Genomic DNA, 57,329 nt, shown 5'->3' with positions numbered 1-57,329 from the left:
CGGACGAGGACCTGGCTTCCTGGGAGGGGCCGTTTCCCTCCCTGCCGGAGGAGGCCCCGCCACCCGACGCGGTGACCCCGTCTCCGCGCCACTCCCGGCAGGGCGAGCGGCGCTCCCCCGAAGCCGCGGAGCCGTACCGGCTCGCGCTGCCGGGCAAGCCCACCCCGCCGCTGGAGCTGCCGCTGCCGGTGCTGGTGCTGGTGGAGCAGGCCCGCCGCGTGCCCGCCGAGGAGCGCCCGGAGCTGGCCCTACGGCTGAACACGCTGCTGGAGCAGATCTCCGCGGAAGGGGGGAGCCGTCAGCTGGCGGACACCTTCCACCGGCTCCTGGAGACCGGGAAGCTGGAGGGGCTGGTGGACACCCGGGGCCGCTCCTGCCGCGCCGTGGCGGTGGAGGCGCTCCTGTCCCTGGGCTTTCCCTATGCCCTGGAGGTGCGGCCGGAGGACCTGGAGCACCTGCGCGCCCACGGGCGCCGCGGCGTGGGCCACGGCCTGGGCCCCGCCGTCCCCGGCGCCGTGCTGCTGACGGGGCTGGTGGCCCAGGTGACGCAGGAACTGGCGAGGTCGGGCGGGCCTGACAGCCTGGTCACCACGCAGGTAGGTCTCTCGGCGCTGGCCCTGGTGGCCTTGTGGCTTGCCCCTCCGAAGTCAGCCGTGTACCGGGTGGGTCTCGCCCTGCTGGCCCTCGTCACCTGCCTCGGGCTGGTGGCGCCATTCTTCATGGATGGCCCGGTGGGCCTGTGGGTCGTCCTGGGCGGGCTGGTGGCCGCCTTCCTGGCTGCCCTCCGCGAGAGCTGATGACCAGGATGCAGGACGGATGTCAGAGGGGTGGACTAGGGTCTACCCATCGCGTACTAAAAGCGCGTTCAGGTGGACCGGGGTGGTCCGCCAATACAAGGAGCAGTCAGAAATGGCCGTGAATCAGGAGAAGGAAAAGGCGATCGAGCTGGCGATGTCCGCGGTGGAGCGCCAGTTCGGCAAGGGCTCCATCATGCGGCTCGGCAAGGACGAGCCGCTGGTGCGTGACATCCAGGCCATTTCGACGGGCTCGATCTCACTGGATATCGCCCTGGGCGTGGGTGGCGTGCCCAAGGGCCGCATCATCGAAATCTTCGGGCCGGAGTCCTCCGGTAAGACGACGCTGTGTCTCCACATCGTCGCCGAGGCGCAGAAGCGTGGCGGCATCTGCGGCTACGTGGACGCGGAGCACGCGCTCGACGTGGGCTATGCCCGCAAGCTGGGCGTGCGCACCGATGACCTGCTCCTGAGCCAGCCGGACACTGGTGAGCAGGGGCTCGAAATCGCGGAGATGCTGGTGCGCTCGGGCGCCATCGACGTGCTGGTGGTGGACTCCGTCGCCGCGCTCGTGCCCAAGGCCGAGCTCGAGGGTGAGATGGGCGACGCCCACATGGGCGTGCAGGCCCGCCTCATGAGCCAGGCGCTCCGCAAGCTCACGGGCACCATCTCCAAGAGCCAGACGTGCGTCATCTTCATCAACCAGATTCGCATGAAGATTGGCGTGATGTTCGGCAACCCGGAGACGACGACGGGCGGCAACGCGCTGAAGTTCTACGCGTCGCAGCGCCTGGACATCCGCCGCATCGGCGCCATCAAGAACGGCGAGAACGTGGTGGGCAGCCGCACCCGCGTGAAGGTCGTGAAGAACAAGGTGGCCCCCCCGTTCAAGGAAGTCGAATTCGACATCATGTACGGCACGGGCATCTCCCGTGAGGGCGACCTCATCGACCTCGCCTCCAACGACAACATCGTGGAGAAGAGCGGCAGCTGGTTCTCCTTCAACGGGGAGCGCATCGGCCAGGGCCGTGAGAATGCCAAGGACTACCTCAAGGAGCACCCCGAGGTGGCCAAGGACATCGAGGCCCGCGTGCTGGAGAAGTACGGCATCACCAAGGGGCCGGCCGCCGCCGCCGCGCCCGCCGCGGAGGAGCCCGCCGCCGAGGGGGGCACCGAGAAGCGCGCCCGTGTGAAGGCCGTGAAGTGAGCCGGACTTGAGACGTGGACCCTTCGGGGTCCACTTCCTCCGGTCAATGCAGCGTGAGTACGAGGGCCGGCCTTCCGCGAGGGGGTCGGCCCTCTCGCTTTTCTCCCCGCGCCACGCCCGCACATACCGCTGGTGGATGACACAGCGCGTTGCGTAGAGAAGCGCAAGTGGATGTTTCCTGGCGAGCAGATGTGCGTCTTAGACTCCGCGCTCCAGTTTCCAAAACCCGCCCGGAGTCCTGCCTTGATCGACCCATTCAAGCGTCGCAGTTTCCTTCAAGCCGTCGTCGCCGTCGCGGCGAGCACCGCGTTCGGTTGCAACGAGGACGAGTCGGGGGCGCCGTCGGATGACACGGCGAAGTTCTTCCCGCAGTCGGTGGCCTCGGGCGACCCGCGCCCGGACAGCGTGGTGCTGTGGGTGCGTGCGGTGGACCCGGACAACGCCAGCGCCAACCGGGCGGTGCAGCTGGAGGTCTCCACCAGCCAGGAGTTCAGCAGCCTGGTGCTGAACCAGTCCTACTCCGCGCTCGCGGCGCATGACCACGCCCTCAAGGTGAAGGTCACCAACCTGTCGCCGCGCACGACGTACTACTACCGCTTCACCGTCGACGTGAATGGCCAGAAGGTCAGCTCCGCGACGGGCCGCACCCGCACGGCGCCGGCCGCGGGCGCGGACGTGCCGGTGAAGTTCGTCTTCGCCAGCTGCCAGGACTTCATCGGCCGCTACTACAACGCGTGGCAGCGCCTGCTGCAGCTCGACGAGGACCTCGACTTCGTCGTGTTCCTCGGCGACTACGTCTACGAGACGACGGGCGACTCGTCCTTCCAGGACGCCAACGGCACGCGCTCCATCGTCTTCGCCGAGCCGGAGAAGGCGCTGCGCGAGGGCGAGGGCCTGGTGGCCTTCTACGCGGCCAACGCGCTGTCCAACTACCGCGACCTCTACAAGGCCATCCGCTCGGACAAGATCATCCAGAAGGTCCACGAGCGCTACCCGTTCATCATCGTGTGGGACGACCACGAGTTCTCCGATGACTGCTGGGGCGACACCGCGACGTACTCGGACGGGCGCTTCGACGAGAAGCAGACGGCGCGCCGCAAGAACGCGGAGCAGGCCTTCTTCGAGTACATCCCCCTGGACAACACTGCGGCAACTGAAGGTGCCATCGACATCGACCAGGTGGTCGCCGCCCAGGCGGGTGGGACGAAGATCTGGCGTGACTTCGAGTTCGGCCAGCACCTGAAGCTGATGGTGATGGACATGCGCAGCCAGCGTCCGGACCACCTCATCCCCGAGGACGCGTACCCGGGCACGGTGGTCATCGACTCGGCGACGATGCCGGCGCCGTACAAGCCGGCCTTCACGGCGGACACGTTCGCGTACGTCGACATCGACGCCGCGCCGCTCGCTCCGTACAAGCAGGCCCTCCAGGGCGCGTACGTGCAGCAGGCGCGGCAGGCGGGCCTCACCCAGGAGCAGGCCGCCGCCAAGGCCGCCACGTGGGTGAAGGGCAACCAGTCGCTGTTCTACGTCAACCAGGTCATCGACGCCGTCAGCGCGGCGCGCGTGGCCGCGGGCCAGACGGCCATTCCGCGCATCGCCATCACCGCGGAGACGCCGCGCGGCGTGGCGTACGTGCACATGGGCAAGCCCTCGCTCTTCACCATCCAGGGCTCGCGCTACATCGTCGTGAAGCCGGTGTTCGACCTGTTCGCGGGCCTCAAGTACGCCGGCTCCGCGAAGGCCAGCGAGAACGCGCTGGGTGACGCCCAGGAGGCCTGGTTCAAGGAGACGGTGAAGGCGGCCAACACCTGGAAGATTGCCGTCTCCTCCGTGTCGCTCACCGCCATGGTGTACGACTTGTCGCAGAAGACGGACATCCCCGAGACGAACCTGCGCCAGTCCTTCTACTTCAACGTGGACCAGTGGGACGGCTTCCCCACGAAGCGCAAGGAGCTGCTGGGGTACATCCAGGCGAACAACCTGCAGAAGAACACGCTGTTCGTCTCCGGTGACATCCACGCGTCCTTCGCGTCGGTGGAAGGCCTGAACCCGGCGTCCCCCACCACGCTGGGCGTGCCCACGCTGACGGCGCCGGCCATCTCCTCCGGCTCCATCAAGGAGCTGGCGGGCCGGGCCCTGCTGGGCGCGGGCTACGGCTCGGGCGCGGCGGTGCACAAGTACATCGTCCAGGAGCTGGAGCAGACGCTGCTGGCGGGCAACCCCGGCATGAAGTTCGCTAACGGCGACGCCCACGGCTTCGTGGTGCTGGAGGTGAAGAAGGACGAGGCCATTGCCTCCTTCCACCTCATCCCGAGCACGGAAATCGCGAAGGACTACTCGCTGCGCGCCGACTCGGAGCTGGCGGCGAAGTTCACGTCGAAGAAGTTCCGCGTCAAGGACGGCGACATCACCGCCATCTGAGCGGGGCAGTTGCCTGATGTGCGGAGGGCCGCGCTGGGAGCCACGTGCTTCCCGGTCGCGGCCCTCGGCCTTTCCAGGAGGTTAAGCTGCCAGGCATGAGTGCTCCCGAGGTCCGACTCCTCCCGGCCCGGCCGGAACACGTGGACTACTGGATGGTGCTGCGCGCGGAGCCCGGGGCGCGCCGCTTCGTGGACACGGAGGAGGACTCGCGCGAGCAGCTGCTGCATCGCATCGCCGAGGCGGGCACGCTGGGTGACTTGCGCGCGAAGGGCTTCCGCTGGTTCGTGGAGTACGACGGGCGGCTCGTCGGCACCGTGTCCGCGCGGGACGTGTCGCGGCTGCATGGCCGGGCGCAGCTGGGCTACATGCTGTCCGACGCGTACCACGGCCGTGGGCTGGGCACGCGCGCGGTGGGGATGATGCTGGAGCAGCTCTTCACTGCGCTGCCCTTCCTCCAGCGCCTGTGGCTCGTCACGCTGGCGGAGAACGCGGCGTCGCAGGGCGTGGCGCGCAAGCTGGGCTTCACGCTGGAGGGCACGATGCGCGGCCACTGCATGCACCTGGGCCAGCGCAGGGACCAGCAGACCTGGGGCCTGTTGCGGCCGGAGTGGGAGGCGCGGCGTCGCGGGGAGGCGCACTTGCGGTGAGGTGACCTGCTCCGGACGCATGGGGCGTTCTCCACGCGTCGCTTCAGGCGGCTGGTCTCTGGGAGGCGCAGGAGGGGCGGGTTATAGAAATGGCGCCATGCACGCCTACGCCGTCGAGCTTTCCCAGGAGCTGGGCCTCAAGCCCGAGCAGGTGGACCGGACCCTCGCGCTGAATGAAGAGGGCGCCACCGTTCCCTTCATCGCGCGCTACCGCAAGGAGGTCACGGGTGGTCTGGACGAGGTTCAAATCCAGACCATCCTCGACCGCGCCTCCGAGCGCGCCGAGCTGGACTCCCGCCGCGACACCATCCTCCGCACGATTGAGGAGCAGGGGAAGCTGACGCCCGCGCTGGAGAAGGCGCTCAAGGCCGCCAAGACGCGCACCGAGCTGGAGGACCTCTACCTCCCGTACAAGCCCAAGCGCCGCACGCGCGCCGCCATTGCGCGCGAGCGCGGGCTGGAGCCGCTGGCAGACCTGCTCTGGAAGCAGGAGGGCAAGCGCGGTGACGACCGGGACGGGAAGGTGCGCCCGTTCGTCAACGCGGAGAAGGAGGTGCCGGACCTGGACGCGGCGCTCGCGGGCGCGCGCGACATCTGCGCCGAACGCGTGGCCGAGGACGCCGGCTTGCGCCGCGAGGCTCGTGAGGTGTGCGCGAAGCGGGGCGCGCTGCGCTCGGACGTGGTGGCCTCCAAGAAGGGCGAGCAGACCAAGTTCGAGAACTACTACGGCCACGAGGAGCCGCTGTCGCAGGCCCCGTCCCACCGCGTGCTGGCGCTGCTGCGCGGCGAGGAGGAGGGCGTGCTGAAGGTGAAGCTCTCCATGCCCGACGACGAGGTGAAGGCGCTGCTGGGCTCGCGCGTGGTGACGAAGCCGCAGTCGCTCTTCTCACAGGAGCTGCGCGCGGCGGTGGAGGACGGGTGGGAGCGGCTGATGGGTCCGTCGCTGGAGTCGGAGCTGCGTGCGGAGCTCAAGGAGCGCGCGGACAAGCAGGCCATTGGCGTCTTCGGGGAGAACCTGCGCCACCTGCTGCTCACGCCACCCGCGGGCGCGCGGGCGGTGCTGGCGCTGGACCCGGGCCTGCGCACGGGCATCAAGCTGGCGATGATGGACGTCACCGGCAAGGTGGTGGAGACGCTGACGCTCTACTCGGAGCGCAGCGCGGACGAGCGCGTCCGGGCCGCGAAGCTGCTGTCCGCGGTGGTGCAGAAGCACAAGCCGGAGCTGATTGCGGTGGGCAACGGCACCGGCAGCCGCGAGGCGGAGACCTTCGTGCGGGACGCGATGAAGGCGCTGGGCTCGCAGGTGCCGGTGGTGTCGGTGAGCGAGCAGGGCGCGTCCATCTACTCCGCGTCCGAGGTGGCCCGCGACGAGTTCCCGGACCTGGACGTGAGCCTGCGCGGCGCGGTGTCCATCGGGCGCCGCTTGCAGGACCCGCTGGCTGAGCTGGTGAAGATCGACCCCAAGAGCATCGGCGTGGGGCAGTACCAGCACGACGTGGACCAGGGGCTGTTGAAGAAGAAGCTGGGCGAGGTGGTCGACTCGTGTGTGAACGCGGTGGGCGTGGATGTGAATACCGCGTCGCCGCAACTCCTGGAGCACGTGTCCGGCGTGGGCCCGTCGCTGGCGAAGAAGCTGGTGGCGCACCGCGCGTCGAAGGGGCGCTTCACCACGCGGCGTGAGCTGCTGAAGGTGAGCGGGCTGGGGCCCAAGACGTTCGAGCAGGCGGCGGGCTTCCTGCGCGTGCGCGGGCCGGAGCCGCTGGACGCGAGCGCCGTGCACCCGGAGCGCTACGCGGTGGTGGAGCGCATGGCGAAGGACCTGGGCGTGGAGGTGGGCGCGTTGGTGGGCAACGCGGGGTTGGTGCGGAAGATTGATGCGAAGCGCTACCTGGGCCCGGACCTGGGCGAGCTGACGCTGAAGGACATCCTGGCGGAGCTGGAGAAGCCCAGTAGAGATCCGCGCGGCGACTTCACGGCGCCGCAGATGCGCGAGGACCTGCGCTCGCTGGAGGACGTGAAGGAGGGCATGGTGCTGCAGGGCGTGGTGACCAACGTCACCGCGTTCGGCGCCTTCGTGGACGTGGGCGTGCACCAGGATGGATTGGTGCACGTGTCGCAAATCTCCACGAAGTTCGTGAAGGACCCGTCCGAGGTGGTGAAGGTGGGCGACCGGCTGACGGTGCGCGTGCTCACCGTGGACCTGGCGCGCAAGCGGTTGGCCCTCTCCGTGCGCGCGGCGCAGGAGGGTGGGGCGCCGCAGGCGGGCGCGAGCCGTCCGGCCGTGGGCGGTGCGACGGGCCCGGGACGGATGACGGAGCGCGGCGGTGCGCCCCGGCAGGACTCGCGGCCCTCCGGCGCGGGTGGTGCGGGCTCCGGTGGCAGGCCGTCGTCGGGTGCGGGTGGCCGGCCCTCCGGCCCGTCGGGCTCCAGTGGTTCGGGCCCGGCCGGAAAGCCGTCGTCGGGCAGCGCTTCGGGCTCTGGTGACAAGAAGGGCCCGGAGCCGTTCAACAACCCGTTCCGCAACCTGAAGCGCTGAGCGCGCGCCGAGTCGCGCATGCCGCCGGATCCGGGAAGTGCTCCCGGGCCCGGCGTTTGTCATTCAGGGGATGACTGCTCAGTGGCTCCAGCAGGCGCCCGACGGAGACCGCCCGCAGGCCGAGGCGCCCGCGTTCTCGCACTGCCCGTAGGCGACGCCGTAGATGTAGAACCACGAAGAGGTGCTGGTGCACCGGATGGTGCAGACCGCGCCGGACTGATAACCCTCACAGATGCCCTGCTCCGCCGTGGCGAGCTCCACGTCGGTGGTACCCGAACCCGTATTCTCCGCCAGCTCCCCGGCACCACCGCACGCAACGGCGCTCACGGCAAACGCGGCCAGGACGACACTCTTCACGAAGCTCATGGACTCACCTGTCATTGTTGGGAGGACCCCGGCGGAAGGGGGCAATCACCCGCCGGAGGCGCCCGTTTCGGACGCGCGCCACAGGTACTGAGCCTCAAGGAATTGCGGTATTGCGGGTTTCCCGTATCCGCGTGGGAATTGAACAGACGCGGGCCGCAATGCCAGTCACTCTGTCCACGGGATTGCATTTGACACGGTGCTGAATCAGTCAATGGCGAACGGCCGTGCCTCGTCCGCCAGGGTCCGGTTGCGCGCCAGCAGTCGCGCGAAGCGGTCCGTGCCATTGCGCAGGTCGAAACGGGAGGCAATCTCGCGCGCCTGGCCGTCCACCCACGCGTGCAGCGCCTTCACCTCGTAGCCGCAGTCCGCGCGGTAGCCGGGGTAGGCCTTCGTCAGCCGCAGGCTCACCGTGTCCCGGCCGCCCTCCGCTTGGAAGCGCTCCAAGAGGAACGCGGCCGAGGCGTAGAAGGTGAACCTGTCCCGGTGGCTCGGATGCTCCAGCGCCCAGCCCAGGTGCTTCTCCAGCAGCGTCAGCCCGCGCGACAGGTTGTCCGTCAGCGCGAGGAACTCCAGGTGCTCGCCCACCGTGGCGAGGAACTCGCGATTCTTGGCCACCATCGCGTAGCCGCGCCGGTGGAGCTCTCGCGCCTGCTCCAGGTGCTCCAGCTTGAAGAGCGGGTACAGCAGCGTGCCGAGGGTGAGGTGCGGAATCTCCGCGCAGCCCTGCCGGCCCTCCAGGATGGGCCGCGCCTTGCGCAGCGCCTGCTCCCACTCGCCCTTGTCGATGTGGTGGTCCAGCTCGTCATCTAGCTCGCACGCGCGGCAGTCCGTGAGGTGGTCCCTGGGGGCCTCCAGCCATGCGGCCCACAGGCGCTCCGCGTCGGCCTCGTCGCCCATCTCCCGCGCCGCCATGTAGCGCAGCTTCAGCACCGAGCGCTTCCCCGCGTCCGCCTTCGCGAAGCACTGCTCCATGTCGTCCAGCGCGTCGGCAATCTGCTTGCGGCTGATGTGCGGGAACTCCTTGAAGCGCCCCACCACCCACTTCTGCTTCCAGAGCATTCCCTCCGGGTCGAAGCGCTTCGGGTCCTTCTTCTGCTGGCCCCGGCACCACGCGAAGGCCACCAGGGCCTTGTCGGGGGCGCCGCCAAACGTCGCCGCGTCGATGAGCGCGTCGCGCAGCATGTAGCCCATCCCCGTGTCCGCGTGCGCGTCCGCCAGCCGCACCGCCTCCTCCAGCAGCCGCACCTTGCCCTCGCCGGGCTCCATCGAGTCCGCGCGCTCCCACAGCCCCTGCGCCTGCTCGCGCCAGTCGCCGGACATCAGTGGAACCCCCGCGAGCCGCCGCCGTCCTCGCCACCCTCGCCGCCCTCGCCCGTGCCGCCGAGCTGCGCGGAGATGAGGCCCAGGAGCCCCTGGTTGAGCAGCGCCATCTCCTGCGCGTTCAGCGGGTGGTGTCCCAGCAGCAGCGCCTGCACGTAGAGCATCTCCACCGACAGCTTCAGCACCTCCCGGTCCGCCACCGCCGCCAGCCGGCGCACCACCGGGTTGTGCAGGTTGAAGCACAACTGCGCCGGCTCACCGCCCGCCGCCGCCATGACGCCGTCGAGCACTCCGGCATAGAGGTCGTCGGACTCCTCGCGCGCCCGCTCGGCGTCACGCCGGAAGACGCCCTCCGCGTCCGAGCTGTAGAGCGTGGGCACCTCCGCCGGGAAGAACTTCTTCACCACCACGCCGCAGCGGAATGGCGCCAGCACGCGCTCCGCCATGCGCAGGAGCGGGAAGACGGCCTCGCGCTCGTCCAGCGTCAGCTCCTCGAAGCTCTGCGGCAGGTCCGCCGTGGAGAAGGGCTCCACCTGCGCGTCCGGCACCACGTGCGGCAGCTTCTCCAAGAGCGCCGCGTCGTGCGTGTACGCCGCGTTGATGATGCACAGCCCTTGCGCGCCGGCCACCCGCGCCACCTGCCGGAAGCCGTCCAGCGTGGGCGTGTACCGCACCACCGGGTGCGCGCGGCGGTAGTCCGCCAGCGTCATCACCCCCATCGACGTCTCGAAGGGGAGCCAGTGGATGACGAGCTTGTAGAAGTCGTCGTCGTCCAATGCCAGCGCCTTCACGCTCAGCCCGTGCAGGGCAATCAGCCGCTGCAGCGCGCGCGGGTCCTCGTGCGCCAGTTCCACCAGGTACGTGCGCAGCCCCTGGCCCAGCGCCTCGCGGGCCAGTGCGAGGGACTCGTCCTCGTAGAAGGACTCGCGGCTGGCGGTGGGGCGCAGCGCGTTGGCGTTGACCACGCACTTCACGAAGAAGGCCCACTCGGGAAGCAGGTTCTCCGCGCTCTCCGACAGCAGCATGTGCTTGAGGTACACGCGGTGCTTCTGCCGCGCGTTGAAGTGCGGCGACGCCGGCAGCACGAAGGCCACCCCGTCCACGTCGCCCGCCGTGGAGTGCAGCGGAATGCAGTCGATGAAGTCCGTGCCGAACACGTCGCGCCCGTAGGCCAGCAGCGCCTTGCGGCGCTCGGACGCGCTCTCGTAGTCGCGGCGCCAGGGCGGGCCGTCCGGGTTGAGCTGCTCGGTGCGGTCGCCCGCGGTGAGCTGGATGGGGAAGGGGAGCAGCCCGCCGTAGTGCCGGGCCAGGTGGCGCAGGCGCTCCGGGGCGAACCACTCCGTCATGTCCTGGCGGGCCATCAGGAATACCTGGGTGCCCGGCCTGTCGAGCGGGTGCTCGGACTGCCGCACGGCGTAGGTGCCGTCATGCCGGCCGCGCCACTCCAGCGTGCGTCCGTCCCCGCGCACCGAGCGCGTCACCACCAGCAGCTCGTCGCACACCATGAAGCACGACAGCAGGCCGATGCCGAACTGGCCGATGAAGTCGTTGCGGCGGGCGGCCAGGGCCTCCTCGCGCTTGGAGGACTCGCCAATCGTCGCGAGGAAGCGGTGGATTTCGTCCTCGGTGAGCCCCACGCCGTCGTCGCTGAAGAGGAGGGTGGGCGGGCTGCCGTCCTGCTTCTCCATCAGCTCCAGCCGGACGGTGCCCGCGTGCCCGGGCTCCAGGAGCTGGCGCGCGCGGATGGCGTCCGTGGCGTTCTGCAGCAGCTCGCGCACATAGACTCCTGGCGAGCTGTAGAGATGGTGCGACAGGAGGTCGATGACCCCACGGAGGCTGACTTGGAATCGGTGGTCCACGGCGGCCGGGGACGTTAGCGCGTGGCCGCCCCGGGCGGGGAACGAAGCTCAGCGCGCCCGGGAGTCCTTCCGGCTGTCCGCGTGCCCGTCATGTCGACGGACGAATCGAGCTTGAGCCGCTCCTTCCTCTGGAGCATCTGTCCTCCGGGGAGCAGGCGGGAGCACCAGCCCCTTGAGTGGCCGCCCGGGAAGTGACAAGCGGCGGCCCGGACGTGGCGTGCCTCCAGGGCACCACGGCGGCAGCTCGACAACTTCGACGCACAGGAGTGGACACATATGCGGACGCAGCTCATGGCAGTGGTGGTGGGAGCGCTGATGACCCTCGGCGGGACGGCGGCGGCGCAGGGCACCCCGGCCGCTCCTCCGGCGCAGGGCAAGGCCGCGGCGGGCGCCAAGGCCCCGGCGGCGGCCACGAAGGGGAAGACGGAGGTGACGTGGTGGGGCCACGCGGCCTTCATCGTCCGCACCCCGGGCGGCGCGGTGATTGCCATCGACCCGTGGCTCACCAACCCCAAGGCTCCGCAGGGCGCGGCCCAGCCAGAAGCGCTGGACGCCATCCTCGTCACCCACGGCCACTTCGACCATGTGGGTGAGACCAAGGCGCTGGCCCAGAAGACGGGCGCGAAGGTGTTCGGCTCGTTCGAGCTCATCAACCTGCTCGGGCTGCCGGAGGCCCAGGCCGTGGGCGCCAACGCGGGCGGCACCTTCAAGGTGAAGGACGCCACCATCCACCTGGTTGAGGCGGTGCACTCGAGCAGCTACCAGGCGGACCCCAAGGCCGCCGCCCAGTACGCGGGCGCCCCGCTGGGGTTCGTGGTGGCCATCGACAACGGCCCCACGCTGTACCACGCGGGCGACACCGGCACCTTCGAGGGCATGTCGCTCATCGCCACCCAGTTCAAGCCCACCGTGGCCATGCTGCCCATTGGTGGCCACTTCACCATGGGCCCGGCGGAGGCCGCCCAGGCGGCGCGGCTGCTGAAGGTGAAGAGCATCGTCCCGATGCACTACGGCACCTTCCCCCTGCTCCAGGGCAACCCCGACGCACTGCGGGGTGAGCTGAAGACGCTGCGCGGCCCGGCCAAGGTGCTGGACCTGGAGCCCGGCAAGGCCACCGCGCTGTAGGCCATTTCCCCAGGTCGGCGGCCCCGCGGCGCTCCAGTAGCGCGGGTTCTGGGCCGCTGACTCATGGGGAACGGACCCGTCCCCGGGCCGGGTGGAATCCAGAAAGCGACTGGGTTACATCCGGAGCTCACTGCTCCCGGTCCGCCGGCGGCGGTCGAGGGGGTGTACCGGTGTTGGACTTCAGCAAGGCGGGATGGTTGCTCCCGCTCCTGGACGAGGCGATGGCCTCCGCGAGCGCGCCCTCGCTGGAGCCGTCCGCCGCGCCGCTGGGGTCTGGCCGTGCCCGCGCCCGCGCGTACCTGCGCCGCACGCTGCGCGCCAGCGGGCTCCTGTATGGCACCCCCGCGGACGCCCCCATGCCGGAGGACACGGGCGCCCCCACGGAGTTCCAGGCGCGGGCGTTGGAGGAGCAGCTCTTCCGCGCGGTGGTGAAGACGCTGGCGCGGCTGGCGCTGGACGTGGCGCACCTGGTGGGGGCTCCGGCGGGGCCTCGCGGGGAGCAGCTCCTGCTGCTGTTCGCGGTGCTGACCGGGGAGCTGGACCTGGCGGTGGCGCTCGACAAGTGTCTGGCGGCTGGGAAGCCGGTGCCGAAGCGGCTGGCGGGGAAGGTGGAGGCGGCGCTGCGCAAGCGCGAGCCGACGCTGGCGGGCGACCCGGTGTACGGGCTGGTGCTGCACAACGGCGCGCAGTACGCGGACGCGCAGCTGTTCTGCCGGCAGGCGATTGACTACTTCTCCACCGGGCGGTTCCAGCGCGAGCGCGCGCAGCGGCGGCTGGACTTCGCGGCGAAGCAGAAGGCGCTGCTGGTGGACGTGCTGACGGGGCTGGCGTGCGTGGACCGCCTGCCCGGACCGCCCGCGCGCCGGGCGATTCTGCGGCAGGTGGAGGACCTGCGCCTGCCGGACGCCATGGAGTCGGAGCTGAAGGCGGCGGTGAAGCAGTCCTTCGAGCGGCGGCGCTCGGTGCGCGACGTGGTGAAGCAGGTGCGCAGCGTGGACATGCGGCACTTCCTGCTGGAGCAGACGCTGCTGGCGGCGCTGGTGGACGGCCGGCGCACGCGGCGCGAGCGCGTCTTCATCACCGAGCTGGCGGACGCGCTCCACGTGCCGAAGGAGGAGCTGCACCGGCTGGAGCTGGAGATGGCGGAGTTCTACGCCCAGCACCGCTCGCTGGTGGACGTCTTCACGGTGACGGACGCGGCGGGTGCCATGGGTGAGGACATGGTGGCTGGGATGCAGGAGACGCTGGAGAAGAACTTCCACCGGCTCATGCAGGAGGTCCGCGAGACGGGGGACCTGGCGGTGCTGCTGACGAAGGCGGCGCGGCGGCAGAAGCTGACGGGTGAGGAGCGCAAGCGGATGCGTGCGCAGCTCATCGACGTGGCGAAGGCGATTCCGGCGCTCGCCATCTTCGCGGCGCCGGGTGGGTTTTTGCTGCTGGCGGCCCTGACGAAGGTGCTGCCCTTCAGCCTGCTGCCCAGCTCGTTCCAGGAAGAGGAGCCCGTCGAGGCGGACAACGACGAGCTCATTCCGGAGCGCGAGGTAGGGTGAGGCGGACGGTCAGCCGCAGCTGCCGCCGACGCAGTTGAAGCAGGCGCTGTCGCAGTCCGAGCCATGGCACAGCGAGATGCCGGAGCCGTGGCAGGTCGGGGACGAGACGTCATTCATCTCGTAGCTCACCTGGATGTCGCCGCAGGCAATCACCCGGTCGTCCGTGCCGCTGTTGTTCTCGACGGTGATGTAGTTGTCCAGGTACGTCGACCCGCTGGGCGGCGTGCCATTGTCCCAGCTCCCGTAGGCGACGAAGTCCTTCGCGGACGCCGGCGCGAGCGACAAGAGGCCCGTGTAGTAGTGGAGCATGCCGCCGACGCCCACCTGATACGTGTACACGTTCGCGCCCCGCTGGAACTTGAACACGACCGGGCCGTCGCCGGAGCAGTTGGCGACGCCGAAGTGCGCCCCGTGCCCCTTGTGGCTCATCACCGGACTGCCCTTGGTCGTGGTGCGCAGGCGGTAGAGCAGCGTCGAGCCCTCCACGATGTCGCACGACTTGAGGGCCGGGACGCAGGAGCCCTTGTCCTGGGCCCCGAGCGTGTAGTCGCAGCCACTGGTGCAGTAGGTGTCTCCGCCCGAGTACACGGCCTCGATGACAGCGAGGCCGGCCTGGCCGCAGGACGGGCTCCCGTAGACATTTCCCACCGCCGCGCGGAACGAGTCCGAGCAGCCGGCCGTGAGTGACGACGACGTCGACACGTCCACGAGCGGCAGCTTCGCGAGTGCTTCCTCGTTCTCCCGCTGGAGGCTCGCCCGCCGCGCGTCAGCGACCCTGAGCAACGCCTCCTCACGCCGCGCGAGCGCGGGAGGAAGCTCCATGCGGGGCGGGGCCACCGCGAGGAACACCTCGCCCGGAGTGTGCTTCTCGATGAACTCCGCCGCGACGAGCGGTCGGGTGGGTGGGGTCACCTCGATGGCGAGGTCCACGCCACCCTCGGCGTTCTCCAGCCAGGCGACGGAGTTGCCTCGCTCACCGGTGACGCGGGCGACTTCCACGGCGCGGACGGGCGTGGTGGCCACGAGAGGCGTGGACGTCGCCGCCCCGGCGGGGACGAGCGCCGCCAGCGAGAGCGCGGCGGCGAGGGACAGGTTCAGGGAACGGATGGAGACAGGCACGGAAGGAGCTCCGGAGGTTCAAGGGGCGTCGAGTCGCCCTCACTCCCGGAACGAACCTCGCTGCTCATTTCCCTCACCCGGATTGCACGATGATTCCGGCAGGGCTCACACGCTCAGGTGCCGCTGCTTCGTCATGCTCCAACACGCCGATACATGAGGTCGGTGCGCAGCGCGTACCTGCGGCCCCCGGTGACCTCCGCGCCTTCGCCCGGACTGCTTCACCCGCCCGCGTCAGGCCCCAGGTCTTCGAGCTGGCAGGTGTAGTCCCCCATCCGGTCCGCGTTGCCGCCGGCGGAGACGGCGATGGCGAAGCGCTGACCTCGAGGGGGAGTGAAGGTCAGGGCGCTCGGCTTGCCGGGCTCGAGGGACGCGGTTGCCAGGCCCATGTCGTTCGCGTCCCGCAGCTCGATGCCCCAGGGCTGGCCATCCGCGGCCAGCTCACACGCGAAGCGATACCGCGAGTCGGTGCTGGCCGGTGTGAAGCGGAAGGTGTCCGTGTCGACGGGCACCTCGATGCGTCCGTGGATGGGGGCCGAGGGGAGCTTCAGCTCGTCCGCGAACTCCGCCGTGTTCCTCCGGTCATCCGCGCCCATGTCTTCGAGCTGGTGGCTCCACGCCCCGACTCCGTCCCCGGAGACATTGAGGGAGAAGAAGAACGTTCCCGAGCTGAACGTGCGGACATAGGTGGGCCGGAGGCCATACTGCTGGAGGGCCTGGTACTCGTGGCCGACGTAGACCCGGCAGTCCAGCGGCGCCGGGCTCTGGCAGGTGGACTTGTAGTAGTGGCTGCCGAGGAGGTCGAACCGGATGACGTCGGCGTCCCACGGGTAGTCGAACCGCCCCGAGAGGGAAGTGCCCAGGGTGCCCGCGATGGAGCCCTGGGAATCATTGGAACGGTCGTCCGGACCGAGGTCCTCGAATGACCAGGTCACCGGGGCGCCCGCGCCGAAGTCCCGGGCCTTCAGCTCGATGTAGACCTTCTCCTGCCGCGGGTTCCAGAAGGTCGCGATGGCGGTGCCATCCGGGCCGCCACCGGAGATGGCCTGCAAGGCCTGCCCGTTGCCGTCATGGACCGTCACGATGCACGCGCTCATCGAGGACACGCAGGAGAAGCGGTAGGCGTTCGCGGCCTTGCCCTCGAACCAGAAGTACCCCCGGGCGAAGGTCGTGTCCTTCGGGTCATTGGGAATGGAGCGCTGCTGTGGGCCCATTGGCCCGGGAATGAGGACCGCGTTGGGGAAGACGAGGCGCACCGGCTCGGGAGTGGGCTCCTCGATGCAGCGGGGCTCGGAGCTGCCGTCTTCGCAGGCTGCTTCCGTGTCGTCTCCACAGCCCGCGAGCCCGAGCCCTGCGATGCACACCGCAACGACGGTTCCACGGTGGAGTTGCACGGCGAAATCCCCCTCCTGAGATGACGGACGCACTCTACCCGGAGCGCCGCCCTTCCAGCACCCGCGCTTCACCGCCCCGAGAGTGCCTCCGCGCGGGGCTTGCCTTCGGCCGACGCGGGCATGCCCATCTCCAGGAGCGCGGACAGCGTGGGCGCCACGTCCACCGGGTCTATCTCCTGGCGGTACAGGCCCGGCTTCACGCCCCGGCCCGCGAACACCACGGGCACCTGCACGTCGTAGGCGTACGGCGTGCCGTGGTTCGTCCCGCGCGGGTAGTCGCTCACCACGTGGAAGGGCTTCGACACGAAGAGGACATCCCCGCTGCGCAGCGGGTAGTAGCCGCGCCGCAACGGCGCCAGCAACCCCGTGACGTCCGGGGCCGTGTCCAGGTCGTCCCTCGCCACCGCCGTCACCGTGAAGGGCTGCTTCGCCAGCCACGCCGCCGCCGCGCGCCGCACCGCCACGCCATCCACCTGTCCCGACTCCAGGGCCTTGCCGCCCAGGTACACATCCAGCTCCATCATCTTCACCGTCACGTCGGCGCCGAACTTCGCACGCAGCTCTTCGGCCAGCCCCTTGGCCACCTCCACCGGGTGGATGCGCGCCGCGGGCACGCCCGCCTGGACCCAGGCCTCCGGAAGCTCCGCGCCCCCATGGTCCGCCGACAGCGCGATGACCAGGTTCGCCTTGCCTCCCGCCGCACGCTCGGCGGCGGTGATGAGCTCGCCCAGCGCCTGGTCCAACCGCAGCAGCGTGTCCTGCATCTCCCACGAGGTGGGGCCGAAGGCGTGGAAGACCGCGTCCGTGCCGCTGAAGCTCACCGCGAGCAGGTCCGGCACGTCGTCTTTGCCCAGGCCCTCGCCCTCCATCGCCGCCTTCGCCGCCTGCACCAGCAGGTCATGGGAGCGCGCCGACACGGCGAAGACGCGGTACGACGCGGGCCCCGGCGCCTTCAGCCCGCCGTGGAGCGCATGGGGGAACGTGCGGCCCATGTTGTAGGGGTTCGGCGGCTCCGCGGCGCGGTCGTCCTCGCCCGCGTACTCGGCGCGCGGACGCAGCAACTCCCACGTCTTGCCAAAGGCCGCGTCCGCCAGCTTGCGCGCGTTGAGCGCCTGCATCCACGCGGGCACCGCCTTCGCGTACCAGGTGCTCGTCACCAGCTTCCCCGTGGCCTCGTCGAACCACCACGCCTGTCCCTGCCGCCCGGCCAGCGGAATCGCCGCGCGCGCCTTGAACGACAGCGCCACCACCTTGCCCCGGCCCTGCGTGGACATGCGCAGCCGGTCCGCCAGCGTCTCCGCCATCAGATTCCCGGGGCTGGTGTCCGACGTCGGGGCAGTGACGCCGTCCAGGATGGGATACGCCGGGTCCGTATAGGCCTGCACGCTCTGGTCCGTGGCACGGTCATGGATGTCGTTGTCCACGATGCCGTGGCGCCACGGGTTCGCGCCGGTGGCCAGCGTGGCGTGGCCCGGCGCAGTACGGGCCTCCGCGTAGGCGTAGCGCGCGTAGGGGTAGAACGCCCCCGAGTCGAGCAACTTCCCCAGGCCGCCGGTCAGGCGCGGACGGTTGCGCAGGAGCAGGTCGCTGCCCAGCGCGTCCACGCTGATGAACAGGGTGAGCTTCGGAGCCCTGGCCGAGGCGGGCAGGGCGGACAGGACGAGGAGGGCGGCGAGAAGTCGTGACACGCCGGACAGCCTCTCCGGCCGGAGGGACCGAAGCAACCCGATTGCGTCTCCCGCCGCTGTCTTCGCTTCTAATAGTGGTTCTGGCTCATCCCCGTGGCGGTGGGGGACGAGGTCGCCGTGCTGGGAGCCGCGACGGGCGTGGCTGGCAGGGCCCCCGCGGTGGCCTGGCCGAACAGGCGCCGGATGTTGTCGCCGAAGAGGGTGAGCGTGAGCAGGCCAATCAACGCAACCAGCGAGAGCGCGGCCGTCACCGTCACGGCCGTACCCAGCAGCGTGGTCGCCTCCGCGCGCTGCTCGCGCCACACGCGCCGGCAGTCGCCTGTAACCACCGTCCCGTCCGCCCGGCGGTAGAGCCGGGCACAGACACTCCCACCGGGCTGGAGCAGCGCCTCCACTTCGGAGGTGCTCATCTCGCTCACGTTGTAGACATTGAGCTGGCACGCGCCGCAGTGCCGGACGCGCGCATCCCCGGTCATCTCGTCCCAGCGCATCTTGCAGGGGGTCGCGATGGTGAGCCGTTCAGTCAGGGTGCGTGTATCCATGGCCGACGACGGTACTTGCTTCGTGCTTCTGCGCGCATCGGTCATCCGTCCTACGGATGGATGACCGACCCGCCGGATCTGCCGGGGGCCCGGTGAACGACCCGGGCCCCCCTCGTCAAGGACTCAGAAGCTCTCTTTGTAGAGCTACTTCGGCGCTTCCTCGGCGCCATCCAGCTTCTCCTGGATGATGTCGATCTTCTTCTGGAGGTCGCTGTCCCTCTTGGCGAGGTCGATGATGCGCTTGTCGAGGAAGTTCATGCGCTCGGTGTCCGTCGAGGACTGCGAGGCCTCGGCCAGGAAGAGCTCCATCTCATCGTGGAGATTGGACTGTTGCTGCTTCAGGTCCGTGAGGCCCGACTCGAGGACGCGCTTGGCGTACGCGCCTTGCGGCTCGCTGAAGATGGGATTGGTGCCGGTGTAGCACTTGGCGATGAAGAGCACCTTGCCGACGGCGCTGTAGCCCGTCCTGGCGACGACCACGAGCGGAATCTTCAGCACGCTCTTGCCCGCGGAGATGACGGTCTTCACACCCGCCACCACCTTGGGAACGCCCCCGCCCAGGCCCACGGCGAGGGCCACCGGCGCCGCCGCGCTCGCGACCTCGCCGACGTTGTTGTGCTCCACCTTCCTGCCCTCGGTGCCTGTGGGGTCCACCAGGTCCAGCGGGCGGTTGCGGACGTAGCCGTAGAGGTTGCACTCCACGGGGCTCTCGCGGCACTTGTCCAGGTCCTCGAGGAACAGCGGGTCCGGCGTGGTGAAGCGGCTGATGCGGGCGTCATAGTCACGCGCCCCCATGCGCACGAAGCCGAGGTCGGCGTCGTAGGCCTTCTCCACGAAGTCCAGCGCGGCGGCGCTCGAGGGGTGCGTCCCCCGGTCTCCGAAGGGCGAGGCGAGGCGCTCCGTTCCATTCGCGTCCGCCATCACGGTGCCGCGGCGGTCGGTGGACAACAGCTGGAAGACGCCATTCTTCAGGACGCCCACCAGCTGCGCGTCCACGCGCACGGGCTGGGTGAGGCCCGTGGCGTCCAGGTAGGTGCCGTCCTTGAGGTACGCCGCGAGCGGCGCACCCGAGGCATCCCGCTTGAGGATGCGCTCACCGTCCTCGTCGTAGAGGAAGCTCCAGAGATTCGCGCCCTTCAGCGCGGTGGACACCTGGCCGTCGGGGCCGTAGGTGAGGGTGAGGTCGTCCCGGCTCACCGTGCGTCCCAGCCCGTCGAGCGTGTACGTCACGCCACCGGCGATGAGCGTGTTGCCGCCCAGGGTGACGGCGCGCGTGCCCGAGGCGTCGGTGATGCTGGTGGGCAGGCCCGTGGCGTCGAAGCCGTAGGCATACGCATGCTGCGCGTCCTGGGCGCTGGTGAGGAAGCCCTGCGCGGAATAGCCATACTGGCGCGCCAGCGTCGTGCCGCCGAAGTGGCTCACCTCGCTCCCCGTGAGGCCGCGGTTGTTCAGCTTCCAGGAGATGGAGGAGGTCCACGTCGGCGTCGTCTGGGCCAGGCTCGTGCGCTGACGCGTGAGCGCGTCATAGCCGAGCTCCACGAACGTCCCACCGCCGAAGTCCACCTTCGCCGTCTTCCCGAAGCCGTTGTACAGCACGCTCGCCCAGGGCTGTCCGTCGAGCGTCAACGCGCTCATGCGGCCATAGGCATCCCAGCTGGAGCCCAGCGAGGTGGTGGTGAGGAGGTTGCCGCCGCCATCCTTCACCCGCGTCACCTCCAGCTCCACCTCTCCACTCTCCGCGTAGGACAGGTCGGTCTCCACGGTGCGCCAGCCCGCGAGGCTGAGCGTCGTCTTGGAGAGGGTGCCGTTCGGGCGGTACTGCAGCCGCTTCGTGTAGCCCTCGCCGGAAGCCCCGGTGAGCAGCCCCGGCCAACTCGTGTCCGAGGGCTGGCCCGAGAAGGCGCCGTCGTAATAGAGCTGGTACGTCTTCACTCCGCCGCCCGCCGCCGTGTGGGTGAGGACGGTGCGCCGGCCCACGGCGTCGTACTGATAGCCCTCGCTGCGGACCAGCGTGTTGGACGGCGTGCGGAAGCGCTTCGCCGTGACGAGCCACGTGCCCGGCGCATACTCGAAGTCGATGTTCGCGATGCCGTCACGCTCCACACGCGAGACACGGCCATAGGCGTCGTAGGTCAGCCGATGACCCCGGAGGTCGGGCAGCGTCACTCCGCGCAGCCGGCCGAGGCAGTCGTAGGTGTAGAGCGAGGCCGCTCCGAGTTCGTCTTCGTGGCGGACCAGCCGCTTCGCCCCGTCCAGGAACTGCAGGCGCGTGTGCACCCCGTTCTCCTGGGACTGCACGCGAAGCAACCCGGAGGCGATGGACCAGGAGGTCGACACCGTCTGGTCGACGTCCGCGTGGTGGCGCAGCACCTTCTCCACGTCGAAGCCGAAGACCGCCGCGCGAGTGCTCTCCGTCTGCTCGACTCCGCTCAGCAGCGTGGCGTAGTCCAGCGTTGCCATGTCGGTGTTGGCCGGCAGGTTCGGGCGCATGTACTGGTACGTGTCGCGCAGCTGGCGGCTGCGGGCCGTCAGGCCGTCCACCACCCAGCCCTCGGGGATGAGGCGGGCCTTCGCCACGTTCTCCCCCGAAGCGGTGGAGTAGTCCTGCATGAAGCGCCGGGACTGGGTGCCCGCGTCCACCAGCGCCGTGGCCGCGATGCTGGCGGGACGCAGGGCCGTGGCGAAGCGGTACTCTAGCAACTCGTTGGGGTTCGACTCGCTCGCGGCACCGAGCGCATCCCAGCGCTTCGTCAGTCGCTCCAGGCCGTCGTAGCGGTAGCGCTCCGTGTGGGCGTTGACCCCGCGGCGCGTGGTCAGGGTGAGCAGCTGGTCATGCAGCGGACCGCGCTCGGTGGCTTCCACCACCACCCCATCCGGCTGGGTGATTCTGGAGAGCACCAGGCGGCCCGGGGCGTACTCGAACGAGGTCGTCCCCTGGCCCGGCACGCTCACGGTCTTCACGTTGGCGTCCGGCCAGTACGTCACCTCCTGGAGCTTCAGGGGCCCCTGCGGCCCGAGCGCCTCCACCTTCTCCACCTGCCCCGCCGCGTTGCGGGTGATGGTGCCCTGGTACGAGAAGTCGAACCCGGGCTGCGGGTGCGTCCCCGCGAAGGTCACCGCGGCCGGCAGGCAGTGCAGGTTCTTCACCAGGCCCGTCAGGCTGGCGCGCGTGGTGGTGGTGGTGAGGGTGCCCCACAGCGTGGTGCGGACCGTCTGCTGCGGGCACACCCCGTCATAGGCGAGCGTCTGCGTCGTCTCGCCCATCGTCACCGCAGGCCAGGTCGCGTCCTGGAAGCCCTTTCCCTCCAGCTTCAGCCGCTTGAAAGGGACGCCCTGGTACGTGGCGTCCTCGTACTGGCGGAAGGTGAGCTCCTTGACCAGGGGCGTGTTCGCGTCCGTGCGCGTCTCCGACAGCATCAACCCCGCGAAGTCGTCCCCGTTGAGGAAGTTGACCGCGTGGCTCTCCTGCGGCGCGCTGCGCACCACGCTGTCGAAGCCGACGAGGAAGCCGCCCTGCGAGTGGTAGTTCGCGCCGTGGTACTGGTAGCCGTAGGTGACGGTGTCGTAGCCGGAGGAGCTGGACGTGAGCGAGGCCAGCACGGGCTGGCGGAAGCGCGCGCCCGGGGCCGCCGGGAGGCGGGTGTACGTGAAGCCCAGCACGGTCCCCTTGCCGTCGTCCGCGGAGGCGAGCAGGCCCGTCTCCGGTCCGTCCAGCGAGGTGCTGTAGGCATCCGAGCCCTTCGTCACGGTGAGGCTGGTGTTGCCGCTGCCCGCGAAGTCGCCCTGCGCGAGCGCGCTGGTCGTGCCGTTGAAGAAGGTCAGCGCCGGGACGGTGACTTCCCGGAACGCGCTGCCGTCATTGACGAAGAGGAGCGCGACGCCCGTCTTCGACAGCAGCACGTCCGAGAGGCCGTCGCGATTCACGTCGACGAACATCGCCGAGTAGGTGCTGAGCTGCGCGAGGCTGGCGCCGTTCTTCGTCAGCACCGGGAACAGCTTGCTGGCCGCGGAGTCGAAGGTGAAGGCGCCGGTGCCCGGCCAGACATGCAGGCCATTGGCGAGCCGCGCGACGATGTCCGGGATGCTGTCGCCGTTCATGTCCTGCACCCACGTCGTGGTCGCCGACACGCTCGGGGTGAGGGTGCCGTTGATGGGCGCGCCGAAGCTGACGGCCGGCGGCGCGCCGCTGGTGTTGGGCCGCACCTGGAAGCCGCCGGCGAAGACGCGGATGAGGTCCGGCTGCTGGTCCCGGTCCAGGTCCACGAAGCGCGTGTGCGGGCCGAGCTGCCAGGCACCCGTGAGGGACTGCTGTGAGACGAGCGTGCCCGCGCGGTCGCAGACCTTGAACTCCGTGGACGAGCCGCCGGGATTGCGGATGGACACCACCTCCGCCTTGAGCTGGTTGGGCCGCAGCCGTGTGAGCAGGCGCGGCTCGTTGCTCGCGCTCGCCGTGGGGCGGCAGACCGTCTGGGTGGCCGCGGTGGGCGGCGGGAGCACCTCGGCGCGGAAGCCCGTGTCCTCCTGGACGTAGAGCGTCTGGGCCTGCGCGTGCTCGAAGTCGAGCCGGCCGTCCTCGTCCTCGTCCAGCAGCGCGGCGCGCCAGGGCTGGATGGCGTCCTGGCCCGCGCTCGCCAGCGTCGCGTCCAGCTTCGTCACGCGGGTGAAGGCGGCGGTGCCGAGCGCGTCATTGGACTTGTAGTAGGTGTAGTGGGCCGTCGGCGCCGTCGTCAGGGCGGGCGCCGTGCCGTAGGTGTGGTCCACCTGGGTGAGGTAGAAGGCCACGCCCTCGGCGGGCTCCTCGTAGGCGAGCTGGTACTGCCAGCGGGCCTCGAAGAGGCCGGTGACCGCGTTCTTCGCCTTCACCGCCACGGTGGACACCCGCCGGTCCAGCCGCAGCTTCTTGCTCGAGCGGAAGTCGTCGATGGGCCTGGCCAGCGTCGCGTAGCCGAGGTCCACCTGGTACTGGAAGTCGTTGCCCGTGCCTCCGTACTGCACCGTCTTCACGAAGAGCCGGCCCGTGGAGTTGGCCTCATAGGTGAAGCGCGTCTTGCGTCCGGTGGCGCTCACCACCTCGCGCAGGTACCACGCATAGGTGCCCTTCGCGGTGGTCACCTGGTCGCTGAAGCTCCAGACGCTGCCGTCGGGGAGATACGCGGTGAGGCCCGTGGCTGACTCCTCCACGCGCACCGCGGGGTTCATCTCCGCCGCGTACCAGGCGCCGTCACTCCCGAGGGTGAGGCGACCCCAGGGGCTGGAGCGCTCGTCAGTCGCGTAGTCCAGGTCTCCGCGCACGCGCCAGCGGCGGATCTCCAGGCGCGTCTGCCAGCCATGGCCCCACTCGGACAGCCCCGCGTCCGACGAGTAGGTGGGAAAGGGTGTCGCGAGCAGCTCTCCGCGGTCGGAAGGCGCGGAGAACGCAGAGGCGAGCGCGAAGCCGCCGCGCGCCACGTCCGCCGCGCCGAAGGCCGTCTGGGAATACGTCCCGATGAGCGAGCCGCGCTGGGGGGCGATGAGCTGCGGAGGTTGAATCTTCGCGTCCGTGAAACCCGCGGGTTGCGCGAGCGCGAGGGGTGAAATGAACAAGGCGGTACCGCCGAGCAGCCGCCCGAGCAGCGATTGCAATCGCATGATGGATGTTCCTGATGGGTGATGGGTTGAGACGAGTCGATAGGAACTACTGACAGGCCGGGACGCCCGAGACGGAGCTGGCGAGCTCGAGCGCATCCACCTTCATCGTGATGACCAGCGCGGAGGCCTCGGCGAACAGATTGGGGTTCGCGTTGCCCAGGTCGATGGTGAAGGTGCCGAAGGGAGACAGGCCGTTGCCGGCGATGGTCGCGAAGGGCTGGTTGAGGTCCTGCCCGAAGAGCGTCAGCACGTTGGCGTCGTAGCCGAACAGCATGTGCGGCGCCCCGAAGAGGAAGTCCTGGTTGAGCATCACGTACTGCTTGAGACCTCCCACCGCGGGGTAGGTGAGCACGTCTTCCCACCGCACCGGCACCGTCAGACCAATCTGCGAGTCCGCCTCATTGGTGCTGCTGTAGGGACGGAGGACCTGCACACCCAGGTTCTTGATGACGGGCATGTGGTGGTTGCAGAGCAGCACGCCGCCCTCGCCGCCCGCGCTGTAGAGGTCCTGCGGGGTGAGGGTGATTCGCACCTCGCCCGAGCCCTGGAGGATGCTGTTCCACACGGCCTCGGAGCGCTCGACGCTGGCGCTGCGCCACTGGCTCCCCGTGTTGAAGGCGGGGTTGGGGAAGGTGAAGGCGAGCGCGAGCTCCTTGGGGAGCTTGTCGCTGATGCGGGCCTGGGCCAGCTGGGTCTCGATGGTGGTGACGGCCGCGAGCGCCTTGGTGCAGAGCACCGCGAAGTCGTCGGACCAGTCCGCCTGGACGAGGGCCTCCATGTTCGCATGCACCTTGAGCGGCGCGAGCGAGCTGGGGTGGCGCAGGTCCATCGTCGGATAGAGGTACTCGGTGACGAGGCTCGTCAGCGCGCGTGCCTTCTCGCGCAGCTCCTCGCCGTCCAGGTTGCGCAGCCGCCACAGCGGGAGCAGCCGCAGCAGGCGGGCCTTGTCCGCGCCCACGGTGAGGTCATCCGCCAGCACCTTGATGTCGAGCAGCTGCAGGTCGATGGCGCGCACCACCGTCTTGATCTGCACCAGGCGCTCCAGACGGGCGAGCTCCTTGGAGACGAAGGTGGTGAACAGCGAGTGGAACGCCTCGGGCAGCTGGTTGGCCACGCACCCCGGACACAGGGCCGTGTACTCGGACAGCAGGCGGGACTGGGCCTGGGCGCGCAGGGCCTCGAGCTCGCTGCTCGTCACCCGGCCCTGGTCGACGAAGGCGGGAGTCTGCGCGCGCACCTCGGTCATCACCGTGGCCATGGCGTTGCCCAGGGCCTTGGCGGCGACGCCCGTGGGCATCAGCCGCAGGGCCGTCACCGTGAGCTGGTGCGAGGTGTCATCCGCGCAGGCGCTCATGTCGTTGACCATGAGGTAGTAGTCGGCGTTGGCCTTCACCACGACGGAGGTGCGAGGCTCCTGCAGCACCATGACCTCGCGGATGCCCGCCAGGTTCGTGGTGCCCGGGCTCATTGCCACCAGCAGCAGGCTGCCCACCGGCGCGTTGGGGAAGGGCGTGTTCGGCAGGCGCAGGCCCACGGCGAAGTTCGCGGACGTCCGGTCCTCGGAGCCGTTCTGCTCGGACGTCGACTGCTCGGTACCCTCGCTGGTGGTGTTGCACGTCTCCGCCATGGCGTAGGCGCTCGTCCCGTTGCCGAAGTAGCTGAACCCCGCCTCGGCCTTGACGCCCGCGCAGGCCCGGTCGTCGGTGGATTCCTTGTGGAAGGCCGAGGTGCTGGAGCTGTGCGTGGTGTAGCTGTTGTTGCTGAAGCTGACCAGGTAGCCGCCGGGGCCCGTCAGGGCCGCAGTGCCACTGGCGCCCACGCTCGTCGGGGTGCCGTTGTGCGGGTTGGGCAGCATCGCGCTGGAGACCGCGCAGCTCGGTGCGTAGTCTCCGAACACCTCGAAGTTGAGCAGCTCGCCGCGCAGCGCGGAGACGCTGAAGGGCGGGGGCCCGCCCACCTGGTCGAGCGCCGTGTGCACGCCGAGCGTGGCGATGTTGAACGTCGCTCCCGGGGACCAGCGCGCTTCCGCGGCGCTGACGTTGAGCGTCTGCAGCGGTCCGCGCTGGATGTCGGTGCCCAGGTTCGCGGACTCGTTCTCCAGGGTGGTGCTGAAGGCCCCCGCGAAGTCGCTGAACTGCGCCTCCTGGCTGGCCAGGTTGTCCTCCAGGCCGACGAGGTCCGCGTGGAGCGCGTAGAACTCCGTCAGCTTGCGGTCGAGCGAGGTCCGCGCGGTCTTCTGGTTGCCCGCGTTGGCCACCTCGCCCATCACCTCGGTGATGAGGGCGGTGCGGTTCTGGGTGTACTCATTCAGCGCCGTGTTGAGCGCGCTCTTGCGCGTGGTCACCACGTCGTTGATGAAGTTGGACTTGTACTCCTCGATGCCCGTCTTCAGCGTGTCGCGAGCGGTGCTGACGAAGAACCCCGACTTGGCGTAGCTGTCCGCGTAGGCGTCCGCCTTCTCGACCATCTGTGCCCAGCGGACCATGGGGGCGGGCGCGCCGGCGGGCCCCGCCTCGAGCAGCTCCGGCGTGTACACGGCAGCGCCCGTGGTCAGCTTCACCGCCTCGGTGAAGGTGGCGTGGTTGACGCGCAGCAGGTCGAACACGGTCACCCACTCGGCGTGGTGGTCGAAGCCGGACGTGCTCAGCTTGTTCGCGCTCGCCACCGCCGTCTGGAGCTTCGCGGCCTGGGGAACGGCACCGAAGAGCGCCCACAGTTCGGCCGTCTCGGTGTCCACCGTGCCGCCCGCGCAGCCCTTGAAGCGGCAGCCCAGGTCGTGCAGGTAGCTGAAGTCCTCCATGCGGTCGAAGAGGCCGCTGAACCCATCCCCCAGCAGCATCAGCAGGGGCGGGCCGCTCATCGCGGGCGTGCCCGTCAGGGTCGCCGTGAGCACCGTCTGGTCCACCAGCAGGCCGGCGTTGAGGGGCTTTGCATGCAGGGGCAGCCCGTTCACGTTCAGCAGCGCGTTCTCGTAGGCGACCTTCCAGAAGATTCCGAACGTCTCGCTGAGCTGCTTCATCAGCACCGGGCTGTTGAGCGCGGTGGGGAAGAGCTGGGCCTGCTGCGTGGCGTACCAGTCGCTGATGGACTTCAGATGCGTGCGCACGTCGTCCGGGTGGGGGACCTTGCGCTGGAGCGTGTCACCGGGGACGTCCTGACGGCGGATGTCCGAGAGCGTGCGCTCGTACAGCTTCAGCCACATGACGTGGTACTTGTCGCGGTACTGCTCGCCCTGGCAGGAGGAGCCGGAGGGCACCGCCGCCACCTGCGAGGCCAGCCCCACGCAGTATGCCATCTGCGAGCGGGCGGAGGCGCCGGGCACGTGCGCCGACGACAGTCGCGTGCAGACGTCCATCGCCGCGTTGAGGGGGGCCAGGTTCGTCCCGCAGCGGGAGACGGTGGGGGGCACGAAGGGCGCGCTGCAGCTCGAGTTCGCCGCCGGGTCGGACTGGTACAGGCCACGCACGAACAGCACCTGGGCGGGCGTCATGTGGTGGCCGTGCAGCTCGAAGAGCAGCTTCAGGCGGGACACGACCTCGGTGCGCAGCTGCGCGCCTCCGGCTTCGGCGGGAAGCCCCGCGGCCAGGCCCTGCACCAGGCATTCGTACTTGGCGGTGACCTGCGTCTGCCCGCTCTGGGCGTTGAGCACGAGCTGGTCACACGTGCGGCACATGGGCTGCTGCACGTAGAGGGGATTGGTCTCGAAGTTCTTCGGGAGCATCGCCCCCCATTTGGTGACCGCGGCCTGCTTCACGGTGCCCAGCGTGGTGCCGGCCGCGGCGAACAGGGGGTTCGCGTTGCAGGCCGAGACGACATCGTCGCCGAAGCTGTTGTTGCGGCACGTCGGGTAGATGGGCTTGGAAGGGTCGTCGCACGAGTACGAGCTCGTGGCGGCGCCGCACGTGGCATCCGCCTTGAGGTTGTACGTGGGCCAGTTGCTCAGCGTGTACGAGCAGGAGCTGGACGACGTGGTGGACTCGCTGTTCGAGCTGTGGGTCAAGATGCTGACGAGGTTGCGGTCCGCCGTCGGCAGGGTGTCCTTCTTCGCCTGGGCCGCGGCGAGGCACTTGGGCTCGCAGTTGTAGCGGGTGACAGTGGTGCAGAGCTCGATGTCAGGCGTCGTCGGCTTCGGGCGGCACTCCTCCGTCGTGTAGGCGGCGCAGGAGGTCACGGTCTGCGAGAACGCCTTCGTCGCCCGGCTCTCGACGCCGAACGCGGGGAGCCGGCACGTGGGGTAGATGTAGCAGGTCTTCTGCTGGAAGCCCGTGCTCGCGCCGCAGGCGCTGGTGCTCCCCGACTTGTTGCAGTCGAGCCCGTACTGCCACGGCACCGCGCACACGTTGGAGAGGTCTCCGGCGGACTCCCACGCCAGCCCCGTCTCGTCACAGGCGCCGAGCGTGGCCTGCTCGGCCGACGCGAGCGCGTCCTCGGCCAGCGCTTCTTCCTCGGGAATTCCACCGCATGCGGTCAGCGCACACAGGACCGCGAGACACCACAGATTCAGACGACACATCGAGCAGACTCCTCCCGTGGAGCGCACGCTTGCGCGTGGCTCCCGGGCTCCGCGCCCGCAGGGGCGCTTCAGGCTGGAATGGCGGTGGCCGCCCCGAGAAATGGAGCGGGGTCCAGACTGAACGGTGCGGAGTCCACATCTTCCCGGTCCGGCCGGAGATTCATGCCGGCCGGTTTTCCCAAGGAGTGAGGAAGAGGAAGACGTGGCGCTCAGGGGCCGCCAACGCTCTGGAGCACCCGGCGCTGGTGATAGGCATTGCGCAGGAAGAGCGCGGTGTCGATGAACAGCAGCATCGCGCCATGCAGCACCAGGGACGTGCCGGCGCCCGCGAGCGTTTCGCTGCTCCGCCGCGATGCCCGGAGCGCGAGGGCCCCGGCCAGCACCGCTCCCACGTCGGAGGCGATGCCCGCGCTCAGCAGGCGCAGCATCCGTGCTCCACGTTGGATGCTGTACTGGGTTCCCAGGGTCGCCGGGGCCTGGACCTCCAGGGCCGCGCGGCTCGCCACCGAGGTGCCGAGGATGAACAGGTGCACGCCCACGCTCGTCACGTGAAAGGCGCGAGCGCGCGCACGCCTCGCCCGGAGCGCTTCGAAGGCACCCACCGCCACGCTCAGCAGGCACGTCGTGGCGAGTCCGTCCACCGCCATGCGGTCCTCGCGCAGGCGCTCGACGTTGATGGCTCGAAGTTCTGGCGAAGGTGTCTCGGTGAGCCCCGTGGGAGACTTGAGCAGCGACCACGTTCTCGACGGCGGGGGCCAGTAGAAGGAGAGCATTCGCGGTCACCGGAAGCGGGTCATCTCCAAGCCAATGACCACGGCGCCGGGCCCCGGCACCTGTCCTGGTGGCTGGGCTCCGACCTCCCGCCATTCGCTCGCATGGCGGGACGGGGCTCCGGGCGTTGGTCCCTCCGTGGCCCGTGGCGAGCGTCCCACGAGGCGCACGGCCGCTCGCTCTCCATGCACCCGGGGAGGGGGCCCCAGCCGGGAGCGCCGGTGGACACCACCTTCACGGGACAGGTCCGGGCACACGCGGTGCCCGCGTCGGGAGGAGGGTCGATGCGCGTACACGACCGTGACGTGGAGATTGGTGTCGCCGGGCGACTGTTGGGAGGACAGCTCTCCGTGCCCGAGCGCTCCTCGGGCCTCGTGGTGCTCGCCACGGATGGCGCCGGCCAGGACGGCCGCCGGAGCAGCCACGTCACCCGCATCCTCCACGCCTCGGGGCTGGCCACGCTGAAGCTGGGGCTCCGCACGGCCGATGAGGAAATGGCCGAGGAGTGGACGCTGCGCGAGGGCTCCAACGTGGAGCTCGTCGCCCACCGGCTGGAGGTCGCCCGCGACTGGCTCCAGCGTGATGACTCGCTGTCATTGCTGCCCGTGGGCTATCTCGGCTCGGGCCTGGGCTCCGCCGCCGCGCTCGTGGCCGCCGCGCACCAGCCTCGCGGTGTCCAGGCCGTCGTCACCTTCGGGGGGCGGCCCGACATGGCCGGCGAGCTCCTCCACGACGTGCGCGCCCCCACGCTGCTCCTCGCCGCGGGCGACGACGCGGACCGTGTCTCGCTCAACCGCCGCGTGTTCGACGCGCTGAAGGGGCGCAAGGCCCTGCGGTTCGTGGAGGGCGCCACCCGGGGCTTCCCCGAGGACGCCCCGCTCGTCGCGGCCGCGCGTTTGGCCTCGGCCTGGTTCTCCGACTGCTTCCGCGCCGCCGCCGGGCCCGGAGTCCTGGAATGGACGGGTGAGCCCTCCGCCCCATGAGTCCCCTGCGGCGCCAGCTCCAGTCCTTCCTCCACATCGAGCCCGCCCGGCCCGCCATCGGCGCGGGGCTGCGCGCCGCGCTCGCCGTCGGTGTCCCCATGGCGGTGGCCGCCACGCTGCACCTGCCCGCGGCCACGTGGGTGGGCCTGGCGGGCCTCTTCGTCACCCTCGTCGACCGGGGCGGGCCCTACCGCGACAGGGCGCTGGCGATGGGGGCCATGACGCTGCTGGGCGCGGGGGTGGGGCTCGTCTCCGCCGCGCACCTTCCGGCCTGGGCCGCCGTCGCGCTCACGCTGGGCTGGGTGTCGGCGTGTGGCTTTGCTCGCTCTTACGGCGACACGCCCGGCTTCCTGGGCGTGGTGCTCGCCAATTACTCCGTGGTGTCGCTGTCGCTCCCCGCGCACGACTTCTCCGATGCGCTGGCCCGCTCCGGCCTCTTCATGGTGGGCGGCGTGTGGGCCATGCTGCTCTCTCTGCTGTTGTGGCCCCTGCGCCCGTACCGGCCCGCGCGTCTGTCTATCGCCCGCTGCTACGACGTGCTCGCGGAGCGCGCGGACGAGGTGGGGCGCTGGCCCCTGGAAGGCCCGGCGGCCACCGCGCTCACGGTGCCCGCGGTGCCGTGGGAGCCGCGCATCCGCCAGTCCCTGGAGACCGCCAGCTCCGTCCTCGCCGCCACGCGGCGCAGCCGGGTGGGGGAGAGCGGGCGGGGTGAGCACCTGCTCGTGCTGCGCGAGGGTGCAGACGCGCTGGTGCCGCTGCTCGTCGCCCTGACGGAGACGCTGGAGATGGCGCCGCGCGAGCCCCGCTACCTGGCCCTGCGCGCCGAGGTGCAGCGCGCCCTGGCGGAGCTGGCCACCGGCCTGCGGCGCGTCTCCCTGGCCCTGGAGAAGGGCGAGGACGTGCACGCGCGAAAGGCCTGTGGGCCGGAGCGGGTGCGCCATGCCCTGGAGATGCTCGAGGCCGAGGCGCCGCTCCCCGAGCCGGCCCGCGCCGCCTACGCCCACACGCACGCGCTGCTGTGCCGCCTGCACGAGTACACCGTGGCGGTCCTCGACGTGGCCGCGAGACTGGAGGACGGGAAGCCGGTGCCGGAGGCGCTCCCGCTGGGGCCCCGCTCCGAGGCGGCTCCCTCACCCTCGCTGCTGGAGCCCCTGCGGGAGAATCTCAACCCGGGCTCGGTCATCTTCCGCCACGCGCTGCGGCTGGGCGTCTCCGCGGCGCTCGCCACCGCGCTCGTGCGGGGGCTGGGGCTGGACCACGGCTACTGGGTCATCATCACCGTCATCATCGTCCTCCAGCCGTACTCGGGGCTCACGCTCCAGCGCAGCCTGCAGCGCGTGGCGGGCACCCTGCTGGGCGCGGCCCTGGCGGCGGGGCTCGTCGCGCTGGTGAAGGACCCGGTGGTCATCCTGGTGGCCATCATGGTGCTGTTCGCCGTCGCGATGAGCGTGCAGCCCCTCAGCCTGCCCGCGTTCCAGGTGCTGCTCACGCCCGCCATCGTGCTGCTCTCCGAGCTCCAGTCCGGCGACTGGGACCTGGCCGGGGTGCGCATCGTCAACACGCTGCTGGGGGGCGTGCTCGCGCTCGTCTGCGCGCGGCTGTTGTGGCCCAGTCCGGAGCACCTGCGCTTCCCCGAGCAGGTGGCCACCGCGCTGCGCGCGGACCGCGACTACCTGTGCCAGGTGGCCGCCGCGCGCTCCGACGCCGAGCCCGCCGTGCGCGAGGCCCGGCGGCGCATGGGCCTGGCGCTGCTCTCCGCGGAGGCGTCGTTCCAGCGGGTGCTCTCCGAGTGGAAGGGGCCCGCGCAGCAGCTCGAGCCCGTCATGGCCCTGCTCACCTACGCGCGGCGCCTGACGTCGGCGGTGACGGCGCTGTCCACCGGCGGGCGCGGGCCCGGCGCCCCGGACCTGGAGCCCGTGGCGCGCTACACCACCGCCGTGCTGGACGAGGTGGCCTCGGCGGTGGAGCAGCGCCGGGCCCCGGCGCCGCTGCCTCCGGAAGCCCCGCCCCTGGAGGGGGACGCGCTGTCCCGCACCCAGGGGGAGCGGCTGGTCCGCCAGCTCTCCGTGCTGCACCACGCGGCGCAGCGCCTGCCGCCGGCGCTGCTCACGTGAGCCGCTTCAGATGCGGTCGATGCGCGCCACCAGCCGGCGCAGGTCCTCGTTGACGCTGGCGAACTGGGTCATGCCCTGCTCGTCCTGGAGCTGCTTGCGCAGGGCCGGCAGCGCCCCGTCGCGCACCTTCGCCGCGGCGTCCTTCGAGTCCTCCAGCAGCCAGCCCACCGCGAGGATGAGCGCCATGCGCGACTCGGCGTTGCGCTCGCCCAGCCGCGCGGCCAGGGCCGCCGCGTGGTCGGCCGAGCCGGAGCGGCCCACCTCCAGCGCCGCGCGCTCCAGCATCAGCGGGTCCGCCTTGTCCAGGCGCTGCGCCCAGCAGCCCACGTTGCCCGTGCACGCCTGCGCCGCCTCCAGCAGCTTCGTGTAGCGGGCCAGTTGGTCCGCGCGCTTCTTGCCCAGCGCGGCCGGGTTGTCGCAGCCCTCCTCGCCCGTCTTCTTGCAGTCGGCCGTGGTGCGCGCCGGCTCGGCGGCGATGAGCTTCTGCAGCAGCGGCAAATCACGCCCGTCACCCAGCATGGCCAGGCCGCGTACCGCGATTTCGCGCGTGTCGAAGTCACCCGTGCCCGCGGCCTTCTCCAGCGCCGGCAGCGCGTCACGCCCGCCCAGCCGCGTGAGGGCGCGCACGTAGGCGTCGCGCACCGTGGGGTCCGTCTCCATCAGCATGGCCGACAGCGGCTTCACCGCATCCGCCGCGCGCATGCGCGCCAGCGCGTCCGCGGCCTGCATCCGCACCAGCGCTTGAATCTGCGCGTCCGAGTGCGTGAAGGACAGCTGCTTCATCAGCGCCCCCACCGCGCGCTTCTCGCGCAGGTCGCCCAGCACCGTCGCCGCCTTCATCGGGTAGCTGGCGGGGTTGACGCCGTTGGACTGCGCCCACTTCAGCAGCTCCGCGTCCCGACCCTCCAGGGCGGGCAGCAGCGCGTCCGCGGCGGGCTGGCCCAGCTGGAACAGCGCGAAGGAGCTCTCCACGTAGAAGGACTTGCCCTTGCGCTCCTTGGTCAGCATCCGCACCAGCGCCGGCGCCGCGCGCGGGTCGCCGATGTTGCCCAGCGCTTCAATGGCCTTCTTGTTGAGGAAGGGCTCCACGGTTTCGTCGGTGGCCAGCGCGATGAGCGGCTCCACGGCCTCCTTCGCCTTCATCGCCCCCAGCACCTGCACGGCCTCGATGCGCGTGTAGTTGTCCTTGGCGCGCAGCAGCGGCACCAGCGCGGGGACCGCGCGCACGTCGCCAATGGCGCCCAGCGTCGTCACCATGGCCTTGTTGGCGAGCTGCGAGGACATGTCCGCGGCGGCGGGGTCCAGCGCCGCCTTCAGCGGCTCCACCGAGTCGGTGGACTTCAGGTCGCCCAGGGCCCGCGCCAGCGCCGCCCGCACCTCGGGCTTCTTCTCGCTCGCGAGGTGCTCGTGCAGCATGGGCAGGAAGGCCTCATTCATCTTCCCCGACGAGCGCAGCGCCTCCACCATGCGGATGCGGTCTTCCGGACGCCGCGACTGCTGGATGTTCGACCCCCAGTACTCCGGAGTTGCCGGGTCGCCCTTACAACCTCCAAGCGTGAGGAACGAGAGCGCGACACACAACGCGGCGAGGGAGCGGAACATGCGGTCTCCTTTGCGTCTGCGGGTTTGTCCTGTCTTCCGTGTAAACCTCCTGGCACGAAGGAAGCAAACCACCCAGGTCTCCTGGGGTACGCTGGTCAACGACATGGCCGACGAACCCCAGAAGTCGACGCGCCCCACGTACGCCCGCCGGACGTACATCCTCGACCGCGAGTTCCAGCTCAAGTACATCACCCTGCTGGCCGGCATTGGCGCGGGGAGCATCCTCGTCTTCGGGTTGTTGGCGCACCGCATCCACGTGTCCGCCGTCGCCTCGGGCCTGGACGGCGGCGAGTCGCTGCTGTGGCTCACGGGGCTGGGGACGGTGGGCACGGCCGTGGCGCTGGGGCTGTTCGGCCTGCTCTTCACCCACCGGGTCGCCGGACCGGTGCACGTGATGAGCCTCTACGTGGCGGCGCTCGCCGCGGGGCGCTATCCCCGGCTGCGGCCCCTGCGCAAGGGCGACGAGTTGAAGCGCTTCTTCGAGCGCTTCACCGAGGCGTTCGACCGCATCCGCCAGCGCGAGGCGGAAGAGGCGCACGCCCTGGAGTCCGCGCTGGACGCCCTCAAGGGTACGGCCACCACCCCGGAGGCCCGTGCGGCGCTGGACACGCTGACCGCCCTACACACCCGCAAGCGTCAGGCGGTGGACAATCCCACCGGGGGCACCTTCAAGTCCGTGGCCTGAGTCGCCGGCCCAGGAGAAGCGCAATCGCTATGAGCCGACCCCGCATCATCTTCATGGGCACGCCGGAGTTCGCCGTGTCGTCGCTCGCCGCCTGCTTCGAGCTGGGCGACGTGGTGGCCGTCGTCACCCAGCCGGACAAGCCCAAGGGCCGCGGCAACACGCTGTCCGCGCCGCCGGTGAAGGAGCTGGCCCTGTCGCGCGGCGTGCCCGTGCTGCAGCCGGTGAAGCTGCGCACGCCGCCGTTCGCCGAGGAGCTGCGCAAGTTCAACCCGGACATCTGCGTCGTCACCGCGTACGGGCGCATCCTTCCCAAGGACATCCTGGAGCTGCCGCCCAAGGGCTGCGTCAACGTCCACGCCTCGCTGCTGCCGCGCTTCCGGGGCGCCGCGCCGATTCAATGGGCCATTGCCCACGGTGACACGGAGACGGGCGTGTCGCTGATGGTGATGGACGAGGGCCTGGACACCGGGCCGGTGCTGGCGATGAAGCGGCTGCCGATTCCAGCGGACGAGACGAGCGCCTCGCTGCACGTGAAGCTGGCGGCGCTCGGGGGCGAGGTGCTGCGCGAGTTCCTGCCGAAGTATCTCAGCGGGGAGCTGAAGCCCGTGCCGCAGCCGTCCGAGGGCATGGTGCTGGCGCCCATCATCGACAAGGACCAGGGCCGCCTGGACTTCACGAAGCCGGCGGTGGAGCTGGAGCGGCGCCTGCGCGCCTTCACCCCGTGGCCCGGCGCCTTCACGACGCTGGGCGGCAAGCTGCTCAAGATTCACAAGGTCCGGGCGGCCGGCAGCACGGGCGCGCCCGGCGCGGTGCTCGCGGCCAACGTGGACGGCATCGAGGTGGCATGCGGCGAGGGCTCGCTCGTGCTGCTGGAGCTCCAGCCGGAGGGCAAGCGGGTGATGAGCGCGGCGGACTTCCTGTCGGGACACAAGCTGGCGCCGGGCACCTTTCCCTTCAGCGCGAGCTAGCGAGGCACAGCGGTGTTGAACGTGAACAAGGGCAAGCGGGGATGGGCATGAGACTGCTGGTGCTGCACGGGCCGAACCTGAATCTCCTCGGCGTGCGCGAGGGTACGTCCGGAGGACGGCTGTCGGACCTGGACGCCGCGCTGAAGGCGCGAGCGAAGGAGTTGGAGCTGGAGCTGAAGGTGGTCCAGTCCAACCACGAGGGCGTGTTGCTGGACACGCTCGCCGCCGAGCGCGAGGAGGTGGACGGCATCCTCATCAACCCCGCCGGCCTCTTCGGCTCGTACGCGCTGAAGGAAGGGCTGGAGGCGGTGGGCGTGCCCGCGATTGAAGTCCTGTTGCGTCCGCCGGCCCGCGAGTCCGTGGTGGGCGAGGCGTGCGTCCTCCAGGTGCACGGCACGCAGGGCGGCTTCGAGCCGTACCTGCAGGCGCTGGAGACCTTCTCCAGCGGCGTCTTCACGCCGGGGCAGGAGGGGCCGAAGAAGACGCTCGGAAGGAAGAAGGACGAGGCGCCCTCGAAGGCCGCGTCCGCGGCGAAGCCCGTGCCGATGTCGCTGGTGAAGTCCGTGGGGTCGACCGCGAAGTCACTGGCCCGCGCCGCGGAGGCCGGCGGTTCCACGAAGACGCTGGGCCGCAAGCTGGCCCCCGCGAAGGAGGAGGCCGAGGAGTCCCGCCCGGGGAAGACGCTGGGACGAGGCTCGAAGTCCTCCACGCCCGCGTCGGACCTGCTCACGCGGGCGCTGGTGCGGCAGAAGATTTCCGACCGGCTGGCGGGGAAGCTCACCCCGGCCGAGCTGGCCGCCTGGGCGCGCACGCAGTACCAGGCCGTGCAGCGCGGCGCTCCCGCCGAGAGCGGGCACCGCGAGTTGCTGGAGGAGAGCCTCCAGAGCCTCACCCTCTCCACGTTGCCCGCGTCGCGGCTCTCGGATGAGCAGCTCGTGGACCTACTGACCCGGTTGGACGAAGGATGAACGCGCGCGCACTGGCCATCAACGTCCTCTCGCGCGTGCGCGCGACGGACGCGTACCTCAACGTGGTGCTGGACACGCTGCTGTCCGAGTCCCCGCCGAAGGACCCGCGCGACGCCGCGCTCGTCACCGAGCTGGCCTACGGCAGCACTCGCCGGCAGCTCGCGCTGGACTACGCCATCACCCGCTTCGCCGACCGCAAGCTGGACGCGCTGGAGGACAAGGTGCTGGCGGCGCTGCGCATCGGCGCCTATCAAATCTTCCACACCCGCGTGCCCGCGCGCGCCGCGGTGGCGGAGACGGTGCAGGCCCTCAAGGAAGTGGGCCTCGCGCGCGCGACGGGCTTCACCAACGCAATCCTGCGCAAGCTGGCGGAGCTGCCGGGGCCGCCGCTGCCTCCGGCGTCGGACGTGGTGGAGCACCTGTCCGTGCGCGAGAGCCACCCGCGCTGGCTGGTGGAGCGCTGGATGCGCCAGTTCGGCCGCGAGCGCGCCGAGGCCATGCTGGTGGCGAACAACCAGTCCCCCGCGGTGGTGGTGCGCGCCAACACCGCGAAGGTGACGCGCGACGCGCTGCTCGCCCAGTTCCAGGAAGCGGGCGTGGACGCGAAGGCCACCACGGTGTCGCCGGTGGGCATCATCCTGCCGCCGGTGGGCCGCATTGAAGACCTGTACGGCTACGCGGAGGGGCTCTGGCAGGTGCAGGACGAGGCCGCCCAGCTCGTCGGCGTCTACGGCGCGATTCCGGAGTCCGCGCGCGTGCTGGACGCGTGCGCCGCGCCGGGCGGAAAGGCCTGCCACCTGGCGCAGGAGCACGAGGTGGTGGCGGTGGACCTCCACGCGAACAAGCTCCGCAAGATTGACGCCGAGGCGAAGCGCCTGGGCCTCTCCGGACGGCTGAAGGCGTACGCGCACGACGCGGCGGAGCCCTTCCCTCAAGAGTGGGGCGAGTTCCACGCCGTCCTCGTGGACGCGCCGTGCTCCGGGCTGGGCACGCTGCGCCGCCACCCGGAGCTGCGCTACCGCCGCAAGGAGGAGGACCTCTCGCGGCTGGCCACGCTGCAGCGGCGCATCCTGGAGAACTGCCAGGAGGCGGTGCCCGGCGGGGGCCTGCTGGTGTACGCGGTGTGCACCGTGGAGGCGCAGGAGGCGCAGGACCAGGTGGAGATGTTCCTGCGCAGCCACCCGGAGTGGACGGCGGAGCCGCCGGTGCTGCCCGGGCTCAAGCTGCCGCTGATGCAGGCGTACCTGCGCACGCTGCCGGGACCGGAGGGCTTCGACGGGTTCTTCGCCGCGCGCCTCCGGAAGCTCTACTGAGGCGTCACGCCTCGTCGGTGGAGGGCAGGTTGGCGGCGGCCTTGAAGGCCTCCAGCACCGCGGCGGACGCGCGGTCCAGGTACTTGCCCTTGCGGATGAGCAGGCCGATGGGGCGCGACACGGGCCCCTCGGCGAAGGGCTTGGCCACCAGCGAGCCGCCCTTCACCTCGCTCTGGGACGTGGAGATGGGAAGGATGGCGACGCCCAGGCCCATCTCCACCGCCCGCTTGATGGTCTCCACGTTGTCCATCTCCATCACCGGGTTGATGTCGATGTTCTTCTCGCGGAAGAGGCGGTCCAGCGCCTTGCGCGTGGGGGCCTCGCGGTCGAAGGCGATGAAGGGCACGCCGGACAGCGCGGTGAGGCTCACCTTCTGCTTGGTGGCGAAGGGGTGGTTGGGCGCGCAGACCACCGCCAGCTTGTCGTCGCGGAACGGGAGGATGTCCACGCCCGCGCGCGGCTGCGGGTACGCGACGATGCCAATCTCCGCCGCGCCCAGAATCACGTCGTCGTACACCTGGTCGTTGCGCCGGTAGTTCAGGCGCATGTTGACCTTCGGGTGCGCCTTGAGCAGCACCTTCTGCACGGCGTTCAGCTCGTGCAGACCCACCGAGTAGATGGTGGACACGGTGCTGGTGCCGGCCACCTCGGTGGCCTGCTCGCGGATCTCCTGCTCCACCTCCGCGAAGCGGGCGAGGATTTCCTTGCACCCGCGGAACAGCCGCTCGCCCGCGGGCGTCGGCGTCACCTGCCGCGCGCTGCGGGAGAGCAACTTCTGCTCATAGCGGGTCTCCAGCGCGCGAATCTGCTGGCTCACCGCCGACTGCGTCACATGGTTGAGCTGCGCCGCGCGGGAGAACGAACCCGTCTCGACCACGTCGCAGAACATCTTCAGGGATTCGAGCTGCATAAGGTCGCCTCCTACTCCTAAATCTAATGATTAGGCCAGAAATAATTAGCTTGCCTACCTGGCGCCTCGAAATGACCTTACCGGGCCCGGGCCTGCCCGGTCGTTCAGGGCGCGGGAGGACGCGGGCGCAGCAGCACGAAGAGGGACGCGCCGAGGGCGGTGAGCGCCCCACCGCTGAGCGTCTGCATGCGGCCAATCTCACGGGTGGCATGCTGGAGCAATTCGCACTCGGGGCCGGACAGGCTGGCGCAGTCCACGGCGGTGAAGAGGGAGCGCAGGCCCGCGGCCAGCAGGCCGAGTCCTCCGAGCAGCAGGCCGCCGCACAGCCCCAGCGCGGCCGAGCGGCCGACAGACGAACGCCGTGGAGGTTGGGGCTCCGGAGGGGAGGGCATGGGGGCCGCTATAGCCCCGGGGAGGGGGCGGGCTCAACGGAGAGGGGGTTGCCCGCGTATGCTGCCGGGCCATGCGAATCCTCTACGGTGTCGTCGGCGAAGGCATGGGCCATGCGACGCGCTCGCGCGTGCTGCTCGAGGAGCTCACCAAGGAGCACGAGGTCCACATCGTCGTCTCCGGGCGGGCCCAGGACTACCTGAAGAAGCGCTTCCAGAACGTGCACGGCATCTGGGGCCTGACGCTGGCGTACGAGGGCAACTCGGTGAAGAAGTGGCAGACGGTGCTGCAGAACGTGTCGGGCGCCTTGAAGGGCCTGCCGCAGAACATCCGTCAGTACTTCGACCTGGTGGATGACTTCAAACCGGACGTCGTGGTCAGCGACTTCGAGTCCTTCAGCTACCTGTTCGCGAAGACGCACCGGCTGCCCGTCATCAGCGTGGACAACATGCAGGTCATCAACCGCTGTCAGCACGAGCCGGAGCTGCTGGCCGGGTACGAGGACAGCTTCGAGACCTCGCGCGCCATCGTGAAGGCGAAGCTGCCGGGCGCCTTCCACTACCTCGTCACCACGTTCTTCTACCCGCCGGTGCGCAAGCGCCGCACCACGCTGGCGCCGTCGATTCTGCGGCCGGAAATCCTGGAGGCGAAGTCGGAGCCGGGCGAGCACCTGCTCGTGTACCAGACGTCGACGACGAACACGGCGCTGCCGGACATCCTCAAGGCCGCGGGCATCCCCTGCCGCGTGTACGGGCTGCGCCGGGATATTTCCGAAGACCTGCGGGACGGCAACCTTACCTACCGGCCCTTCAGCGAGAAGGGCTTCATCGACGATTTGCGCACGTCGCGCGGCGTGGTGGCCAGCGGCGGCTACACGCTGATGAGCGAGGCGGTGTACCTGCGCAAGCCGGTGCTCAGCATCCCGCTGGTGGGCCAGTTCGAGCAGATCATCAACGCGCTGTACCTGGAGAAGCTCGGGTACGGGATGTACGTGAAGGAGCTCTCCGTGGACGCGCTGAAGGAGTTCCTCCAGCGCGTCCCCCGGTGCCAGGAAGCCCTCAAGGGCTACGAGCAGGAGGGCAACACGAAGATGCTGGCCGCCCTGCGCGAGCAGCTCGCCCTGGCGTACGAGCACCGCGGCCACTGGGCCATGGAGCGCGCGGAGATGGACGCGAAGGACTGACTAGGACTGCACCGGCGGCAGGGCGGCGCCCTCGTTCTCCGCCATCTGCAGCAGCTCCTGGTTCGACAGCTCGTCGGCGGACTGCTGGAGGGTGTCGCCCAGCCCGTCCAGCTCCTCCGCCGTCGCGACGCCGGACAGGCGGGGGAAGAGCTTCTCCTCCTCTTCCTTCACGTGTTGCTGCACGGACTGCTGGAGCTTCTGCAGCTCCGAGTCCAGCCTCGGGTCATTGCGCTTGGACTGGAGCAGGTTCGCGATGAGCCGCTTGGCCTCCGCGTGCTCCTGGAGGGAGTGGTCCACCATGTCCTGGATGCCCTTGCTCCGGGCGAAGGGATAGAAGTGCTGCTCTTCGATGCGCGCGTGGAGGGTGAGCTTCTCGGCGAGCTGGCCGAGCAGGCTCACCTTCTCGCCCGGCTTTGCCCGGGAGGCGCGTTCGAACAGCACGTCGACTTCGCGATGCTGCTGCTTCAGCAGGTCAATGGCATTCATTCGTGGCTCCAATCGGGTTCGAGGTGGGGAGGGCGGCGGGGCAGGGTGCGTGGCCTCAATGGAGGGGCACCTCGTTCTCGTTGTTGCGCTCGGCCGCGCGGCGCGTCAGCTCGGTGAGCCAGGACTGGGTGAGCGGCGTCTCGCTCTCGCTGCCCCGGACGCGGTCCGGGTTGCTGTCCTGGGGCAGGGAGCGGTTGACGAAGGCGGTGAGCGAGGCGGTGAGGTTGGGCGCCAGCGTCCGGCCCAGTGCGCCCAGCTTCGCCGGCAGGCCCACCAGTGCCTCCGCGTCACCCCGCTGACATGCCGCGAGGATTCTTCGCGCCGCCGTCTCCGCGTTCATGGACATGAAGGGGAGGGAGTCGCCCAATGTGAACCACGCGTACTCCTTCTCGTGGTTGCCCTTGAACCAGGAGTTGCGGGGGCTGCCCGTGCGCAGCAGGCCGGGGCACACCGTCGTCACCAGGATGCCGTCCTGCCGCAGCTCGGCGCGCATGCCGTCCGACAGCCCCACCAGCGCGAACTTGCTCGCCGCGTACGGCACCAGGTGGGGGATGCTCACCCTGCCGCCCACGGAGGCGATGTTGATGATGCGGCCCTGTCCGCGCCGCTTCATCTCCGGCAGCACCGCCAGCGTCGTGTACAGCGGCGCCCACAGGTGCGTGTCCATGGCCTCGCGGAAGTCCTCCAGCGTCATCGACTCCATCGGGCCCACCTGGATGACGCCCGCGTTGTTGATGAGGACGTCCACCACGCCGAAGCGCTCGTGGATGGCGGCCACCATGGCCTCCACCTGCACCTGGTCCCTCACGTCACAGGGGATGGCCAGCACCTCGCCGCCGCCGCGCTCCAGCTCCTCACGCGCGCGCTCCAGCGTGGTCTCCTCGCGGGCGCAGATGGCCACCCGTGCCCCCTCCTTCACCAGCTGGCGCGCCATCACCAGCCCCAGTCCCCGCGAGCCACCGGTGACGAGCACCGTGCGGCCGGCGAACTGGAAGCGCGGCTTCATCAGCCTGCGCAGTCCCAGGGCCGCGCCGACACCGGCCGCGGCCAGCGTCCCCAGGGATAGACGGGAAGCGTCCTTGTCCTTGCGGCGATCTGCCATGTGCGGTTCTCCGTGTGGCGGGTGCGCGGGGCGCAGGCGTCAGGGCCCGGGAGCGGCGGCCGAGGTGTCGTACCGCGTGAAGCGGTCCAGCACCTGCCGCACGTGGTGCGCGCCGTTGCGTCCGGTGAAGTGGTGGCGCAGCCGGCCCGATTCCCCGTCGAACACGAGCCACGCGGGCGTCTGAGTCACGCCGTAGGCCTGGGCCATGGAGCCGTCGTCCACGGCGATGGGGTGGGTCAGGTCGTGCTCGAGCGCGAAGGCCTCCACCGCGTTGGTGTCGCGCAGCTCCTTCTCGGAGTGCGTGACGTCCACGCTGATGACGCGCAGGCCGCGCGGGGAGAACTCCCCGATGAAGCGCTTCAGCTCGTCGAAGTCCGCGATGCCGTGCGGGTCCTTCATGGTGAAGAAGTGGAGGAGGACGGGCAGCTCATCCAGCTCCGAGACATGGACCGGGGCGTTGACCCAACCGCCATCCGGGTCCAACAGTTTGATGGGGATGTCGAGCGTCGGCATGCAGGCTCCCACGAGTGGGCTTCAGGAGGACGCGACTCAAGCTATGCATTGGCGGGCGCCGTCCTCCCCCCGCGAGGCCTTCAGGGACGCTCGCCTGCCCGGACGGTACGGGCCCTGGTGCAGGGAAATCCCCACCCCGGGGACAGTGGATGCGCCTTGCAAGGCCGCTGGACGCCCGGCGCGGGAGAGGGCAGACAGGCAGGCCATGCGCATCCCCGACTTCAAGCTGGAGCGGTACTTCGCACGGTACGAGTTCTCCGCGCCCTACCTGCTGTGCTCGTCGGACATCGAGGGCTGGCGGCTGAAGGACTTGCTGGCGCTCGCCGATCCGGACGCCCTGGCCCGCTGGGAGGGACTGACGCTCGGCTATACGGAATCCACCGGCCTGCCCGCCCTGCGGCAGGAGCTCGCCGCCCTCTACCCGGGCCTCGCGCCGGAGGACGTGCTCACCTTCGCGGGCGCACAGGAAGCCGTCTTCGTGCTGATGAACGTGCTGCTGGGCCCGGGCACGCACGCCGTCGTCACCTGGCCGGGCTACCAGTCCCTCTACGAAGTCGCGCGGGCCACGGGCGCGGAGGTGACGCTGCTGCCGCTGCGTGAAGAGGACGGCTGGGCGTTGGACCTGGACGCCCTGCGCCGCGCGCTGCGGCCGGACACGCGCCTGCTGGTGGTGAACTTCCCGCACAACCCCACCGGCGCGCTGCCGGACCGCGCGACGTTCGACGCGCTGTGCGCGCTGGCCGACGAGCGCGGCATCCACCTCTTGTCCGACGAGGTGTACCGCCTGCTGGAGTACGACGCGCGCGACACGCTGCCCTCCGCCGCCGAGCGCACGCCGCGCGGCATCAGCCTGGGCGTCATGTCCAAGGCAATGGGTCTGGCGGGGCTGCGCGTGGGGTGGCTCGCCTGCCGCGACGCGGACCTGCTGCGCCGGTGCATGGCCTTCAAGGACTACACCACCATCTGCAACAGCGCCCCCAGCGAGGTGCTCGCGCTCATCGCCCTGCGCGCGAAGGAGCAGGTGCTCGCGCGCAGCCGGAACATCCTCGCCGCCAACCTCGCGCTGCTGGACGCTTTCTTCGCGCGCCACGCGGACACCTTCCGCTGGGTGCGCCCGCGCGCCGGAAGCGTGGCCTTCCCGCGCCTGTTGCGCGACACGCCCGTGGCCCGCTTCACCGAGGAGTTCGTCGAGCGCGAGGGCGTGCTGCTCCTTCCCGGCGACGTCTACGACTTCCCTGGCAACCACTTCCGTCTGGGGTTGGGCCGCATGAATCTCCCCGACGCCCTGGCCCGTTTGGAGCGCTACGTCATCGCCACGCGCTGACGCTGATGCACGCGGCCATGGTCCTGGTGCGTCAGCGTCACTCTGTGACGCGACGTGTCAGTTCTTTCCCGCACTTCAAGATTTCCGTGACCTCGACCTTTTACAGCCCTACGTCCTAGAGTGTGCGCTTCCCCGCCCGGTCCCCCACCGTGCGAGGTCTTCCCTCATCTCGGAGCGAGGCGCTCAATATGAAGAAGTTCATCGGTATGGCCGTAGCCGCCGCCACGTTGCTGGCGGGCACGGAGGCCGCCGCCACCAACTACTCGCTGTGGATTCACGGCCGTAACGGTGGTTCGACGCAGGCCGGCAACTACAACGACTTCAGCTACTGGGGCCCGTCCAGCACCGCGGCCGGTGTGAACAAGAAGGCCGTCAACTGGAACGGGACGCAGCGCGTTGGCGGCGAGAACTATCGCATCCGTGACGCGCTGGACTGTTTCTGCACCGGCGCGAACTGGTGCTTCATCGCCGCGCACAGCGCGGGTGATTTGCAGATCGGCTACGCGCTGTCGCTGTACGGCGGCTCGGCGCGTTACAAGAAGAACGCGACCCCCAACGCCAGCGGCGTGTGCGGCAACACGGACGGCACCACGCAGACGGGCTGGAACATCAAGTGGGTGGACGTGGCGTCCGGCGCCGGCGGCGGCAGCGAGCTGGCGGACGTGGGTGAGTGGGCGGTCAGCGAGCCGCTGGTGAGCGACCTGGTCACCACGACGGCGCGCGCCATGTACAACCACAACACCACGCGCAACATCTGGTTCTACAACTTCGCGGGCTCCAAGGGCACGCTGTACTCGGGCATCCTCCCGGGCCAGGACGACGAGGCGGTGTCCTACCACTCGACCGGTGGCGTGTCCGGCAGCTCGGGCAGCTCGCAGTGCAACCCCGGTGACTGGTTCTGCGGCGGCACGCTCAACACCGGCACCGCCGCGTGCAGCGACGGCAAGGCGAAGTGGAGCTACCACTCCGTGCAGCTGCGCGATGACGGCGAGGCGTACAACCACTACGCCAACGGCAACTGGGGTGGCATCGTCGCCAAGGTCCGCGAGGACATGGTGAACTACGCTCGCTGAGCCCCGTTTCCAAGAAGCGATATGACTGCTCCTGGCACCGTCCCTCCTCCTGTTTCCCGCTCCCGCCGCGCCCGGTGGGCCGTCGTCTTCATCCCCGTCGCGCTGGGGTTGCTCGGGTGGTGGTGGACGGGAGGTGGCGGTGCCAGCGTGTCGTCCACCGAGCGCGCCTCCTCGTCTCCGGACGAGGCGGCGCGTGCCGGTGGGCCGCCGGAAGCTCCCGGCAAGTTCGCCGGTGAGCAGGGCAGGGCGGCACACGAAGCACCTCGGGCGCCAGGCGCCGCGCAGGCGGGCGCGACGGATTCGAAGGACACCGAGCGCGAGGCCCAGCGCACGCTGTGGGCGCAGCGGCTGGAGCGGGCGAAGCGCACGCTGGACACGTACGTGGCCGCCACGCGCTACCCGCCGGACTCGCGCCCCAGCCGCGAGCAGCCGGACCAGATGGACCTGGCCGAGCCGGAGCGCACGCGCCCGCTGAGCCGCGACAACCCGGACGTGCAGCTGAAGCTGAAGCAGGACCGCGTCTTCGTCGTCGGTGACGAGACGGTGCACTTCTTCGTCTCCTGCGAGGACGCGCAGCGCGCGCCCCGGCCCTGCCAGGTGGTGTCCGCCACCGCGCACGAGGCCGAGCACATGACGGGCGGCGCCGCGGCGGCCGCGGTGCCGCTGGCCTTCCTGGACAACGGCGCCGTCGGTGACTCGCTCGCGGGCGACGGCATCTTCACCGGCAAGCTCCAGCCGTCGAAGCAGGGCTTCCCGATGTTCTCCGGCACGCTGCGCGTCGAGGTGCGCGTGAGCTCGGGCGGCTCTCAGGGTTCGGCCTTCTTCGACATCCTCTACACCCCGTCCCCGCCGGCGCTGTTCACCGGCCAGGTGCGCGAGGTGGTGGAGGCGGGCTCACTCCAGCTCTATCTCGGGATTCAGGTCCGCAAGGCCGGACGGTACGTGGTGGCGGGCCGCGTGGACGACGAGAGCGGCGTGCCCTTCGCGCACGTGTCCTTCAACGAGGAGCTGAAGGAGGGGCCGCAGGAGGTGAAGCTCACCGTCTTCGGCAAGCTCGTGCTGGACGAGGTGCCCACCTTCCCGCTGAAGCTGCGCGACGTGGAGGGCTTCCTCCTCAAGGAGTCGGGAGACCCGGACCGCGAGCTGATGACCAGCCTGCGCGGCTACGTCCACACGACGAGCGAGTACGCCACCTCCACCTTCTCCTCCGCCGAGTGGCAGAGCGAGGAGCGCATGCGCTACGTGCGCGAGCTCACCCACGACGTGGACGAGGCCCAGGCGCAGCTCGACGCGGCGCTGGCCGACGCCAAGGCCCCCTGAGCGCTTAGCTCTCGGACGTCACGGACGGCTGCGCCGCGGGCTCACCCGACGCGGCGGCGCCCAGGTCGACGGTGGCCTGGGCCGGCGGCTCCACTTCGAACGTATCCGCCACCGCCTCCACGCCCTGGGACGCGAGCGCCGCGGCCACCGGCGCGCTGGCAGCCGCGGGGCTGGCGGCGAGCGGGGCCAGCACTCCAGCCAGGGCCGCGTCACCCACCGAGAACTCCTCCGGCACCATCGAGCCCAGGTCGCTCGTGTCCGCGAGGAACTCGTCCGGACCGGCGGGCCTCACGGCGGGGTCCAGGAACTCGGGCGGGATATGGGTGGCGTCGTCCAGCGCGTCCATCTGGACGTCGTCGATGGCGTCCACGGCCTGGGGCGAAGCGGCGCCCACGCCGGAGATGCCGGCCGGCCCGTCCTCGAAGATGTCGTCCAGCCCCAGCTCGAGCACGGGGTCCGCGGGGCCCGCGGAGCCGGGCGGGTCCAGCATGAAGAGCAGGTCCTCCGGCTCCACCACGCTGGGCGTGGAGGTGTCCAGGTTCTGCAGCTCCCACGCGGCCGCGTCGGGCGACAGCAGGTCATCCATGGCCGCCGCGTCCACGCCCCGGCCCCGTCCCCCCGACACCGGTGATGCGCCGCCCGAGCGCTCCTGGGGCGCGCCCAGCGACGACGGCAGCTGCGAGCCCAGCATCTGCGCATAACGCGAGCGCGTGCTCGCCGACTCGAAGGAGCTCTCCCCGGAGAACACGCGGAGCTGCTCCGGCGCGGGCTCGGACCGCGAGGCGCGGCCCGTGAAGTCGGACGCGTCCGCGGCGAGCGCCGCGCCCATGTCCTCCCCGTCCACCTGGAAGTCGCTCTGGTCGGAGAAGCCGCGCCGCACGGGCTCTATCGGCTGCAGCGGCTCGCGCGGGGCGAGCGGCGTGACGGGCTCCGTCTCCACATCCAGCCGGGCGCGGGAGATGGAGGAGGAGATGCCGGACAGCACGCGACGGATGGAGGACATCGGGCACCCCACGCGGCACGCACGAGTGGCCGCATCCGGATTGTCGCGCGGTCACCAGGGAAGTTGCCAGGAGCCCCAACGGAATTCCGCCCCCAGGGCGTGCGGGGCCACCATTGCGTCGAGTAGGTATTCCGCCATTCCGTTCAGGTGTTCAATTCCAGCCCAGGTCCGTGGTGTGGGGTGGCGACCCCACGCTGGGGTGCGCGTTGATGGATGGATGGCGGTTGCAGCGTCGGCCAGCGGACGGGTGGGGCTGGGATGTCGGGGTCCTGTGGCACTCACACTCCAGGCGCCCCCCGAACGGAGGTATCCGTTCCAGTGCCCGACCGGGGGAGCGGGCGCTGGCCTCCCGCTTGCTGGGGAGAGGCCCGAGGAGGAGTCATGAGAATGGACAGCGCGGGACAGAGCCACATTGGCCGGCGGACGCACAACGAGGACGCGTACTGCGTCCTGCCGGAGCTGGGGCTGTTCGTCGTTGCGGATGGGCTGGGCGGACAGGAGGGTGGAGAGGTCGCCAGCCGTTGTGTGGTGGACACCTTCGTGGGCTTCGGCCTGCGCCTGGAGCAGGACCGGGACTCCACGTGGCCCACGGTGCCGGACCCGGGGCGCAGCCGGGAGGAGAACCTGTTGTCGGCGTGCTCGGCGCTGGCGCAGCGCAACCTGCAGGCGCAGCGCGTGGGCCGCCTGAGGGAGATGGCGTCCACGGTGGTGGCCCTGGCGGTGAGCGAGCACGGCGCGGCCGTGGCCCACGTGGGTGATAGCCGGCTGTACCGGCTGCGCGCGGGACAGCTGGAGATGCTGACGCGGGACCACTCGCTCATCGAGGAGCTGCGCGACGCGGGCATGGAGCCGCCGGGCGGCGCGGGCAACTGGCGGCACCTCATCACCCGCGCGCTGGGCACGGACAACGCGGAGCCCACGGTGCAGCGGCTGCGCCCGGAGCCCGGGGACGTGTTCCTGCTGTGCTCGGATGGGCTCTACGAGCCGCTGGGCATGGACGGGCTGCTGCGGCGGCTGACGCTGTCCTCGGCGCGCGAGGTGTGTGACGCGCTCGTCGCGGATGCGTACGAGGCCGGTGGAAAGGACAACATCACCGCCGTGGTGCTGCGCGTCGCGGACGCCTGACGCGTCAGAAGCCCACGCCGAAGGAGAGACTGGCCGAGGGCAGCCACGTGTCCTGGGGCTTCACCAGCTCCGGGGCATGTGGCAGCCAGGCCATGCCCAGGTTGAAGTCGCCCACCAGCTCGAAGCCGGAGGCCAGCGGGCGCAGGAAGCGCAGCCCCACGCCCATTTCCGGCCCCGCCGTGGACACGCGGCGTGCGTCCGTGCCGTTGAACTGGAAGCCCGGGTCGTCCTCGCCCACCTGTGCCTCGGCCATGCCCGCGGCGAGGAAGGGCTGGAGGGTGCCCCAGCCCTCGGCGTCGAAGGACAGCAGCCGCAGCTTGGTGCGGAAGTGCGCCACCTCCGGCTCCGGGTCTCCGTGCAGGAATCCACTCCCGGTGCCGCAGCCTTCCACGGAGAGGAAGGACACCGGCGACAGCTCCAGGCACAGCTCGGGCCGGCCGTTGCCGTTGGCCGTGGAGCCTCCGACGCGGAGGTTGCCGAAGTTGCGCGGCGTGGGGGCGGGCTCCGCCTTCGCCCGGACCTCGCCTTGCGCCTCCTCCGCCCGGAGCCCGGTGGGCGAGAGGGCGAGCAGGGCCAGGGCCGGCAGCAGGGAGGACGGGCGCATGGCGCACACGGGAGCGCAGCGGCTCCGCTCCCGTCAAGCCGGTGGCGCGGACAGTGTCTCCGTGAGGGTGCATGGTGGAGATCCAGGGACGACCGCAAACGTCACCTGGGAGGAGACGACCCGTGGCGCCGTGTCGGGTCCACCAGGGTCATTCAGACCACCCTGCAACCTGTGAATTCGGTGTCCACCCCTCAACAACAGGTGCCGGTCGGAGTATGCTCGGCGGCTCCCCCTCGTGTCCCTCTCCTTGGCTTCGCAGCGAATGACGCACAGCCTTGCCGCGCGCTTGTCCGTGGCCATCTCACTGGTCATCTTCGTCCTCACCGCCGTGAGCGTCGCGCTCACGGGGGCCGTGCTGCGGTCCGGCTCGGGGGCCTTCACCTTCGGCTCCCTGCTCTGGCTCTTCTTCCTGAACGGCGCGCTCGCGCTGGCCGCGGGGGCGGGGGTCTTCACGTTGATCCGCCGGCTGATGGCACCCCTGCGCGAGCTGACCGCCGCCACGGCCCGCGTGGTGGCGGAGGGCGACTTCCGGGGCACGCTGGAGGTGCGCTCGGAGGATGAGATTGGCCAGATTGCCGGCTCCTTCTCGGCGCTGATGGCGCAGCTGCGCACGATGCTGCTGGCGCTGCGCGCCTCGTCCGAGCGACTGGAGGCCGCCGCCACGCACCTCACCGAGTCCGCGTCGGTGCAGAACGAGGCGGTGGGGCAGCAGGCGGTGGCGCTGCACGAGACGCAGCTCGCGGCGCAGCAGCTCCAGGAGGCCTCGAAGGCGGCGGCGAAGCGGGTGGAGGCCATCCAGCGCGAGGCGCAGCGGGCCACCGAGTTCGGCCAGGCGGGCGAGGACGCGGTGTCCGGCAGTGTGGGTGGGCTCACGCACATCCGCTCTCACGTGGAGCAGATGGGACGCACCATCTCCGAGCTGCACCAGCGCACGCGGCAGGTAGGGGACATCACCCGCACGGTGAAGGACCTGGCGGACCAGTCCAACGTGCTGGCCCTGAATGCCTCCATCGAGGCGGCGCGCAGCGGCGAGACGGGCCGCTCGTTCGCGGTGGTGGCGCGGGAGATGCGCTCGCTGGCGGACCAGTCCGCGGGCGCGACGACGCGGGTGCAGTCCATCCTGGGCGACATCGGCCGGGCCATCTCCGACGCCGTGCGCACCAGCGAGGGTGGCGCGCGCGAGGTGGAGGGCGGCCTGGAGCAGGTGCGTGCCGCGGGAGAGAGCCTGCGCTCGCTGGCCACCATCATCCAGACCAACGGCCAGACGGTGCGCAGCATCGCCGATGCCGTCAGCCAGCAGGACGCCGGCATCGCGGAGCTGTTCGCCGCGCTCAGCTCGATGGCGGACCTGGCGGACCAGATTGTCGAGCGAATGGCCGACAGCGAGCAGGCCGCCATCCAGCTCTCCACCGCGTCCAGTGAGCTGAGCGCCATCGTCGGGCGCTACCAGCTCTGAGTGGTCCGCTGTCCGCGCTTGCTACCGGGCGTGGGTCGCCAGGCCCTGGGCAGGGCGCGTCCGTGCGGTGCGTGTGTCCGCTTCATTGCGCAGGAGCTGGATGCCCGTGGCCAGCGACCACAGGCACCACAGTCCGAAGGCCGCCACCGGTGCCTGGGCCAGCGGGCCGGGTGACAGCGGCAGCACCGTGGCCAGCCCGTCCACCAGCCCTACGATGAACAGGAGCGCGGAGGCCACTCCCAGTCCCGCCACCCACCGGCTGCGTCCCGCGCGTGCCCACGCCACGCACGCCCCGGCCGTCCAGGCTGCGAGGAAGAGCTGGCCCACGTGCTCGCCCAGCATCACCCCGAAGAGCTGATGTTGCACGGTGAAGGCCACCTCCAGCGCACGCCGCGTGGCTTCGTCCGTGCCCGGGGCCACGTACGTGGACGCGAGCGCCGGCACCACGAACGTCCAGCGCAGGAGGCCGAGCAGCTGCACCGCGCACGAGAACACTCCGAGCACCGTCGCCACGCGGAGCAGCGGGGGAGGTGTGTCTTCGGTCTTCAGCACGCGCGGCAGCAGCGCCACTGCGGCGAGGTACGGCACTACCAGCAGCGCGTACGCGTACCAGGTCCACACCAGTGAGGGACCGCCCTCGGCGAACCGCGTGAGGACGTGCGCCGCGGGCTGGCGTAGCACGTCCGGGTAGTCGAAGCGCGTGGCGAGCAGCCCGAAGGACACGTTCACCGCCAGCGGGAACAGCAGCATCACCCAGCCCACGAAACGTTCAGCGCGCATGTGTCGTCTCCTCTCGAAGCGAGTGGCCCGGCGCGGTCACCCGGGCAGTGGGAAGCTCCAGCTCACGCCGGGAGTCGGGTTGACGCGGGGGGAATGGCCAGGGGCGAGCAGCAGGCCCGCGCCCAGGCGCAGGTCCAGGCCCTTCCACACCGCCCAGCGGAAGCCCGTCTCCAGGAAGAGCGCATCGTCCCAGTCGCGGTTCAGCCCGCGCAGATACGCAACGGAGACGAAGAGCGTGGAGGCGCGCTCGGACGTGAGGCGCAGCGGGAGGAAGTAGCCCGTGAGCCCCGCCTTCGCGAACCATGTGGTCTCCGTGTCGCCGCGTGCGTCGCGCGAGATGACGGTGGGGTACGCCCCCGCGTGGATGCCGAGGAAGCCCCGCCGGTACTCCACGCCGATGGAGGGCGAGCGCCAGCCGTGGAGCAGTAGCTCGTGGTCCGTGGTGCCGGGCGGCTCCTCCGCTCGGGCCGTGCCCGCGATTCCCAGCGCTCCCAGCAGCACCGCTACTCGCAGCGTGTTCATGGTTGCCTCCCCGCCGCGCCGTGCGCGGAACGAATCACCTGGAGCTCAGGCTACGGAGGGAAGGCCCTCGTCACAGTGGCCGGTCGCGACAATCCCTTGCCCGTGCGCGACAGCGCGGCTTCTTCAGCAGGGGCTGCGTGGCATGGACGTGATGCCCTCGCCCGGCGGCCGGCAGGGCTGGAAGGAACGTTCATTCCACGTGGCCGGTGGCGCCAATCCTCTGGCCGCGCGCGGCTGCACGGTTCATCAGGACGCCGGATGCTGCATGGAACGGGCGTGATGCCCCCTCCCGGCGGCCGGCAGGGCTGGAAGGAACGTTCATTCCACGTGGCCGGTGGCGACCCTCCCCTGGCCACGCGCGACTGCACGGTTCATCAGGACGCCGGATGCTGCATGGAACGGACGTGTCGCCCCCAACCCGCGGGCGGCGTGGCTGGAAGGAACGTTCCTTCCACGTGGCCGGTGGCGGCAACGCGTGACAGCGCGGTTCATCGGGGCGCCGGGCCTGCATGGGAACGGACGTAAAGCCCCCGCCTGGCGGCCGGTATGGCCGGAAGGAACGTTCCTTCCACGAGTCCTCCGGCCGGAGGGGAGGAGGCCGTGTCTTCCCGCGTCTCGCGTCTCGCGTCAGCGCGGGGGGCGCGCGGCTCGGAAGGCGGCGGGTGTGGTCCCCGTCCACCGGCGGAAGGCGCGGTGGAAGCTGGCCACGTCCGCGAAGCCGGTGAGGAAGGCCACCTCCGCCACCGTCATGCCGTCGTCCGCCAGGTAGCGCTCGGCGTACGCGCGCTGCACCTCACCCACCAGCGCCGCGTAGGTGGTGTCCTGCTCGCGCAGCCGTCGCTGCAGCGTCCGTGCGCCCAGCGCGAGCTGGGTGGCCACGTCCTCTACGTCGGGCGGGGACGCACCGTTGCCCAGTCGCTGGGCAATGGCGTGCCGCACCCGGGCGGGCAGGTCGTCCTCGGTGGAGGGCAGCCGCGACAGCACGTCCCGCGCGTACGCCTCCAGGTAGCTGCCCACGCCCGGCTCGCGCGTGACGATGGGCATGTCGAGGAAGTCCGGCGGGAATGCGAGCAGCGTCTCCGGCTGGCCGAAGCGCGGGCTGACACCGAGCAGGCGCTGGTGTTCGGCTCGCCGCCGGGGCTCCGTGTGTCGGAAGCGCACCTCGGTGGGCGTCCAGCTTCGCTGTCCGGTGATGCGGCGCAGGAGCACCACGGCGGAGGCGGTGGAGAACTCGGCGATGTGGCGCGGCCAGGAGTGCGGCAGGCCCCGGCAGCCCGGGTACAGGAACATGAGGCCCTCGTGGGCTTCCAGTTCCACGCGCCCCGCGTCGTGCAGGATGCGCGAGTACGCGACGATGCGGGAGAGCGCCTCGCGCACCGTGGCGCTCTTGGCGGCGAGGTGGCCGATGACGTGGAAGGCGTCCAGGTCCAGCCGCTCGGCGAAGTGCAGGCCGAAGTCTTCGTCGCCCGACGCCTCCACGATGAGCTCCCAGACCCGGTTGTAGGCGGCCTGTGGAACGCGGGCCTCGGGGCCGGAGAGCGAGGCCTCCTCCAGCCCCGCGCTCGCGAGCATGCCTTGCGTCTCGACGCCGAGCCCCCGCGCGTATGCCAGCAGCGCGCCGAGCGCGCCCGCCGACACCGTGAAGCGCATGCCCGCGTCCGACTCTTCCGTGCGCATGGTGCGCGAGCGTAGTCGAGGCCCGGGGCCCGCCGAAGGGCAGGCGGGTGTCACGCGCTCAATGCCGTGGTGCCGCCCCGGCCGCATGCGGAGCCGACGCTGGTGGCTCAGCGCTGTCACGCGCTCAATGCCGTGGTGCCGCCCGGGCCGCATGCGGAGCCGACGGCCGAGGCTCTGCGCTGTCACGCACTTGATGCCGTGGTGCCGCCCGGGCCGCATGCGGAGCCGACGGCCGGGGTCCGGCGCTGTCACGCACTCGATGCCGTGGTGCCGCCCCGGCCGCATGCGGAGCCGACGCCGGGGGCTCGGCGTTTTCACTCACTCGATGCCGTGGTGCCGCCCCGGCCGCATGCGGAGCCGACGGCCGGGGCCCGGCGCTGTCACACGTTCAGGGCCGCGGCGTCGCCCGTCCCGAGCGTGAGTTGCCGCCGCCCGCAGTCACCCAGCCCGTGGTGGCGGGCTCGGTGGGCACGGACAGGTCGAAGGCGCGAATGCTCATGCGCCGCGTCCAGTCGTTGCTCGCGAGCCAGTTGGTCCACGCGCCCAGCACCACGCGCCCTCCGTGCAACGCGGGCGGGGTGATGTAGGGCGCCCTGCCCGGCAGCGCGCACGCGGCCAATTCCCGCCCGTCATCCACCGCCAGCTCGCGCAGGAACGAGTCGCTGGAGGAATCATCGCCCACGCAGCTGTTGCTCTCCTCGCAACCCTCCGCCGCTGGACGGTCGATGAGGAGCAGCGAGTCGCGCCGGGTGAGCAGCGGCGACATCGGCCAGGCGCCCACGGCCCGGTGCCAGCGCGGCGAGCCATCCTCCGGGCTCAGCCCGTAGAGGAACGTGCGGCCGGGGTGCATCTCTGTCGGACAACCCGAGCCGGTGCACGGCGGGGCAGGGAGGAAGAGCGAGCCCCCGGCCTGGAACGCCACGCGCCCGTAGGCGGAGCTGGACTGACCGAGCGAGAAGTACCCATCGACCACCGTCGCGGTGGCCAGCGTGGCGACCGGTGCTCCCGTGGCCGCGTCAGCCACCTCGGCGCGGTCCAGCACCAGCCTGCCGCCCTCCACCGCGGAGGGCCGGAGCTCACCCGCGCGGCGCACCTGCCAGCGCGGCTGGCCTTCCAGCGTGTACGAGAAGAGCGTCGTCTCTCCGGCCGTGGCATCGAAGGAGCCGCCGTAGACGTTGCCCTCCGCATCCAGCACCAGGGGCGTGCGCACCGCAGGTATCAGCGCCGTCCACGCCACCGCGCCCGTGTCCGCGCGCAGCGCCACGAGCAGCGTCTTCCCGTCCGCGTCCTCGAAGGTGTTCCGCACCACCGCGAGCACGTACGGCGAGGCGAGCGCCACCGAGTCGATGAGGAATGACCGGGCCGCCTGCGGGTCCTCGGTGCGCAGCTTCGCGAGGTCGGCGCTCCACAGCTCGCTGCCGTCCTCGAGCGCCTGCGCGGACAGCGTGGTGCTCGCGGACGTCAGGTAGAGCCGCGCCGCGTCCACCGCGTGTACGGCCGTGAGCCCGTTTCGAGGCAGCAGGAGCCGGTAGCGGATGGCGCCGTCACGCGTGGCGGAGACGAGGTGGCACTGGAGCTGGCTCGGGTCCTTGTCCGACCAGTACGCGCTGTCGCACTCGGTCCAGTACGTCCGGCCGTCCGCGTCCATCGTCCCGCGGAAGTCCACGCTCTGGTCCCACGCGGCGTCGTAGCTCCACGCCAGCCGCGCCGTGCCGTCCGGGCCCGAGCAGGCCGCGGGCGGTGTGGGCTCGTCAGGCACACCGGCATCTTCATGCTCACCGGCGGGAGGCTCCTGCTCCACCACCGGGTCTCCCGTTTCGACGGAAGGCGTCTCGGGCACAGGCGTCACTTCTCCTGCAGGTGCTTCCGCTGCCCCTCCACCGTGCTCCGCCGAACAACCCGCCCATACACACACGCCCAGCACCGCACCCCACCACCGCCTCACGCCCTACCTCCTCATCGCGAAGCACCCGTTGCCGTTCGGGCGATGGCGGAGACTGGGGATGAGGTGCCCGGTGCGCAACAGGCCCGGCCGCGAGTGGCGGCCCGGCAGCCAGTCAGGCGGATTGGGAGTGAAGTGTCAGCCCTGCTCGCCGCCGTCGATGGCGTACGCGGCGCCGGTGATGCCGCCCGCCGCATCCGACGCGAGGAACACGCAGAGCGCGGCCACTTCCTCCGGCTGGATGATGCGGCCCATGGCGTTCATCGACGCGAGCGCCTCGCGCGCCTGCTCGTCGGTGCGGCCGGTGCTCTTGCTGATGGCGGCGGTGGCGTTGGTGAACATGTCCGTCTCCACCCAGCCCGGGTTCACCACGTTCACCGTCACCTGCTTCTTCGCGTACTCCACCGCCAGCGCGCGCGACAGGCCCAGCAGCGCGTGCTTGGACGCGCAGTACGCCGACGTGTACTTCACCCCGCGCGTCGCCGCCATGGAGCCGATGTTGATGACGCGTCCGCCGCCCGCCTGGGCCATGGCCGGCATCAGCTCGCGGCAGAGGATGAAGGGCGCGGTGACGTTGACGGCCATGACGCGCGCCAGGTCCTCCGTGCGCGTCTTCGTCAGCGGCGCGGACACGGTGATGCCGGCGTTGTTCACCAGCACGCGCGGGGTGCCGTCCGCGAGGATGGTCTTGCTGATGGCGAGCAGGGCCGCCTCGTCCGCCACGTCCACCGCGTGCGGCCGGATGTTCTCCCCGCCCTCGGCGCGCAGGGACGTCAGTGCGTCCGCCGAGCGTGCCAGGGCCCAGACTCCATGGCCCTCGCGAGCGAAGGCCAGCGCCACGGCACGGCCGATGCCCCGGCTCGCGCCCGTCACCACCACAGTCTTGCGGGTTGTCGTCATGGGCCGGGAGCCTAGCGCCGGAGTTTGATTCCGGCATCAACGCTCGCGTGCCACGAGTGTCCGCCCGGGTCAGGAAGTGGGCGCGAGCGCCTCGGGCAGTTTCGCAGAGCGAACGCGCTCGCCGATGCGCTCCAGTCCCTCGCCAGCCCGCGCGCGGGCGTGGACCTCCACGTAGTCCTCGAACGTCGTGCCGAGCCACCTGTCCAACACGGGCGTGAAGAGGCCGTAGTGTCCCTGGTAGCGCGCGTGGTGCAGGGCGTGGAACGTGGGCGTGAAGAAGAAGCGCCCGGCCGGGGAGCGCACGAAGCGCTCGGGCAGCCACTCCGTGTTGCCGTGGCCGAACACGTTGAGGGCGTAGTTGGTGAAGATGTACGCCATGACGCCCACCTTCGTGACGGGCATGAATTGCATGGCCACGAGGACGAGGCCGAAGCCACCGCCCATCAGCACCAGCCGCTCCACCACGGAGAAGGACAGCGACGTGAGCGGGTCCGTCACCTGCGCCACGTGGTGCTGCGCGTGCAGCCGGTAGAGCGCGCGCGTGTGCAGCAGCCGGTGCGTCACGTAGAACCACACCTCGAAGCCCACGAACATCCACGCGAAGGTGAGCAGCGCCACGCCCACGCTGAACGGCGCGAACCGGTGCTCGTTGGCGGTGCGGAAGGCGGTGATGAGCAGCGCGTCGCACACCACGACGCCGATGGCCGCTCGCGCCTCGCTCCGGAGCTGTCCCGGGGCCAGGGCGCGCCGGAACACCCGCCAGCGCTCGGCCAGCCGCGTGCGGCCCAGGGCGAAGCCCACCGTCACCGGCACGGCCTTCACCAGGCCCGAGAGGACGAACAAGACGGGCAGCAACCGGAGGTAGGGGTCCACCATGGCGTGCTGATGCCAACCCCGAGGCCCACG

42 protein-coding genes and 1 pseudogene (1 of these 43 cut by a window edge) are annotated in these 57,329 nt (G+C 70.5%); 19 read left to right on the top strand and 24 right to left on the bottom strand.

Annotated features, from left to right (window positions below; translation table 11 throughout):
• The 5 genes from G4D86_RS53855 to G4D86_RS23120 all read left to right on the top strand — a co-directional run.
• On the top strand, positions 1–797 hold the 3' portion of the coding sequence (locus G4D86_RS53855) for a hypothetical protein (protein WP_275899140.1). It extends 61 nt beyond the left edge of the window; the window shows 797 of its 858 coding nt (coding positions 62–858); its start codon lies beyond the left edge, outside the window; the stop codon is at positions 795–797.
• Between the two features lie 112 nt (positions 798–909).
• Complete coding sequence (gene recA / locus G4D86_RS23135) at positions 910–2,001, top strand: recombinase RecA (RefSeq protein WP_163996166.1); 1,092 nt, start codon at positions 910–912, stop codon at positions 1,999–2,001.
• Positions 2,002–2,172: 171 nt separating this feature from the next.
• A complete protein-coding gene (locus tag G4D86_RS23130) occupies positions 2,173–4,425 on the top strand; it encodes an alkaline phosphatase D family protein (protein WP_163996165.1) in 2,253 nt (750 codons plus the stop codon).
• Between the two features lie 95 nt (positions 4,426–4,520).
• Positions 4,521–5,072: a GNAT family N-acetyltransferase gene (locus G4D86_RS23125; RefSeq protein ID WP_163996164.1), complete on the top strand. Its 552-nt coding sequence runs from the start codon at positions 4,521–4,523 to the stop codon at positions 5,070–5,072.
• Positions 5,073–5,169: 97 nt separating this feature from the next.
• Complete coding sequence (locus G4D86_RS23120; RefSeq protein WP_163996163.1) at positions 5,170–7,608, top strand: Tex family protein; 2,439 nt, start codon at positions 5,170–5,172, stop codon at positions 7,606–7,608.
• A gap of 78 nt (positions 7,609–7,686) precedes the next feature.
• On the opposite strand, the gene G4D86_RS23115 is transcribed toward G4D86_RS23120, so the two are convergent.
• The 3 genes from G4D86_RS23115 to G4D86_RS23105 all read right to left on the bottom strand — a co-directional run bounded on the left by G4D86_RS23115 (position 7,687) and on the right by G4D86_RS23105 (position 11,153).
• Positions 7,687–7,974: a hypothetical protein gene (locus tag G4D86_RS23115; RefSeq protein ID WP_163996162.1), complete on the bottom strand. Its 288-nt coding sequence runs from the start codon at positions 7,972–7,974 to the stop codon at positions 7,687–7,689.
• Between the two features lie 204 nt (positions 7,975–8,178).
• Positions 8,179–9,294 carry a hypothetical protein gene (locus G4D86_RS23110; RefSeq protein ID WP_163996161.1) on the bottom strand — a complete coding sequence of 372 codons (1,116 nt, stop codon included), beginning with the start codon at positions 9,292–9,294 and terminating at the stop codon, positions 8,179–8,181.
• The gene (locus G4D86_RS23105) at positions 9,294–11,153 is read right to left on the bottom strand and encodes an HSP90 family protein (protein ID WP_163996160.1); all 1,860 of its coding nucleotides are present in this window, start codon (positions 11,151–11,153) and stop codon (positions 9,294–9,296) included. Before G4D86_RS23105 ends, G4D86_RS23110 begins: the two co-directional genes overlap by 1 nt.
• A 276-nt stretch (positions 11,154–11,429) precedes the next feature.
• Between G4D86_RS23105 and G4D86_RS23100 the strand changes: the two genes are divergently transcribed.
• Both G4D86_RS23100 and G4D86_RS23095 read left to right on the top strand, forming a co-directional pair.
• Entirely contained in the window at positions 11,430–12,278 is an 849-nt protein-coding gene (locus G4D86_RS23100) for a metal-dependent hydrolase (protein ID WP_163996159.1), read from the top strand.
• 197 nt (positions 12,279–12,475) lie between these two features.
• Entirely contained in the window at positions 12,476–13,828 is a 1,353-nt protein-coding gene (locus tag G4D86_RS23095; RefSeq protein ID WP_240360424.1) for an LETM1/MDM38 family protein, read from the top strand.
• A gap of 9 nt (positions 13,829–13,837) precedes the next feature.
• Here G4D86_RS23095 and G4D86_RS23090 read toward each other — a convergent pair whose 3' ends face one another.
• From G4D86_RS23090 to G4D86_RS23060, 7 genes are all read right to left on the bottom strand, one after another.
• Complete coding sequence (locus G4D86_RS23090) at positions 13,838–14,947, bottom strand: hypothetical protein (protein WP_163996157.1); 1,110 nt, start codon at positions 14,945–14,947, stop codon at positions 13,838–13,840.
• A gap of 218 nt (positions 14,948–15,165) precedes the next feature.
• Positions 15,166–16,338, bottom strand: a complete 1,173-nt coding sequence (locus tag G4D86_RS23085) for a hypothetical protein (RefSeq protein WP_163996156.1) — start codon at positions 16,336–16,338, stop codon at positions 15,166–15,168.
• Positions 16,339–16,406: 68 nt separating this feature from the next.
• Positions 16,407–18,026 carry an alkaline phosphatase family protein gene (locus G4D86_RS23080; RefSeq protein WP_163996155.1) on the bottom strand — a complete coding sequence of 540 codons (1,620 nt, stop codon included), beginning with the start codon at positions 18,024–18,026 and terminating at the stop codon, positions 16,407–16,409.
• A 68-nt stretch (positions 18,027–18,094) separates the two neighbouring features.
• A complete protein-coding gene (locus tag G4D86_RS23075) occupies positions 18,095–18,568 on the bottom strand; it encodes a hypothetical protein (RefSeq protein WP_205519694.1) in 474 nt (157 codons plus the stop codon).
• A 144-nt stretch (positions 18,569–18,712) separates the two neighbouring features.
• A complete protein-coding gene (locus G4D86_RS23070) occupies positions 18,713–24,196 on the bottom strand; it encodes an RHS repeat-associated core domain-containing protein (RefSeq protein ID WP_163996153.1) in 5,484 nt (1,827 codons plus the stop codon).
• Positions 24,197–24,242: 46 nt separating this feature from the next.
• Positions 24,243–28,709 carry a hypothetical protein gene (locus G4D86_RS23065; protein ID WP_163996152.1) on the bottom strand — a complete coding sequence of 1,489 codons (4,467 nt, stop codon included), beginning with the start codon at positions 28,707–28,709 and terminating at the stop codon, positions 24,243–24,245.
• Positions 28,710–28,918: 209 nt separating this feature from the next.
• Positions 28,919–29,482: a DUF6992 family protein gene (locus G4D86_RS23060; protein WP_163996151.1), complete on the bottom strand. Its 564-nt coding sequence runs from the start codon at positions 29,480–29,482 to the stop codon at positions 28,919–28,921.
• A 282-nt stretch (positions 29,483–29,764) separates the two neighbouring features.
• Here G4D86_RS23060 and G4D86_RS23055 point away from each other — a divergent pair, with 282 nt between their 5' ends.
• Both G4D86_RS23055 and G4D86_RS23050 read left to right on the top strand, forming a co-directional pair.
• Complete coding sequence (locus G4D86_RS23055) at positions 29,765–30,463, top strand: dienelactone hydrolase family protein (RefSeq protein WP_163996150.1); 699 nt, start codon at positions 29,765–29,767, stop codon at positions 30,461–30,463.
• Positions 30,460–32,577: an FUSC family protein gene (locus tag G4D86_RS23050; protein ID WP_240360423.1), complete on the top strand. Its 2,118-nt coding sequence runs from the start codon at positions 30,460–30,462 to the stop codon at positions 32,575–32,577. The genes G4D86_RS23055 and G4D86_RS23050 overlap by 4 nt, the downstream gene beginning before the upstream one ends.
• Before the next feature lie 6 nt (positions 32,578–32,583).
• On the opposite strand, the gene G4D86_RS23045 is transcribed toward G4D86_RS23050, so the two are convergent.
• Positions 32,584–34,179 carry a HEAT repeat domain-containing protein gene (locus G4D86_RS23045; RefSeq protein ID WP_163996149.1) on the bottom strand — a complete coding sequence of 532 codons (1,596 nt, stop codon included), beginning with the start codon at positions 34,177–34,179 and terminating at the stop codon, positions 32,584–32,586.
• A gap of 103 nt (positions 34,180–34,282) precedes the next feature.
• Between G4D86_RS23045 and G4D86_RS23040 the strand changes: the two genes are divergently transcribed.
• From G4D86_RS23040 to rsmB, 4 genes are read left to right on the top strand one after another with little or no spacing between them, the layout of a single operon-like run.
• Positions 34,283–34,864 carry a signal protein gene (locus G4D86_RS23040; protein ID WP_205519693.1) on the top strand — a complete coding sequence of 194 codons (582 nt, stop codon included), beginning with the start codon at positions 34,283–34,285 and terminating at the stop codon, positions 34,862–34,864.
• A gap of 29 nt (positions 34,865–34,893) precedes the next feature.
• Complete coding sequence (fmt, locus tag G4D86_RS23035; protein WP_163996147.1) at positions 34,894–35,832, top strand: methionyl-tRNA formyltransferase; 939 nt, start codon at positions 34,894–34,896, stop codon at positions 35,830–35,832.
• 47 nt (positions 35,833–35,879) lie between these two features.
• Positions 35,880–36,800, top strand: coding sequence for a type II 3-dehydroquinate dehydratase (locus tag G4D86_RS23030; RefSeq protein ID WP_163996146.1), 921 nt, complete (start codon positions 35,880–35,882; stop codon positions 36,798–36,800).
• Positions 36,797–38,113: a 16S rRNA (cytosine(967)-C(5))-methyltransferase RsmB gene (gene rsmB / locus G4D86_RS23025; protein ID WP_163996145.1), complete on the top strand. Its 1,317-nt coding sequence runs from the start codon at positions 36,797–36,799 to the stop codon at positions 38,111–38,113. The genes G4D86_RS23030 and rsmB overlap by 4 nt, the downstream gene beginning before the upstream one ends.
• Before the next feature lie 4 nt (positions 38,114–38,117).
• On the opposite strand, the gene G4D86_RS23020 is transcribed toward rsmB, so the two are convergent.
• A complete protein-coding gene (locus G4D86_RS23020) occupies positions 38,118–39,023 on the bottom strand; it encodes a LysR family transcriptional regulator (RefSeq protein ID WP_163996144.1) in 906 nt (301 codons plus the stop codon).
• Between the two features lie 104 nt (positions 39,024–39,127).
• Positions 39,128–39,415 carry a hypothetical protein gene (locus G4D86_RS23015; protein ID WP_163996143.1) on the bottom strand — a complete coding sequence of 96 codons (288 nt, stop codon included), beginning with the start codon at positions 39,413–39,415 and terminating at the stop codon, positions 39,128–39,130.
• Between the two features lie 71 nt (positions 39,416–39,486).
• Between G4D86_RS23015 and G4D86_RS23010 the strand changes: the two genes are divergently transcribed.
• On the top strand, positions 39,487–40,596 hold the full coding sequence (locus G4D86_RS23010) for an MJ1255/VC2487 family glycosyltransferase (protein ID WP_163996142.1): 1,110 nt from the start codon (positions 39,487–39,489) through the stop codon (positions 40,594–40,596).
• On the opposite strand, the gene G4D86_RS23005 is transcribed toward G4D86_RS23010, so the two are convergent.
• Genes G4D86_RS23005 through G4D86_RS22995 form a run of 3 tightly spaced genes read right to left on the bottom strand, consistent with a single transcriptional unit; the run spans position 40,597 to position 42,697 of the window.
• Positions 40,597–41,082, bottom strand: coding sequence for a hemerythrin domain-containing protein (locus G4D86_RS23005; protein WP_163996141.1), 486 nt, complete (start codon positions 41,080–41,082; stop codon positions 40,597–40,599).
• Between the two features lie 55 nt (positions 41,083–41,137).
• Positions 41,138–42,184: an SDR family NAD(P)-dependent oxidoreductase gene (locus tag G4D86_RS23000; RefSeq protein WP_163996140.1), complete on the bottom strand. Its 1,047-nt coding sequence runs from the start codon at positions 42,182–42,184 to the stop codon at positions 41,138–41,140.
• A 39-nt stretch (positions 42,185–42,223) separates the two neighbouring features.
• Positions 42,224–42,697, bottom strand: a complete 474-nt coding sequence (locus G4D86_RS22995; protein ID WP_163996139.1) for a peroxiredoxin family protein — start codon at positions 42,695–42,697, stop codon at positions 42,224–42,226.
• A 205-nt stretch (positions 42,698–42,902) separates the two neighbouring features.
• On the opposite strand from G4D86_RS22995, the gene G4D86_RS22990 reads away from it, so the two are divergent.
• The 3 genes from G4D86_RS22990 (at position 42,903) to G4D86_RS22980 (ending at position 46,414) form a co-directional block, all read left to right on the top strand.
• A complete protein-coding gene (locus G4D86_RS22990) occupies positions 42,903–44,021 on the top strand; it encodes an aminotransferase class I/II-fold pyridoxal phosphate-dependent enzyme (RefSeq protein WP_163996138.1) in 1,119 nt (372 codons plus the stop codon).
• A gap of 188 nt (positions 44,022–44,209) precedes the next feature.
• Positions 44,210–45,094, top strand: coding sequence for a hypothetical protein (locus G4D86_RS22985; RefSeq protein WP_163996137.1), 885 nt, complete (start codon positions 44,210–44,212; stop codon positions 45,092–45,094).
• Positions 45,095–45,115: 21 nt separating this feature from the next.
• Positions 45,116–46,414, top strand: a complete 1,299-nt coding sequence (locus G4D86_RS22980) for a hypothetical protein (RefSeq protein ID WP_163996136.1) — start codon at positions 45,116–45,118, stop codon at positions 46,412–46,414.
• Between the two features lie 4 nt (positions 46,415–46,418).
• On the opposite strand, the gene G4D86_RS22975 is transcribed toward G4D86_RS22980, so the two are convergent.
• Positions 46,419–47,417 carry a hypothetical protein gene (locus G4D86_RS22975; protein ID WP_205519692.1) on the bottom strand — a complete coding sequence of 333 codons (999 nt, stop codon included), beginning with the start codon at positions 47,415–47,417 and terminating at the stop codon, positions 46,419–46,421.
• A gap of 381 nt (positions 47,418–47,798) precedes the next feature.
• Here G4D86_RS22975 and G4D86_RS22970 point away from each other — a divergent pair, with 381 nt between their 5' ends.
• Positions 47,799–48,542, top strand: coding sequence for a PP2C family protein-serine/threonine phosphatase (locus G4D86_RS22970; RefSeq protein ID WP_163996135.1), 744 nt, complete (start codon positions 47,799–47,801; stop codon positions 48,540–48,542).
• Between the two features lie 4 nt (positions 48,543–48,546).
• On the opposite strand, the gene G4D86_RS22965 is transcribed toward G4D86_RS22970, so the two are convergent.
• On the bottom strand, positions 48,547–49,146 hold the full coding sequence (locus tag G4D86_RS22965) for a hypothetical protein (protein ID WP_163996134.1): 600 nt from the start codon (positions 49,144–49,146) through the stop codon (positions 48,547–48,549).
• A 427-nt stretch (positions 49,147–49,573) separates the two neighbouring features.
• On the opposite strand from G4D86_RS22965, the pseudogene G4D86_RS22960 reads away from it, so the two are divergent.
• Positions 49,574–50,602: pseudogene (locus G4D86_RS22960) on the top strand (methyl-accepting chemotaxis protein); the annotation flags it as partial.
• A gap of 21 nt (positions 50,603–50,623) precedes the next feature.
• On the opposite strand, the gene G4D86_RS22955 reads toward G4D86_RS22960, so the two are convergent.
• From G4D86_RS22955 to G4D86_RS22930, 6 genes are all read right to left on the bottom strand, one after another.
• Positions 50,624–51,382, bottom strand: coding sequence for a DUF4386 domain-containing protein (locus tag G4D86_RS22955; protein ID WP_163996133.1), 759 nt, complete (start codon positions 51,380–51,382; stop codon positions 50,624–50,626).
• A 36-nt stretch (positions 51,383–51,418) separates the two neighbouring features.
• Positions 51,419–51,904: a hypothetical protein gene (locus G4D86_RS22950; protein ID WP_163996132.1), complete on the bottom strand. Its 486-nt coding sequence runs from the start codon at positions 51,902–51,904 to the stop codon at positions 51,419–51,421.
• Positions 51,905–52,531: 627 nt separating this feature from the next.
• Positions 52,532–53,581, bottom strand: coding sequence for an AraC family transcriptional regulator (locus tag G4D86_RS22945; protein ID WP_163996131.1), 1,050 nt, complete (start codon positions 53,579–53,581; stop codon positions 52,532–52,534).
• Between the two features lie 388 nt (positions 53,582–53,969).
• Entirely contained in the window at positions 53,970–55,421 is a 1,452-nt protein-coding gene (locus G4D86_RS22940; protein ID WP_240360422.1) for a PQQ-binding-like beta-propeller repeat protein, read from the bottom strand.
• A gap of 240 nt (positions 55,422–55,661) precedes the next feature.
• Complete coding sequence (locus G4D86_RS22935; protein ID WP_163996129.1) at positions 55,662–56,423, bottom strand: SDR family NAD(P)-dependent oxidoreductase; 762 nt, start codon at positions 56,421–56,423, stop codon at positions 55,662–55,664.
• A gap of 69 nt (positions 56,424–56,492) precedes the next feature.
• On the bottom strand, positions 56,493–57,299 hold the full coding sequence (locus G4D86_RS22930; RefSeq protein WP_163996128.1) for a sterol desaturase family protein: 807 nt from the start codon (positions 57,297–57,299) through the stop codon (positions 56,493–56,495).
• Positions 57,300–57,329: the final 30 nt, after the last annotated feature.

The organism is Pyxidicoccus caerfyrddinensis (assembly GCF_010894405.1).
GTDB classification, from domain to species: Bacteria; Myxococcota; Myxococcia; order Myxococcales; family Myxococcaceae; genus Myxococcus; species Myxococcus caerfyrddinensis.
Note: the sequence above shows the minus strand (reverse complement) of the source record. Positions and strands in the feature narration are given on the sequence as shown.

Excerpts from the sequence above, each read along its gene's own strand:
- recA (WP_163996166.1), top strand. The coding sequence starts at position 910 with ATGGCCGTGAATCAGGAGAAGGAAAAGGCGATCGAGCTGGCGATGTCC.
- G4D86_RS23130 (WP_163996165.1), top strand. The coding sequence starts at position 2,173 with ATGTTTCCTGGCGAGCAGATGTGCGTCTTAGACTCCGCGCTCCAGTTT.
- G4D86_RS23125 (WP_163996164.1), top strand. The coding sequence starts at position 4,521 with ATGAGTGCTCCCGAGGTCCGACTCCTCCCGGCCCGGCCGGAACACGTG.
- G4D86_RS23120 (WP_163996163.1), top strand. The coding sequence starts at position 5,170 with ATGCACGCCTACGCCGTCGAGCTTTCCCAGGAGCTGGGCCTCAAGCCC.
- G4D86_RS23115 (WP_163996162.1), bottom strand. The coding sequence starts at position 7,974 with ATGAGCTTCGTGAAGAGTGTCGTCCTGGCCGCGTTTGCCGTGAGCGCC.
- G4D86_RS23110 (WP_163996161.1), bottom strand. The coding sequence starts at position 9,294 with ATGTCCGGCGACTGGCGCGAGCAGGCGCAGGGGCTGTGGGAGCGCGCG.
- G4D86_RS23100 (WP_163996159.1), top strand. The coding sequence starts at position 11,430 with ATGCGGACGCAGCTCATGGCAGTGGTGGTGGGAGCGCTGATGACCCTC.
- G4D86_RS23075 (WP_205519694.1), bottom strand. The coding sequence starts at position 18,568 with ATGGATACACGCACCCTGACTGAACGGCTCACCATCGCGACCCCCTGC.
- G4D86_RS23070 (WP_163996153.1), bottom strand. The coding sequence starts at position 24,196 with ATGCGATTGCAATCGCTGCTCGGGCGGCTGCTCGGCGGTACCGCCTTG.
- G4D86_RS23065 (WP_163996152.1), bottom strand. The coding sequence starts at position 28,709 with ATGTGTCGTCTGAATCTGTGGTGTCTCGCGGTCCTGTGTGCGCTGACC.
- G4D86_RS23060 (WP_163996151.1), bottom strand. The coding sequence starts at position 29,482 with ATGCTCTCCTTCTACTGGCCCCCGCCGTCGAGAACGTGGTCGCTGCTC.
- G4D86_RS23055 (WP_163996150.1), top strand. The coding sequence starts at position 29,765 with ATGCGCGTACACGACCGTGACGTGGAGATTGGTGTCGCCGGGCGACTG.
- G4D86_RS23050 (WP_240360423.1), top strand. The coding sequence starts at position 30,460 with ATGAGTCCCCTGCGGCGCCAGCTCCAGTCCTTCCTCCACATCGAGCCC.
- G4D86_RS23045 (WP_163996149.1), bottom strand. The coding sequence starts at position 34,179 with ATGTTCCGCTCCCTCGCCGCGTTGTGTGTCGCGCTCTCGTTCCTCACG.
- G4D86_RS23040 (WP_205519693.1), top strand. The coding sequence starts at position 34,283 with ATGGCCGACGAACCCCAGAAGTCGACGCGCCCCACGTACGCCCGCCGG.
- fmt (WP_163996147.1), top strand. The coding sequence starts at position 34,894 with ATGAGCCGACCCCGCATCATCTTCATGGGCACGCCGGAGTTCGCCGTG.
- G4D86_RS23030 (WP_163996146.1), top strand. The coding sequence starts at position 35,880 with ATGAGACTGCTGGTGCTGCACGGGCCGAACCTGAATCTCCTCGGCGTG.
- rsmB (WP_163996145.1), top strand. The coding sequence starts at position 36,797 with ATGAACGCGCGCGCACTGGCCATCAACGTCCTCTCGCGCGTGCGCGCG.
- G4D86_RS23020 (WP_163996144.1), bottom strand. The coding sequence starts at position 39,023 with ATGCAGCTCGAATCCCTGAAGATGTTCTGCGACGTGGTCGAGACGGGT.
- G4D86_RS23015 (WP_163996143.1), bottom strand. The coding sequence starts at position 39,415 with ATGCCCTCCCCTCCGGAGCCCCAACCTCCACGGCGTTCGTCTGTCGGC.
- G4D86_RS23010 (WP_163996142.1), top strand. The coding sequence starts at position 39,487 with ATGCGAATCCTCTACGGTGTCGTCGGCGAAGGCATGGGCCATGCGACG.
- G4D86_RS23005 (WP_163996141.1), bottom strand. The coding sequence starts at position 41,082 with ATGAATGCCATTGACCTGCTGAAGCAGCAGCATCGCGAAGTCGACGTG.
- G4D86_RS23000 (WP_163996140.1), bottom strand. The coding sequence starts at position 42,184 with ATGGCAGATCGCCGCAAGGACAAGGACGCTTCCCGTCTATCCCTGGGG.
- G4D86_RS22995 (WP_163996139.1), bottom strand. The coding sequence starts at position 42,697 with ATGCCGACGCTCGACATCCCCATCAAACTGTTGGACCCGGATGGCGGT.
- G4D86_RS22990 (WP_163996138.1), top strand. The coding sequence starts at position 42,903 with ATGCGCATCCCCGACTTCAAGCTGGAGCGGTACTTCGCACGGTACGAG.
- G4D86_RS22985 (WP_163996137.1), top strand. The coding sequence starts at position 44,210 with ATGAAGAAGTTCATCGGTATGGCCGTAGCCGCCGCCACGTTGCTGGCG.
- G4D86_RS22980 (WP_163996136.1), top strand. The coding sequence starts at position 45,116 with ATGACTGCTCCTGGCACCGTCCCTCCTCCTGTTTCCCGCTCCCGCCGC.
- G4D86_RS22975 (WP_205519692.1), bottom strand. The coding sequence starts at position 47,417 with ATGTCCTCCATCCGTCGCGTGCTGTCCGGCATCTCCTCCTCCATCTCC.
- G4D86_RS22970 (WP_163996135.1), top strand. The coding sequence starts at position 47,799 with ATGAGAATGGACAGCGCGGGACAGAGCCACATTGGCCGGCGGACGCAC.
- G4D86_RS22965 (WP_163996134.1), bottom strand. The coding sequence starts at position 49,146 with ATGCGCCCGTCCTCCCTGCTGCCGGCCCTGGCCCTGCTCGCCCTCTCG.
- G4D86_RS22955 (WP_163996133.1), bottom strand. The coding sequence starts at position 51,382 with ATGCGCGCTGAACGTTTCGTGGGCTGGGTGATGCTGCTGTTCCCGCTG.
- G4D86_RS22950 (WP_163996132.1), bottom strand. The coding sequence starts at position 51,904 with ATGAACACGCTGCGAGTAGCGGTGCTGCTGGGAGCGCTGGGAATCGCG.
- G4D86_RS22945 (WP_163996131.1), bottom strand. The coding sequence starts at position 53,581 with ATGCGCACGGAAGAGTCGGACGCGGGCATGCGCTTCACGGTGTCGGCG.
- G4D86_RS22935 (WP_163996129.1), bottom strand. The coding sequence starts at position 56,423 with ATGACGACAACCCGCAAGACTGTGGTGGTGACGGGCGCGAGCCGGGGC.
- G4D86_RS22930 (WP_163996128.1), bottom strand. The coding sequence starts at position 57,299 with ATGGTGGACCCCTACCTCCGGTTGCTGCCCGTCTTGTTCGTCCTCTCG.